At 56.8% G+C, this 56,425-nt stretch carries 56 protein-coding genes and 1 other annotated feature (1 of these 57 cut by a window edge); of the genes, 27 read left to right on the top strand and 29 right to left on the bottom strand.

Annotation, left to right across the window (positions count from 1 at the left end; translation table 11 throughout):
* Window positions 1-37: 37 nt before the first annotated feature.
* Window positions 38-1,033: a glyceraldehyde-3-phosphate dehydrogenase gene (gene gapA, locus HF679_RS08130; RefSeq protein WP_004860805.1), complete on the bottom strand. Its 996-nt coding sequence runs from the start codon at window positions 1,031-1,033 to the stop codon at window positions 38-40.
* Window positions 1,034-1,372: 339 nt separating this feature from the next.
* Between gapA and msrB the strand changes: the two genes are divergently transcribed.
* Both msrB and HF679_RS08120 read left to right on the top strand, forming a co-directional pair.
* On the top strand, window positions 1,373-1,786 hold the full coding sequence (gene msrB, locus HF679_RS08125; protein ID WP_123753983.1) for a peptide-methionine (R)-S-oxide reductase MsrB: 414 nt from the start codon (window positions 1,373-1,375) through the stop codon (window positions 1,784-1,786).
* Between the two features lie 44 nt (window positions 1,787-1,830).
* Window positions 1,831-2,109: a YeaC family protein gene (locus HF679_RS08120; RefSeq protein ID WP_123753984.1), complete on the top strand. Its 279-nt coding sequence runs from the start codon at window positions 1,831-1,833 to the stop codon at window positions 2,107-2,109.
* Window positions 2,110-2,205: 96 nt separating this feature from the next.
* On the opposite strand, the gene pncA is transcribed toward HF679_RS08120, so the two are convergent.
* The 3 genes from pncA to sppA all read right to left on the bottom strand — a co-directional run bounded on the left by pncA (window position 2,206) and on the right by sppA (window position 5,902).
* Window positions 2,206-2,847, bottom strand: coding sequence for a bifunctional nicotinamidase/pyrazinamidase (gene pncA / locus HF679_RS08115; RefSeq protein WP_123753985.1), 642 nt, complete (start codon window positions 2,845-2,847; stop codon window positions 2,206-2,208).
* A 9-nt stretch (window positions 2,848-2,856) separates the two neighbouring features.
* Window positions 2,857-3,873: an asparaginase gene (gene ansA, locus HF679_RS08110; protein WP_123753986.1), complete on the bottom strand. Its 1,017-nt coding sequence runs from the start codon at window positions 3,871-3,873 to the stop codon at window positions 2,857-2,859.
* Between the two features lie 175 nt (window positions 3,874-4,048).
* A complete protein-coding gene (gene sppA / locus HF679_RS08105) occupies window positions 4,049-5,902 on the bottom strand; it encodes a signal peptide peptidase SppA (RefSeq protein WP_187042825.1) in 1,854 nt (617 codons plus the stop codon).
* 165 nt (window positions 5,903-6,067) lie between these two features.
* Between sppA and HF679_RS08100 the strand changes: the two genes are divergently transcribed.
* The 3 genes from HF679_RS08100 to HF679_RS08090 all read left to right on the top strand — a co-directional run bounded on the left by HF679_RS08100 (window position 6,068) and on the right by HF679_RS08090 (window position 9,863).
* Entirely contained in the window at window positions 6,068-6,619 is a 552-nt protein-coding gene (locus HF679_RS08100; RefSeq protein WP_123753988.1) for an NAD(P)H nitroreductase, read from the top strand.
* 243 nt (window positions 6,620-6,862) lie between these two features.
* Window positions 6,863-7,906 carry a selenide, water dikinase SelD gene (gene selD, locus HF679_RS08095; RefSeq protein WP_123753989.1) on the top strand — a complete coding sequence of 348 codons (1,044 nt, stop codon included), beginning with the start codon at window positions 6,863-6,865 and terminating at the stop codon, window positions 7,904-7,906.
* Between the two features lie 4 nt (window positions 7,907-7,910).
* Window positions 7,911-9,863, top strand: coding sequence for a DNA topoisomerase III (locus HF679_RS08090; RefSeq protein WP_123753990.1), 1,953 nt, complete (start codon window positions 7,911-7,913; stop codon window positions 9,861-9,863).
* Window positions 9,864-9,925: 62 nt separating this feature from the next.
* Here HF679_RS08090 and gdhA read toward each other — a convergent pair whose 3' ends face one another.
* The gene (gene gdhA, locus HF679_RS08085) at window positions 9,926-11,269 is read right to left on the bottom strand and encodes an NADP-specific glutamate dehydrogenase (protein ID WP_187042824.1); all 1,344 of its coding nucleotides are present in this window, start codon (window positions 11,267-11,269) and stop codon (window positions 9,926-9,928) included.
* A gap of 269 nt (window positions 11,270-11,538) precedes the next feature.
* The gene (locus HF679_RS08080) at window positions 11,539-11,949 is read right to left on the bottom strand and encodes a pyrimidine (deoxy)nucleoside triphosphate diphosphatase (RefSeq protein WP_123755451.1); all 411 of its coding nucleotides are present in this window, start codon (window positions 11,947-11,949) and stop codon (window positions 11,539-11,541) included.
* A gap of 86 nt (window positions 11,950-12,035) precedes the next feature.
* On the opposite strand from HF679_RS08080, the gene HF679_RS08075 reads away from it, so the two are divergent.
* Entirely contained in the window at window positions 12,036-12,659 is a 624-nt protein-coding gene (locus HF679_RS08075; RefSeq protein WP_123753992.1) for a CDP-alcohol phosphatidyltransferase family protein, read from the top strand.
* Window positions 12,660-12,663: 4 nt separating this feature from the next.
* On the opposite strand, the gene HF679_RS08070 is transcribed toward HF679_RS08075, so the two are convergent.
* From HF679_RS08070 to xthA, 8 genes are all read right to left on the bottom strand, one after another.
* Entirely contained in the window at window positions 12,664-13,971 is a 1,308-nt protein-coding gene (locus tag HF679_RS08070; RefSeq protein ID WP_187042823.1) for a sulfurtransferase, read from the bottom strand.
* A gap of 87 nt (window positions 13,972-14,058) precedes the next feature.
* A complete protein-coding gene (locus tag HF679_RS08065; protein WP_123753994.1) occupies window positions 14,059-14,691 on the bottom strand; it encodes an ATP-binding cassette domain-containing protein in 633 nt (210 codons plus the stop codon).
* Complete coding sequence (locus tag HF679_RS08060; RefSeq protein ID WP_187042822.1) at window positions 14,691-16,226, bottom strand: ABC transporter permease subunit; 1,536 nt, start codon at window positions 16,224-16,226, stop codon at window positions 14,691-14,693. The genes HF679_RS08065 and HF679_RS08060 overlap by 1 nt, the downstream gene beginning before the upstream one ends.
* Window positions 16,199-17,368, bottom strand: a complete 1,170-nt coding sequence (locus tag HF679_RS08055; protein WP_187042821.1) for an ABC transporter substrate-binding protein — start codon at window positions 17,366-17,368, stop codon at window positions 16,199-16,201. Before HF679_RS08055 ends, HF679_RS08060 begins: the two co-directional genes overlap by 28 nt.
* Window positions 17,369-17,378: 10 nt before the next feature.
* On the bottom strand, window positions 17,379-17,942 hold the full coding sequence (locus HF679_RS08050) for a carboxymuconolactone decarboxylase family protein (RefSeq protein ID WP_123753997.1): 564 nt from the start codon (window positions 17,940-17,942) through the stop codon (window positions 17,379-17,381).
* Window positions 17,942-18,649, bottom strand: a complete 708-nt coding sequence (locus tag HF679_RS08045) for a TVP38/TMEM64 family protein (protein WP_123753998.1) — start codon at window positions 18,647-18,649, stop codon at window positions 17,942-17,944. The genes HF679_RS08050 and HF679_RS08045 overlap by 1 nt, the downstream gene beginning before the upstream one ends.
* Window positions 18,636-19,301, bottom strand: a complete 666-nt coding sequence (locus HF679_RS08040) for a TVP38/TMEM64 family protein (protein ID WP_123755452.1) — start codon at window positions 19,299-19,301, stop codon at window positions 18,636-18,638. Before HF679_RS08040 ends, HF679_RS08045 begins: the two co-directional genes overlap by 14 nt.
* Window positions 19,302-19,525: 224 nt before the next feature.
* Window positions 19,526-20,332, bottom strand: a complete 807-nt coding sequence (gene xthA / locus HF679_RS08035; protein ID WP_123753999.1) for an exodeoxyribonuclease III — start codon at window positions 20,330-20,332, stop codon at window positions 19,526-19,528.
* Window positions 20,333-20,778: 446 nt separating this feature from the next.
* Between xthA and HF679_RS08030 the strand changes: the two genes are divergently transcribed.
* The 6 genes from HF679_RS08030 to spy all read left to right on the top strand — a co-directional run bounded on the left by HF679_RS08030 (window position 20,779) and on the right by spy (window position 27,668).
* Window positions 20,779-21,999 carry an aspartate aminotransferase family protein gene (locus HF679_RS08030; RefSeq protein ID WP_123754000.1) on the top strand — a complete coding sequence of 407 codons (1,221 nt, stop codon included), beginning with the start codon at window positions 20,779-20,781 and terminating at the stop codon, window positions 21,997-21,999.
* Window positions 21,996-23,030, top strand: coding sequence for an arginine N-succinyltransferase (gene astA / locus HF679_RS08025; RefSeq protein ID WP_123754001.1), 1,035 nt, complete (start codon window positions 21,996-21,998; stop codon window positions 23,028-23,030). Before HF679_RS08030 ends, astA begins: the two co-directional genes overlap by 4 nt.
* Complete coding sequence (gene astD / locus HF679_RS08020; protein WP_123754002.1) at window positions 23,027-24,505, top strand: succinylglutamate-semialdehyde dehydrogenase; 1,479 nt, start codon at window positions 23,027-23,029, stop codon at window positions 24,503-24,505. The genes astA and astD overlap by 4 nt, the downstream gene beginning before the upstream one ends.
* A complete protein-coding gene (astB, locus tag HF679_RS08015) occupies window positions 24,502-25,830 on the top strand; it encodes an N-succinylarginine dihydrolase (RefSeq protein ID WP_187042820.1) in 1,329 nt (442 codons plus the stop codon). Before astD ends, astB begins: the two co-directional genes overlap by 4 nt.
* A gap of 33 nt (window positions 25,831-25,863) precedes the next feature.
* Entirely contained in the window at window positions 25,864-26,832 is a 969-nt protein-coding gene (astE, locus tag HF679_RS08010) for a succinylglutamate desuccinylase (protein ID WP_123754004.1), read from the top strand.
* 353 nt (window positions 26,833-27,185) lie between these two features.
* On the top strand, window positions 27,186-27,668 hold the full coding sequence (gene spy, locus HF679_RS08005) for an ATP-independent periplasmic protein-refolding chaperone Spy (RefSeq protein WP_154143684.1): 483 nt from the start codon (window positions 27,186-27,188) through the stop codon (window positions 27,666-27,668).
* Between the two features lie 161 nt (window positions 27,669-27,829).
* Here the strand turns inward: spy and nadE are convergent, their stop codons facing one another.
* Window positions 27,830-28,657, bottom strand: coding sequence for an ammonia-dependent NAD(+) synthetase (nadE, locus tag HF679_RS08000; RefSeq protein WP_123754006.1), 828 nt, complete (start codon window positions 28,655-28,657; stop codon window positions 27,830-27,832).
* A 350-nt stretch (window positions 28,658-29,007) separates the two neighbouring features.
* Between nadE and osmE the strand changes: the two genes are divergently transcribed.
* From osmE to cedA, 8 genes are all read left to right on the top strand, one after another.
* Window positions 29,008-29,346, top strand: coding sequence for an osmotically-inducible lipoprotein OsmE (osmE, locus tag HF679_RS07995; RefSeq protein ID WP_123754007.1), 339 nt, complete (start codon window positions 29,008-29,010; stop codon window positions 29,344-29,346).
* Between the two features lie 281 nt (window positions 29,347-29,627).
* The gene (gene chbB / locus HF679_RS07990; RefSeq protein WP_123754008.1) at window positions 29,628-29,948 is read left to right on the top strand and encodes a PTS N,N'-diacetylchitobiose transporter subunit IIB; all 321 of its coding nucleotides are present in this window, start codon (window positions 29,628-29,630) and stop codon (window positions 29,946-29,948) included.
* 167 nt (window positions 29,949-30,115) lie between these two features.
* Window positions 30,116-31,474 carry a PTS N,N'-diacetylchitobiose transporter subunit IIC gene (gene chbC, locus HF679_RS07985; protein ID WP_123754009.1) on the top strand — a complete coding sequence of 453 codons (1,359 nt, stop codon included), beginning with the start codon at window positions 30,116-30,118 and terminating at the stop codon, window positions 31,472-31,474.
* A gap of 53 nt (window positions 31,475-31,527) precedes the next feature.
* Window positions 31,528-31,875 (top strand): PTS N,N'-diacetylchitobiose transporter subunit IIA, encoded by a 348-nt coding sequence (gene chbA / locus HF679_RS07980; RefSeq protein ID WP_123754010.1) that lies wholly within the window; start codon window positions 31,528-31,530, stop codon window positions 31,873-31,875.
* 27 nt (window positions 31,876-31,902) lie between these two features.
* A complete protein-coding gene (chbR, locus tag HF679_RS07975) occupies window positions 31,903-32,727 on the top strand; it encodes a transcriptional regulator ChbR (RefSeq protein WP_123754011.1) in 825 nt (274 codons plus the stop codon).
* 102 nt (window positions 32,728-32,829) lie between these two features.
* Window positions 32,830-34,176, top strand: a complete 1,347-nt coding sequence (locus HF679_RS07970) for a 6-phospho-beta-glucosidase (protein ID WP_123754012.1) — start codon at window positions 32,830-32,832, stop codon at window positions 34,174-34,176.
* A 12-nt stretch (window positions 34,177-34,188) separates the two neighbouring features.
* Window positions 34,189-34,947 (top strand): chitin disaccharide deacetylase, encoded by a 759-nt coding sequence (gene chbG, locus HF679_RS07965; protein WP_187042819.1) that lies wholly within the window; start codon window positions 34,189-34,191, stop codon window positions 34,945-34,947.
* A 151-nt stretch (window positions 34,948-35,098) separates the two neighbouring features.
* A complete protein-coding gene (gene cedA, locus HF679_RS07960) occupies window positions 35,099-35,353 on the top strand; it encodes a cell division activator CedA (RefSeq protein ID WP_123754014.1) in 255 nt (84 codons plus the stop codon).
* A 74-nt stretch (window positions 35,354-35,427) separates the two neighbouring features.
* Here the strand turns inward: cedA and HF679_RS07955 are convergent, their stop codons facing one another.
* The 4 genes from HF679_RS07955 to hxpB all read right to left on the bottom strand — a co-directional run bounded on the left by HF679_RS07955 (window position 35,428) and on the right by hxpB (window position 39,217).
* Window positions 35,428-36,819, bottom strand: coding sequence for an L-cystine transporter (locus tag HF679_RS07955; protein WP_123754015.1), 1,392 nt, complete (start codon window positions 36,817-36,819; stop codon window positions 35,428-35,430).
* A 133-nt stretch (window positions 36,820-36,952) separates the two neighbouring features.
* Complete coding sequence (locus HF679_RS07950) at window positions 36,953-37,543, bottom strand: metal-dependent hydrolase (RefSeq protein WP_123754016.1); 591 nt, start codon at window positions 37,541-37,543, stop codon at window positions 36,953-36,955.
* Between the two features lie 91 nt (window positions 37,544-37,634).
* The gene (gene kduD, locus HF679_RS07945; RefSeq protein WP_123755453.1) at window positions 37,635-38,396 is read right to left on the bottom strand and encodes a 2-dehydro-3-deoxy-D-gluconate 5-dehydrogenase KduD; all 762 of its coding nucleotides are present in this window, start codon (window positions 38,394-38,396) and stop codon (window positions 37,635-37,637) included.
* 152 nt (window positions 38,397-38,548) lie between these two features.
* Complete coding sequence (hxpB, locus tag HF679_RS07940) at window positions 38,549-39,217, bottom strand: hexitol phosphatase HxpB (RefSeq protein WP_123754017.1); 669 nt, start codon at window positions 39,215-39,217, stop codon at window positions 38,549-38,551.
* Window positions 39,218-39,348: 131 nt separating this feature from the next.
* Between hxpB and HF679_RS07935 the strand changes: the two genes are divergently transcribed.
* Entirely contained in the window at window positions 39,349-39,885 is a 537-nt protein-coding gene (locus tag HF679_RS07935; protein WP_123754018.1) for a YniB family protein, read from the top strand.
* Between the two features lie 36 nt (window positions 39,886-39,921).
* Here the strand turns inward: HF679_RS07935 and yciA are convergent, their stop codons facing one another.
* From yciA to HF679_RS07915, 4 genes are all read right to left on the bottom strand, one after another.
* Window positions 39,922-40,320 carry an acyl-CoA thioester hydrolase YciA gene (gene yciA, locus HF679_RS07930; protein ID WP_095096945.1) on the bottom strand — a complete coding sequence of 133 codons (399 nt, stop codon included), beginning with the start codon at window positions 40,318-40,320 and terminating at the stop codon, window positions 39,922-39,924.
* A 160-nt stretch (window positions 40,321-40,480) separates the two neighbouring features.
* Complete coding sequence (locus HF679_RS07925; RefSeq protein WP_123754019.1) at window positions 40,481-41,140, bottom strand: hypothetical protein; 660 nt, start codon at window positions 41,138-41,140, stop codon at window positions 40,481-40,483.
* Between the two features lie 302 nt (window positions 41,141-41,442).
* The gene (locus HF679_RS07920) at window positions 41,443-41,979 is read right to left on the bottom strand and encodes a septation protein A (RefSeq protein WP_123754020.1); all 537 of its coding nucleotides are present in this window, start codon (window positions 41,977-41,979) and stop codon (window positions 41,443-41,445) included.
* 54 nt (window positions 41,980-42,033) lie between these two features.
* On the bottom strand, window positions 42,034-42,777 hold the full coding sequence (locus tag HF679_RS07915) for a YciC family protein (protein WP_123754021.1): 744 nt from the start codon (window positions 42,775-42,777) through the stop codon (window positions 42,034-42,036).
* A 351-nt stretch (window positions 42,778-43,128) separates the two neighbouring features.
* On the opposite strand from HF679_RS07915, the gene ompW reads away from it, so the two are divergent.
* On the top strand, window positions 43,129-43,764 hold the full coding sequence (gene ompW / locus HF679_RS07910) for an outer membrane protein OmpW (RefSeq protein WP_123754022.1): 636 nt from the start codon (window positions 43,129-43,131) through the stop codon (window positions 43,762-43,764).
* 260 nt (window positions 43,765-44,024) lie between these two features.
* Here ompW and HF679_RS07905 read toward each other — a convergent pair whose 3' ends face one another.
* A complete protein-coding gene (locus HF679_RS07905; RefSeq protein ID WP_187042818.1) occupies window positions 44,025-44,972 on the bottom strand; it encodes a zinc-binding alcohol dehydrogenase family protein in 948 nt (315 codons plus the stop codon).
* Window positions 44,973-45,047: 75 nt separating this feature from the next.
* On the opposite strand from HF679_RS07905, the gene HF679_RS07900 reads away from it, so the two are divergent.
* Window positions 45,048-45,503: a MarR family winged helix-turn-helix transcriptional regulator gene (locus HF679_RS07900; protein WP_123754024.1), complete on the top strand. Its 456-nt coding sequence runs from the start codon at window positions 45,048-45,050 to the stop codon at window positions 45,501-45,503.
* A gap of 29 nt (window positions 45,504-45,532) precedes the next feature.
* Here HF679_RS07900 and trpA read toward each other — a convergent pair whose 3' ends face one another.
* From trpA to HF679_RS07875, 5 genes are read right to left on the bottom strand one after another with little or no spacing between them, the layout of a single operon-like run.
* On the bottom strand, window positions 45,533-46,342 hold the full coding sequence (trpA, locus tag HF679_RS07895; protein ID WP_123754025.1) for a tryptophan synthase subunit alpha: 810 nt from the start codon (window positions 46,340-46,342) through the stop codon (window positions 45,533-45,535).
* Window positions 46,342-47,535, bottom strand: coding sequence for a tryptophan synthase subunit beta (gene trpB / locus HF679_RS07890; protein ID WP_123754026.1), 1,194 nt, complete (start codon window positions 47,533-47,535; stop codon window positions 46,342-46,344). The genes trpA and trpB overlap by 1 nt, the downstream gene beginning before the upstream one ends.
* A gap of 14 nt (window positions 47,536-47,549) precedes the next feature.
* Window positions 47,550-48,908, bottom strand: a complete 1,359-nt coding sequence (trpCF, locus tag HF679_RS07885; RefSeq protein WP_187042817.1) for a bifunctional indole-3-glycerol-phosphate synthase TrpC/phosphoribosylanthranilate isomerase TrpF — start codon at window positions 48,906-48,908, stop codon at window positions 47,550-47,552.
* Window positions 48,909-48,911: 3 nt separating this feature from the next.
* Window positions 48,912-50,507, bottom strand: a complete 1,596-nt coding sequence (trpD, locus tag HF679_RS07880) for a bifunctional anthranilate synthase glutamate amidotransferase component TrpG/anthranilate phosphoribosyltransferase TrpD (RefSeq protein ID WP_187042816.1) — start codon at window positions 50,505-50,507, stop codon at window positions 48,912-48,914.
* Complete coding sequence (locus tag HF679_RS07875) at window positions 50,507-52,069, bottom strand: anthranilate synthase component 1 (RefSeq protein WP_123754029.1); 1,563 nt, start codon at window positions 52,067-52,069, stop codon at window positions 50,507-50,509. Before HF679_RS07875 ends, trpD begins: the two co-directional genes overlap by 1 nt.
* A gap of 34 nt (window positions 52,070-52,103) precedes the next feature.
* Window positions 52,104-52,199 (bottom strand) — a sequence feature (Trp leader region).
* 159 nt (window positions 52,200-52,358) lie between these two features.
* Between HF679_RS07875 and rnm the strand changes: the two genes are divergently transcribed.
* The 4 genes from rnm to HF679_RS07855 form a co-directional block, all read left to right on the top strand.
* A complete protein-coding gene (rnm, locus tag HF679_RS07870; RefSeq protein ID WP_154143690.1) occupies window positions 52,359-53,222 on the top strand; it encodes an RNase RNM in 864 nt (287 codons plus the stop codon).
* A gap of 15 nt (window positions 53,223-53,237) precedes the next feature.
* The gene (locus HF679_RS07865; protein ID WP_123754031.1) at window positions 53,238-53,858 is read left to right on the top strand and encodes an L-threonylcarbamoyladenylate synthase; all 621 of its coding nucleotides are present in this window, start codon (window positions 53,238-53,240) and stop codon (window positions 53,856-53,858) included.
* A 214-nt stretch (window positions 53,859-54,072) separates the two neighbouring features.
* Entirely contained in the window at window positions 54,073-55,434 is a 1,362-nt protein-coding gene (locus HF679_RS07860; protein ID WP_158613261.1) for a diguanylate cyclase, read from the top strand.
* 223 nt (window positions 55,435-55,657) lie between these two features.
* A protein-coding gene (locus tag HF679_RS07855) for an EAL domain-containing protein (RefSeq protein WP_227540096.1) crosses the window boundary here: on the top strand, window positions 55,658-56,425 show its 5' portion. The gene runs 1,578 nt beyond the window's last position; only the first 768 of its 2,346 coding nucleotides appear in the window; its start codon is at window positions 55,658-55,660; its stop codon lies beyond the right edge, outside the window.

Below are 56,425 nucleotides of genomic sequence, written 5' to 3'. Positions count from 1 at the left end.
CCGAAGTCGCCTTTTTGGATCAGATTCTCATCTCAACTTATTTGGAGATGTGAGCGATCAGGTCCAGAACTTTGTTGGAGTAACCAGTTTCGTTGTCGTACCAGGAAACCAGTTTCACGAAGTTGTCGTTCAGTGCGATACCAGCTTTAGCATCGAACACGGAAGTGCAAACTTCACCGTTGAAATCGGTAGATACAACGTCGTCTTCGGTGTAGCCCAGAACGCCTTTCATTGCGCCTTCGGAAGCAGCTTTGATTGCTTTCTTAATTTCTTCATAAGAAGCAGCTTTTTCCAGACGAACGGTCAGGTCAACAACGGATACGTTCGGAGTAGGAACGCGGAACGCCATACCAGTCAGTTTGCCATTCAGTTCTGGCAGTACTTTACCTACTGCTTTAGCAGCACCGGTAGAGGACGGGATGATGTTCTGAGCTGCGCCGCGGCCGCCGCGCCAGTCTTTGTGAGACGGGCCATCAACGGTTTTCTGAGTTGCGGTGGTCGCGTGAACAGTTGTCATCAGACCTTCGATGATGCCGAAGTTGTCGTTGATAACTTTAGCCAGCGGTGCCAGGCAGTTGGTGGTGCAGGATGCGTTAGAAACGATGTCCTGGCCTTCGTATTTGTCAAAGTTAGCGCCTTTAACAAACATCGGAGTGTTGTCTTTGGACGGGCCAGTCAGAACGACTTTTTTCGCGCCAGCAGTGATGTGTTTACGAGCGGTTTCGTCAGTCAGGAACAGACCAGTTGCTTCTGCAACAACGTCAACACCTGCTTCGTTCCACTTCAGGTTAGCCGGATCACGTTCAGCGGTAACACGGATTTTTTTACCGTTAACGATCAGATGACCGTCTTTCACTTCAACGGTACCGTTGAAACGGCCGTGAGTGGAGTCATACTTCAGCATGTATGCCATGTAGTCAGCGTCTAACAGGTCGTTGATTGCAACGATCTCGATGTCAGAACGTTCCTGAGCAGCACGGAAAACAATGCGACCGATACGGCCAAAACCGTTGATACCTACTTTGATAGTCATATATTCCACCAGCTATTTGTTAGTGAATAAAAGGTTGCCTGTAAAATTACAAAAACCTTACGCAGCGTCAAGCGGAATCGTGTCAATCATTGCGACAAATCAATACTGAGCATACCTTCGCACCATTGATTTGCCTCACTCTCCCTTTGAGCCCAATTCCATATTGGGGCTGCGCCCGGAATTTTAAAGGTCGGTAAAGATAAAAATGTGATGTAAATCACAATTATCTGGGCTGCCTTTTGGCATCGAATAAGTTTAGAACAAAAGTCCACGCTTCATTGTTAATGTTTTGTTAGAATTGGCCGGTAACGTTGTCCTTTCACAGTGAGAAGCATGCACATGGCGAATAAACCCTCCTCAGACGAACTCAAAAAAAATTTGAGTGAGATGCAGTTTTACGTGACGCAGAATCACGGTACTGAGCCGCCGTTCACCGGACGACTGCTCCACAACAAGCGCGACGGCATCTACCACTGCCTGGTATGCGATGCGGCGCTGTTTCGCTCAGATTCGAAGTATGACTCAGGTTGCGGTTGGCCGAGCTTCTACGAGCCGGTCAGCGACGAGGCAATTCGTTATCTGAATGACTACTCGCACGGCATGCAGCGCACCGAAATTCGTTGCGGAAATTGCGATGCACACCTCGGGCATGTGTTCCCCGACGGTCCGCAACCTACCGGCGAGCGTTTTTGCGTAAATTCGGCGTCATTAAGCTTCAACGACGACGATAACGGCGAGCAAATTAAAGGTTAGAGAAACGATTCAGCAAATTATTCCAACGTGGAGTCGAGCGGACCATGGAAATCGAGCAAATGATAGACAGCATGACCCCCGAAGTTTACCAGCGTCTGGTGACCGCGGTGGAGCTGGGAAAATGGCCGGATGGCGTGGCGTTAACCGAGGCCCAGAAAGAGAACAGCCTGCAGCTGGTGATGCTCTATCAGGCGCGGCATAACAGCGATGCTCAGCATATGACCATCGATACCAACGGCCAGATGGTGATGAAGAGCAAGCAGCAGCTGAAAGAAGATTTCGGCATTGCACCTAAGCCGATCTCCACGTTTAAACTGCAGTAACCGCCCGGACGCCCCGGCGACGGTTGGCACCAGTCCATCCCCCGTCAAGCAACGCGCGACCGGGGGATGAACTGATGAGCACAGTTCACGGCAGGATTAAGGCTGCGTTTCCTGCCAGTCGTCAGCGGTATACAGCGTGGCGCCAGCGGCGGCCATCTCCATAAAGGCGTGGGCGCTGTCCTGCGGCTGAAGGTTGACCCCGCGGCAGCCGTCGGTGATCACGTTCACCACATATCCCAGCGCCAGCGCGTCCAGCACGGTAAATTTGACGCAGTAATCGGTCGCCAGACCCAGGACGATGAGTTCGCTGATGTCGCGTTCCCGCAGCCACGCATCCAGCCGGGTTTTCTGGCGATGTCCGTTATCAAAAAAGGCGCTGTAGCTGTCGATCGCCGGATTTTCACCTTTATGGAACACCTCGCTGATAGCCTGCTGCTTCAGCAGCGGATGCAGCGCCGCACCTTCGCTGTTCTGCACGCAGTGATCCGGCCAGAACGTCTGCGCCAGGCCGTCAAGCTGACCCTGGGAGTAGGGTTCAACCTGATGCTGGCTGGCGAAGCTGCCATGATCCGCCGGGTGCCAGTCCTGGCTGGCGACAACGGGCTCACCCCGGGCCAGGCACGCGTCGATTAGCCGGTTAGCGACATCAATGGTGCTGTCACCCTCCGGTACGGCCAGCGCGCCGCCGGCGCAAAAATCATTCTGTAAATCAACCAACAAAAGTGCGCGATGGGTCATCGGTTCTCCTTACTCGTCAGGGGTCAGCTCGCCGCGCAGATTTTCCTGCATCAGCTGGCGGATGGCCTCGACGCTGAGATTCTGGCTCAGCAGATAGTGTAGCTTGGTCAGCGTCGCCTCGACGGTCATATCGAAACCGCTGATAACACCGGCCTGGGCGAGGGCGTTGCCGGTAGCATAGCCCCCCATATTGACTTTACCCGACATGCATTGAGTCAGGTTGATCACCACGATCCCGCGTTGACTGGCTTCCGCCAGCACCGCGATAAACTCACCGTTTTGCGGGGCGTTGCCGACGCCGTAAGAGCGCAGGATCAGCGCTTTGACCGGCTGGCGCAGGAAGTTACGCACCACATCGGCGGAAATCCCCGGGTAGATCGTCACCACGCCAATGGGCTGCGGGGTAATCGGGTGGACAATCAGCTCACCGTTACCCTGTGGCGCAGGCGGCGTACCGAGGCGTCGAATATGGATCCCGGCTTCCAGCAGCGGGGCCAGGTTCGGGGAGGCGAAAGCATTGAAACCGTCGGCATGAGCTTTGGTGGTGCGGTTGCCGCGATACAGTCGGTTGTTGAAAAACAGCGACACTTCATTGATGGGATAATTGGCGGCAACGTAGAGGGCATTCAGCAGGTTGATTTGCCCGTCGGAACGCAGCTCGGCCAGCGGGATTTGTGACCCTGTCACAATGACCGGTTTCCCCAGATGCTCCAGCATGAACGACAGCGCCGATGCGGTGAACGCCATGGTGTCGGTGCCGTGCAGAATCACGAAACCGTCGTACTCGTCATAATGAGCGCGAATGTCGTCAGCAATATGCTGCCAGTCTTCCGGTGTCATATCGGAAGAGTCCATCAGCGGCTCATACTCATGAATTGTAAAATCCGGCATCTCCGGACGATGGAACTCAGGCATCAGCGCAAGCTGGCGCTGCAGGTGGCCGGAAACGGGGATATAACCGTGTTCAGAGCGCTGCATACCGATGGTCCCACCGGTGTAGGCAACGTAAATCGATTTCTTTTGCATATCATCGCTTAGGTTGTACGTAGACAGGCGCAGTATAAAGTGACGTATCGAAAATTACACATACTTCAGGTCACAGCTGCATTGGCCGGGGGGCGTTCTGACTAAGATTGCTGGCGCGGGTTCGCCCCGCTGACATCGATAACAACGTCAGTGGGGCGTATCTGCCGGGAAAGGATTAACGAATGTTGGCGCAGGTCAGGCAGAAGGCGTAACGGTTTTGTGGATCGTTAAACACGGCAAGCTTATCGCTCTCCGCTTTGACCACATTGGCGGCAGCGGCGACAGGTGCCGGCAGCCAGGCCTGTATTGCGGCCGGCAGCGAAGCACGCACCGAACCGGTCAGGCTATCAATCACCATTGAGAAGAAGGTCGGGTCTTCCTGGTAGTAATCGATATGCCACTGCTTCAGCTTCGCCAGTTCAGCGGCTTTTGCCACCGCATCGTCAAAGTCGCCGAGGCTATCGACCAGCCCGTTGGCCTTCGCATCTTCACCCGTCCAGACGTGACCCTGAGCAATCTGGTCGATTTTCTCCGGCGTGCTGTGACGTGAGTTAGCCACCAGCGTGATAAAGCGCTTGTAGCCGTTCTCGATGCTCAACTGCATCAGCTGCTGCACTTCAGGCGGCAGGGATTTGGTGGTGGACACATCCGCCAGCGCGGAGGTTGCCACGCCATCGGTATGTACGCCAATCGAGTCCAGCGTATTTTCAACGGTGTTAATCACCCCGAAAATACCGATGGAGCCGGTGAGGGTGCTCGGGTTTGCCACGATGTAGTTAGCCGGCGTGGAGATCCAGTAACCGCCAGACGCGGCCATACCGCCCATGGAGACCACCACCGGTTTACCGGCTGCTTTCGCCGCCGCCAGCTCTTCACGAATGACTTCCGATGCGCTGACGCTGCCGCCAGGGCTGTTTACGCGCAGGACGATCGCTTTCACTTTCGGATCGAGACGGGCATCGCGGATCTGAGCCACAGTGGTGTCGCCGCCGACGTTGCCTGGGGTCTCTTCGCCATCCATGATCGCGCCGTTAGCAAAGATCACCGCAATGGAAGCACCCTGATCGGCCGGCGTTTTGACGTTGTAATCGTAATAGCTGATGGCGCGATAGTTATTATCCGCTTTGCTCCAGCCAAACTGTTTGGTGAGCGCTTTCTCCACGTCGGTGGAGGTACCCAGCTCATCAACCAGTTTATTATTCAGCGCGTATTGTGCGGTATCGCCATCCACTTTACGCAGGCCGTCCAGCAGGCCCTGAGCGCCTGGGAACAGCTGCTGCGCCGTGATTTGACGGTTGGCAGCGATGGTATTGAGGTAGTTCTGCCACAGTTCGCCAATCCAGCGGCTATCGGCTTCACGGGCGGCCGGTGACATATCGTCGCGGATAAACGGCTCAACCGCCGATTTATAGGTACCGACGCGGAAGACATGGGTAGACACTTTCAGTTTATCGAGCAGCGACTTGTAGTACAGCCCGTTGGTGGCAAAACCGTGCAGGTCGACTTCACCCTGTGGAGATAGCCAGATTTTGTTGGCGAAGCTCGCCAGATAATACTGCCCCTGGCTGTAGCTGCTACCAACGGCATAGACCGGCTTACCGCTGTCGCGGAATTCGCGCAGGGCTTTACCGATGTACTGCATCGACGGCTGATCGCCGCCGGCAAAATTTTTCAGATCCAGCACGATACCGGTGATATTCCGGTCATCTTTGGCCTGACGAATGGTTTGGACGATATCAAACAGCGAGTTTTCCTGCAGGCGGTCGGAGCTGGCGCCAAAAAGCTGGCGACCGATAACCCCGAGCTTGCTGCTGGCGGACGGTTTATCCACCACCACGCCGGTGATATCCAGCAGCAACGCGCCGCGTGCCGCATGTTCCGGTGTGCTGCTGCTGAACTGCGCCCAGATACCGACACACACCAGGACCAGCAGCAGGAATACCAGGTTCAGTGCGAGCTGGCGAATAAAATTGAGCACCCGCCATGTCCATTTAAAAAATCCGGCGAGCAGCCGCCAAAGAGTTCGCATGTATTCTCCCTAACATTGTTAAAAATGGGCTAACCGCAGGGGTTGCCGCGTCTGGTTATCCTAAAGAGACGACTGGCGGTTGTCAGCAGGAATCACCGGTCGTGCTGTAACAAAATTCTCGTGCATGTTAATTTTATGAAAAATGACATCACAGGAGTTATACAGATGGATGCTCTCGAACTACTGGTTAACCGCCGCAGCGCCTCGCGCCTGACCGAACCGGCACCGGCTGGCGAACAGCTGGAAAACATTCTTCGCGCTGGCCTGCGCGCCCCGGACCACGGCACGCTGCAGCCGTGGCGCTTTTATATTATTGCTGATGACGGCCGCGAACGCTTCAGCCAGCTGCTGGAGAAAGGGGCGATTGCCGCCGGGCAGGATGAAAAAGGGATCGAAAAAGCACGTAGCGCGCCGTTCCGTGCGCCGTTGATCATTACCGTCGTCGCCCGCTGCGAAGATCATCCGAAGGTGCCGAAGTGGGAGCAGGAGATGTCGGCGGGATGTGCGGTAATGGCCATGCAGATGGCGGCGGTCGCGCAAGGCTTTAACGGCATCTGGCGCAGCGGCGCCCTGACCGAAAGCCCGGTGGTTCGTGACGGCTTTGCCTGCCGTGAGCAGGATAAAATCGTCGGTTTTCTCTACCTCGGTACGCCGCAGCTGAAAGCCTCCACCACCATTTCAGTGCCTGACACCTCGCCGTTTGTGATCCGTTTCTGATCGCCATCGGATAGCCCGGCAGGCATAACCTGCCGGGCTGTGTGGAAACGCTCTCTTTTGAATCTGCCCGGAAACGTGCCCCTTGCGATAAATGCAGCAGAATTTGTATTTGTCGCCCCCTCCACCGGTAAAATCGGACTTTTGTCTGCTTAATGAGCAACCACTCGCGATTTAAGACTGACGGACTTACTACCTTGGCGTTTGAGCGCTACCATAGCGGGATTGCAATGACAGGAGATGTCCATGAGCGAGCAAGCTATTCGTTTAACGCAATACAGCCACGGAGCCGGTTGTGGTTGTAAAATTTCCCCGAAAGTGCTGGAAACGATCCTCAAGAGCGATCGGGCCAAGTTTATCGACCCGAACCTGCTGGTCGGAAATGAGACCAGCGATGATGCCGCGGTCTACGACCTGGGCAACGGTACGTCCATTATCAGCACCACCGACTTTTTTATGCCGATTGTCGATAATCCGTTCGACTTTGGGCGTATCGCCGCGACCAATGCCATCAGCGACATCTTCGCGATGGGTGGAAAACCGATCATGGCGATTGCCATTCTGGGCTGGCCGATCAATACCCTGGCGCCGGAAATTGCCCGCGAAGTGGTTGATGGCGGGCGCTTTGCCTGTCAGCAGGCCGGTATCTCGCTGGCGGGCGGCCACTCCATTGACGCCCCGGAGCCTATTTTTGGCCTCGCGGTGACCGGCGTCGTGCCGACGGAGCGAATCAAGAAAAACAGTACCGCCCAGGCGGGCTGCAAGCTCTTCCTCACTAAACCTCTCGGGATTGGCGTGTTGACCACGGCAGAGAAAAAATCGCTGCTCAAAGCAGAGCATCAGGGACTGGCAACGGAAACCATGTGCCAGATGAACCTCGCCGGGGCGGCTTTCGCCAATATTGAAGGGGTCAAAGCGATGACCGACGTCACCGGTTTTGGTCTGTTGGGCCACCTGAGTGAAGTGTGCCGTGGTGCGGGCGTGCAGGCGTTGCTCAACTATGCCGATATCCCGAAACTGCCGGGCGTGGAAGCGTATATCGCGGCGGGCGCGGTGCCTGGCGGTACCGGGCGTAACTTTGCCAGCTACGGTCACCTGATGGGCGAGATGCCGGCAGAGTGGCGCGATCTGCTGTGCGATCCGCAAACCTCCGGCGGTCTGCTGCTGGCGGTGACGCCGGATGCGCAGGACGAGGTCTGTGCCGCTGCGCAAGAGTTCGGCATTCAACTGGCCGCCATCGGCGAGCTGGTAACCGCCCGGGGCGGACGCCCGATGATCGAGATCCGTTGATTACATGCGGTTGTTTATAGCGGAAAAACCCAGCCTCGGGCGTGCCATCGCTGAAGTGCTACCCAAACCGCACCGGAAAGGTGATGGCTATATCGAGTGTGGCAACGGGCAGGTGGTCACCTGGTGTATCGGCCATCTGCTGGAGCAGGCCCAGCCGGACGTCTATGACGGCCGCTATGCGCGCTGGAACCTTCTGGACCTGCCCATTGTGCCGGAAAAATGGCAGCTGCAGCCAAAACCGTCGGTCACCAAGCAGCTCAACGTGATCAAGCGTCTGCTTGGCGATGCGCAGGAGGTGATTCACGCAGGTGACCCCGACAGAGAGGGGCAGTTGCTGGTGGATGAAGTGCTCGACTATCTGCAGCTGGCGCCGGAAAAGCGTCAGCAGGTGCAGCGCTGCCTGATTAACGACCTTAACCCGCAGGCGGTAGAGCGGGCGATTTCGCGTCTGCGCGCCAACAGCGAATTTATTCCGCTGTGCGTGTCGGCCCTGGCGCGCGCCCGTGCCGACTGGCTGTATGGCATCAACATGACCCGCGCCTATACGCTGCTGGGCCGCAATGCCGGCTATCAGGGCGTGCTCTCGGTCGGCCGTGTCCAGACGCCGGTACTGGGGCTGGTGGTGCGGCGTGACGAAGAGATCGAGAACTTCGTGGCCAAAGATTTCTTTGACGTCAAAGCACATATCGTGACGCCGAAAGAGGAACATTTCGTCGCCACCTGGCAGCCAAGCGATGCCTGCGAACCCTATCAGGATGAAGAGGGCCGCTTGCTGCATCGCCCGTTGGCTGAGCACGTCGTAGCGCGCATTGAAGGCCAGCCGGCGCTGGTGACCGCCTATAACGATAAGCGGGATTCTGAGCCGGCACCGCTGCCGTTTTCCCTCTCGGCGCTGCAGATTGAGGCCGCGAAACGCTTCGGCTTTAGTGCGCAGAACGTGCTGGATATCTGCCAGAAGCTGTATGAAACCCACAAGCTGATCACCTATCCGCGTTCAGACAGCCGCTACCTGCCGGAGGAGCATTTCGCCGGTCGCCATTCGGTGCTGAATGCTATTGCGGTGCATGCCGCGGATCTGCTGCCGCAACCGGTGGTTGACCCGGAAATCCGCAACCGCTGCTGGGATGACAAAAAGGTCGATGCTCACCATGCGATCATCCCGACCGCCCGCAGCAGCAAGGTGAAGCTCACGGATAACGAAGAGAAGGTCTATGGCCTGATTGCCCGTCAGTATCTGATGCAGTTCTGTCCGGATGCGGTATTCCGTAAGTGTCAGATCGATCTCGATATCGCCAACGGCAAATTTGTCGCCAAAGCGCGCTTCCTGGCGGAAGCCGGCTGGCGGACGCTGCTCGGCAACAAAGAGCGCGATGAAGAGAACGACGGGACGCCGCTGCCGGTGGTGGCGAAGGACGACGAACTGCTGTGTGAAAAGGGCGAGGTCGTTGAACGCCAGACTCAGCCGCCGCGCTACTTCACCGATGCGACGCTGCTGTCGGCGATGACCGGGATCGCCCGCTTTGTGCAGGATAAAGATCTGAAGAAAATCCTGCGCGCGACCGACGGCCTGGGAACGGAAGCGACCCGTGCCGGGATCATCGAGCTGCTGTTTAAGCGCGGTTTTCTGGTTAAAAAAGGGCGCTATATTCACTCTTCCGACGCGGGACGGGCGTTGATCCACTCGCTGCCGGAAATGGCGGCCCGCCCGGATATGACCGCCCACTGGGAGTCGGTGCTGACGCAAATCAGCGAAAAGCAGTGCCGCTATCAGGACTTTATGCAGCCGCTGGTCGGCACGTTGTACCAGTTGATTGACCAGGCCCGGAGCACGCCGGTGCGCCAGTTCCGCGGCATCGTCGCTCCCGGAGATGGCAAAAAGAGCTTCAGCAAAGGCAAGGCGAAAGCTAAACCGAAAGCACGAAAACCGGCGGCGGATCCCGCCGCTGACAATCCATAATAAAAAACCCCGGCTGTCCGGGGTTTTTTATGCGTGGTGCTCAGGTCGTTGTGCGGCAGGTCTTAGATAACGCCCTGCGCCAGCATGGCGTCAGCCACTTTGACGAACCCGGCGATGTTGGCGCCACGAACGTAGTTAGTCTGCTGAGCCTCACCGCCGTATTCAACACAGGCGTGGTGAATGTCGAGCATGATGTGATGCAGACGCGCGTCGACTTTCTCGGCTTTCCAGCTCATGCGCGCGGCGTTCTGCGCCATTTCGAGGCCTGAAGTGGCAACGCCGCCGGCGTTGGCCGCTTTGCCCGGTGCGAACAGGACGCCCGCTTCGAGGAACAGGTCGGTGGCGGCGATCGTGGTCGGCATATTGGCGCCTTCCGCAACAGCCTTCACGCCGTTTGCAATCAGCACGCGCGCGGCATCGGTATCCAGTTCGTTCTGGGTGGCGCATGGCAGCGCGATATCAACCGGCACGGACCACGGCTGCTGGCCTTCGAGGTAAACCAGACCATATTCACGCGCGTAATCGGCAACCCGGCCGTCGCGGCTGGCTTTGATTTCGCACAGACGGGCAAGTTTTTCCGGCGTGAAGCCGGCTTCATCGACCACGGTGCCGCTGGAGTCGGAAGCGGTGATGACGCGCGCGCCCAGGTCCATCGCTTTTTCGATGGCGTACTGCGCGACGTTGCCGGAACCGGACACCGCAACGCGCATCCCTTCAAAGCCCAGACCATGACGCTTGAGCATCGCGTCGGTGAAGTAGACCAGGCCGTAACCGGTCGCTTCCGGACGGATCAGGCTGCCGCCGAAGGAGAGCCCTTTACCGGTGAAGACGCAGGCGCTGTTGTTGGAGAGCTTACGCATCATCCCGGCCATAAAGCCGACTTCACGACCGCCAACGCCGATATCGCCCGCCGGAACGTCGGTATCCGGGCCTAAATGACGATACAGCTCGGTCATCAGCGCCTGACAGAAGCGCATCACTTCGCCATCGCTTTTACCTTTAGGATCGAAGTCGCTACCGCCTTTTCCGCCGCCCATTGGCAGCGTGGTGAGGGCATTCTTGAAGGTCTGTTCAAAGCCGAGGAACTTGAGGATCGACAGGTTAACCGACGGGTGGAAGCGCATCCCGCCTTTGTACGGACCAATGGCGGAGTTGAACTGCACGCGCCAGGCGCGGTTGACCTGAACCTGATTGCGGTCGTCGACCCAAACCACACGGAACTGAATAGCACGTTCTGGTTCAACCAGACGTTCCAGCAGCGAGAGCTGGCGATAGCGCGGATTTTCCTCAAGGAACGGCCACAGCGTGGTCATGACCTCGCGGACGGCTTGAGCAAATTCGGTTTGCTGAGGATCGCGCTGTTGAACGCGGGTGAGAAAACTTTCCAGAGTGCACATCTGATCCATAGATATAATTTCCCCTTATGGTTGTGGTTGCATGTATTCGCGTCACATTTCAGATTGCCTCGTCGCCAGCGTCAAAAGCGTGTTAGCGGCGGTTGCGCGGTAATCTGAATGATTTTTGGTCTGTTTTTTTATTATGCGGCCCTTGAAAAGGCCGGTTTTCCGACTATAACACCGGGAATCGTTAGGCAAGCAAGGAAAAATTAACCTGACAGGAAAATTTATAATCTGGCGTCTGTCATAACTAAAAACGATGACGCCAGATGAAAGGGCTAGCGGGGAAGGTCGGTCGCGCGTTGGGCGATAAAGGCATGCAGCAGCGGGACATCCGCCGGGGCGAGGTTAAAGGTTAACGCCTCCTGCGGGGTACACCAGTGCAGTTGCTGGTGGTAGCGGGCGGCGAGCAGCCCGCTAAAACGCGGCACCCACCAGGCGTGCAGGTGAATCAGGCGGCCGGAAACCTCGCGCTGATGGCTGGCGATGTAGCGTTCCACTTCGGCGGTGATGCCGAGCTCTTCCTGCAGTTCGCGGATCAGCGCCTGGGGCTGGCTTTCGCCAGGCTCGACTTTGCCACCGGCAAACTCCCACATGCCAGGCTGATCGGCGTGGGCAGGGCGCTGCGCCAGCAGAATGTTGCCGTCCTGTTCAATGACGGCGGCCACTACATCAAGCGTTTTTTGCATCTGAATCATCGTTCCTTGCAGGATAATGGCCTATTATCACCGTCTTTGTCTGTACCAGACAACCTTTAGCCCGCTGGAGATATGTCGTGCTCGATCGTCATCTGCATCCCCGCCTGAAACCGTTACTCAATGTTTGCGCTGCGCGTCTGGAGCGCATCGGCGTGACGGCCGATGGCGTTACGCTGACCGGCTTCGCCATTGGCGTACTGGCGTTACCGTTTCTGGCGTTAGGCTGGTACGGCGCAGCGTTGGTGGCGATTGTGCTGAACCGCCTGCTGGACGGCCTGGATGGTGCGCTGGCGCGTCGTCGGGGATTGACCGACGCGGGCGGGTTTCTTGATATCGCGCTCGATTTTCTGTTTTATGCGCTGGTACCGTTTGGTTTTATCCTCGCCGATCCGGCATTGAACGCGGTGGCCGGCGGCTGGCTGCTGTTTGCTTTTATCGGCACCGGCAGCAGTTTCCTCGCCTTTGCGGCGCTGGCGGCAAAACATCAGATTGATAACCCAGGCTACGCCCACAAATCTTTTTACTATCTGGGCGGGTTGACGGAGGGGAGTGAAACGATCCTGCTGTTTGTGCTCTGCTGCCTGTTTCCGGCGCACTTTGCGTGGCTGGCCTGGCTGTTCGGCACGCTGTGCTGGCTGACGACCGCCACCCGGATTTACAGTGGCTACCTGACGCTGAAGCAGCTTCAGCGTCAGGCGTAGAGGATTACAGGCTACTCTGGGGACCGCGTTCGCCGCGCTGTACCGGGTTTTTCGGATTGCTGCTCCATTCGTACCAGCCGCCGTCATACACCGAGACATTTTTCCAGCCCATGGCCCGGGCATACATGAAGGTTTCAGAAGCGCGCCAGCCGGTACCGCAGTAGAACGCCACCTGCTGATCCGGGCGGATGTTCCACTGTTGCCACATCGCAGCAATATCGTCGGCGCTGCGCATGGTGCCGTCCGGGTTATGGAAGTCTTCCATGTGGGTTGAGTCACTACCGGCGTGTCCCCAGCGGGCACCGGCGATCTCACCTTTGGGCTTGATATAGCTGTAGCCGCTGGTGGTGCCGACAAACTCAGGCCAGGAACGAATGCTGACCAGCGACGCATCCTGGCGGTGCAGCAGCCCGCGCGCCTGTTGCTCATTGAGCATCAGCTGCGGCTGACCGGGGATCGGTGCGCCGAAGTCCGGCGCCGGTTTCGGCTCCGCTGGCGTCCCTCGTTCTACCGGCAAGCCCGCATCGGACCAGGTTTTCCAGCCGCCATCGAGCAGACGAACGTCCTTCACTCCGGCATACAGCAGAATCTGCGCCACGCGGGCCGCTGCATACACGTCACGGCCGTAGAGGATCACCGTGGTGTCGTGGCGAATCCCCTGTTTTGCCAGCAGTGCCTTCAGCTTGTCGTCAGAGACCTTGTTCCACAGCGGTTCGCTCTCCACCTCGTTGGTATCGATGTAGCCGGCGCCGGGAATATGATTCAGCAGATAAAACTTCGGCGCGCCCCAGGCGGCCTCCAGCACTTTCCACTCTCCGGCCGGCGCGGCGGCCACCGCTTTGCCTTGCTGGAGATCGTGCAGCCACTGCGGGTAAACCAGTTGTTCAAAATGCGGCAGCTTTTGCAGGCGGTCGGCCTGGGTGAGCGCATCGCTCAGGGTGTTGAGGTGGGTAAACCCTGCGGCCTGCAGACGCGCTGCCACTTTGCGGTTGTCCGCTTCGCTACCGTACAGCGCCAGCGGCGAGGTGGCCTGCAGCTGGTGCTGTTTCGCCCAGGCGCTAAGCTGGTCGTCGCTCATGGCGCTGAGCCAGCTGGCGGAGAGGTTCAGCGCCTGCGGTTCATGGCCCTGGGGACCGTTGGCGGACTGGGGCCAGCCGTTGTAGAACGCGCTCAGACGGGTATCGATAGCGACACCGTGCTGTTGTTGCAAGGCGGAGAGCGTCAGCGTTGGCATGGTTTCAGCGGCGGAGGTGGTAGTAGCAGCAAGCCCGATCAGCAGGGCGAGTGCGGTCAATTGAGAAACACGTTTCATCGAAATGCCCGACAAGAGAAAATTGAGCGCACATTCTCCACTGCGACGCGGGCAAATTCTTTGCGGTAACGCAGGTTCGCCGGGGTTTCATTGCCAGTCGCTCATTTTCAGACAACGACCGTGGTCGGGGATATCGTGGCTGTCGTGAGTCACCAGCACGGCGGGGATCGCCAGCCGCGCCAGTTCATCGAAAACCCACTGGCGAAAATCGGCGCGCAGTTCGGCATCCAGGCGGTTAAAAGGCTCGTCCAGCAGCAGCGCCAGCGGCCGCGCCAGCAGCGCCCGCAGCAGGCTCACTCGCGCACGCTGGCCGCCGGAGAGGGTCGCCGGATCGCGGGAGTCGAACCCGGCCAGTCCGGCCCGCTCCAGCGCCTGTTGCACCTGATCTTTGCGTTCGCCGCCGCGCACTTCAGCCGGCAGCGCCAGCAGCAGATTGTGCCCGACGCTGAAGTGATCAAACAGCAGCGCATCCTGAAATAAAATCCCGATCCGACGCCGTTCGGTGGGCAGCGTGTCGCAGCGGCTGTCGGCCAGCCACAGTTCGCCCGTGGCCTGAAAATGTTCCGCCAGCGCGCCTACCATCCAGGCAAACAGCGTGGATTTCCCGCTACCGGAAGGGCCCATCAGCGTCAGCACTTCGCCGGCACGCACGGAAAACCCGACCTCGCGCAGCAGCGGCTGGTGGTGTTGTGTCAGGGTCAGATTCTTGACGGTGAGCACTAGCGTAATCCTCGGCGATAGCGGCCAGCCACGAAGGCCAGCAGGGCAGTCAGACTAAAACAGAATGCCGGCAGCAGCAGTTGCCATAAGGCCTGCGCGGCAAGGGTTTGCGTATCGCCGCCGGCGCTGAGCGTCACGGCTTCACTGGTGAGGGTGGTCATCCGCCCGGCCCCTAACCACAGTGTAGGCAGATATTGCGCGATACTCACCGAAAAACCGACCGCCAGCGCCGCCAGCAGCGGACGCAGCATCAGCGGCAGCGTGACCCGGAAGAATATCTTACCGCGTCCCCAGCCAAGGGTGCGGGCGACCAACGCCATACGCAGATCGCGCTGCCGCCACGCCGGGCGCAAAATAAATAACATCCACGGGATCACCCACAGCAGATGGCCCCACAATACGGTCATTAACTGGCCGTCCAGCCAGGCGTACAGCGCCAGCTGATACTGTCCGTCAGCCAGCGGGAGCGCGGGTAATACCAACGGCAGCCAGACCCAGCTATCGCCACGGGACGGGCCACACTCCAGCCACAGCAGGCACAGCGCAGCGCCGATCGGCGCGGCCAGCAGCGCCAGCGTCAGGCTGGTGGCGAGGCTGCCGCTGACCGGCGCGCTGCCGTATGCCAGCCAGGCCAGAAACAGCGCGCAGCCCAGACCGCAGAACGGCAGAAGGCCTGCCAGCAGTCGACCGGATTGCGCTTTCGGTTGCGGGTGACGAATGCCGCGCAGATCCGCGGGCTGCCGCTGCCAGAGACGCCACAGGCCCCAGCCGCCAGCGACCAGACCCGCGAGGATCAGCAGCAGGAGCAGGCTGGCTAGGGCCCCTTTTGCCTGCTGGAGTTCATCGCCCTGGTTTAACCATTGCCAGGCCAGCACCGCCAGGGTCGGTGGGTTTCCCGGACCGATCACCAGCGCAACATCGACCACCGACAGGCTCCACGCGGTGGTGGCGATCAGCACCAACGTCATCGCGGGCAATAGCGTCGGCAGAATAAGCCATTTCAGGCACTGCCAGCGGCCGTAGCCGAGGCTTTTCATCACCGTGACCTGCTCCGCCAGCCGTTTTTCTCCCAGCAGGCCATACACCACCCACAACAAAAAACCGCTCTCCTTGACGGCGAGGGTTAGCCCCAGGCCGATACCGTAACGGTCGGCGAAGGGGGTACACAGGGTACAGACACGATAGAACCAGCCGCCTTCGGCAAAGAGCAGCAGCGCCGCGGTAGCAAAAGCAACATGGGGCACCGCCAGCAGCAGCGGCAGACGTGAGGCCAGCCGCTGCCAGCCGCGAGAGGGCCACAGCGCGCTAACGATCGTCAGGGTGATCGCTGCCGCACCTGCCACCGCCAGCAGAGTTGAAACCAGGGTGGCGGCCAGCGCCTGCCACAGTTGTGGGTCGGCAAACAGCGCCTGCCAGCTGGCAAGCTGAAGCGCCGGGGCGATCATCAACGCGATGCCGGGGAGCACGGGCAGATAAATCAGCACCATGCTTCCCCAGGCCAGCAGGATCAGTGCGTACCGTAGCGGCGCAGCCATTCCTGCTCCAACGCATCAACCCAGGCCGCGTGCGGTTCCGCCAGTACCGGCGGTCTGTTTTGCGGCATCAGCACCTGTAGCGCTTGCTGCTGCTGGGTGGAGAGCGATTCCGGATTTAACACGCTCGGATCGCCCCAGATGGCCGGGTCGGCTTTACGCAACTGTGCCGCGGGCGAAAGCAGGAAATTGGCCACCACTTTGGCCCCGGCAGAGGCGCGGGCGCTGGCCGGGATCGCCACAAAGTGGACGTTGCCGAGCATGCCGCGTTTGAAGCCAAAGCTGTAGCTGTCAGTCGGCAGTTCACCGCTGGCGGCTTTCTGCAGGGCGTGCAATGGGTTAAAGGTCATTGATAACACGAGGGTGCCGTTGGTCAGCATCGCATCCATCCGGGAGGGGGACGCCGGGAAGTCCCGTCCTGCGCGCCATAGCTGAGGATGGAGCTGATCGAGATAGTGCCATAGCGGCGCGGTCACCGCGGCATAGCTTTTGGCGTCCGGCGGCTGACGCAGAGCCTCCGGCCGCTTCGTCAGGTTAATCAGCAACTGCTCGAGAAAAGCGGTCCCGGTGAAGTCCGGCGGACGCGGGTAGGTGATGGTGCCTGGATGCGCGGTGGCAAAGTCCAGCAGGGCCTGCGCATCGCGTGGCGGCATCGGGGTTTGCGCGCGGCGGGCAATAAAGGTGAGCTGCGCGCCGCCCCATGGTGATTCAGCGCCATCGGTGGGGACGGAGAAATCTTCCCGGACCGGCAGACGGGTATCGACGTAACGCCAGTTAGGCAGCGACTCTGCCCAGCCGGTTTGCAGCAGCCTGGCGGCCTTCAGATTGTGAAAGTTCTCGCCATTGACCCACAGCAGATCCACCGAGCCATTATGCTTGCGCCCGGCCCGGGCCTCGCTTTTCAGGCGTTTGACGGTATCGGCAGCATCGGCGATATGCACGATCCGCAGATCGACGGCATAGTCGTGTTTCACTTCGTCGCTGACCCAGTCGAGGTAGCGATTCACCGCCGGGTCGCCGCCCCAGGCGTTAAACCACACCGTCTGACCGCGAGCCTGCTCTTTGATGAGCTGCCAGCTTTCACCGGCGCTGGCGATGCTCGGCGTGAACCACAGCGCCGCCAGCCAGAGTAAACAATAACGCATACCCATATCCTTATGATCTGTTGTCGGAAGAGGTGGCCGTGGGGATCTGACACAAGCCTTGCGCCGGGATCGCCATGGCGGAGTTAAAGCGGGCGGAGAGATTTTGTAACCCGATCAGCGCCGTCAGTTCGGTCAGGGCCTGAGGGTCGAAGCTGTCGGCCAGCCGGGCGCGCAGCGCATCGTCAACGGTGGGCGGCGTGAGGCTGGCGGCCTCGGCATAGCTCAGCGCCAGCCGCTCCTGCTCGCTAAACAGCGGGCTATGGCGCCAGTCGGCTACCGCTTGTAATTTATCGACGCTACCGGTGCGTTCCGCCAGCTTCATGCTGGTGATATCCACGCAGAATTCGCACAAGCACATCTGGGCAATGCGGGCGCTGACCAGCGAGCGCAGCACCGGGTCGAGGGGCGAGCGTTTACGTTCCAGGTAGCCGACGAACATCGACACCAGGTAAAACACAAACGGGATACGCCCCCACCAGCGGATAGGACTGAGCACCTCGCCGTAGTGGCGACGATGGAGCCACGCCTGCGGGCGAAGGAGCAGGGGGATGGTGTCGAGCGGCGGCAGTCGCATCAGGACTTCCTCTTATGTCGTTCGAGATAACAGGCTTTGGCGATAAAGATAATTAACGCCAAAGCACACAGAATCGATAATGTGGTGACCAGCCAGAAGGTGCCTCCGGTCAGCATACTGCCTGCCCAGGAGTATATGATAGTCGCAGGCAGCTGGCCGATGCCGGTGGCGAGCATAAACTGGCGAAAGCGAATCGAGGTCAGGCCGGCCGCGTAGCTGATGGGGTCGAAGGGGACGAACGGCAAAAGCCGGCAGATTAAAATCGTATGCTTGCCGTAGCGCTCGAAAAAACTGTCCATCCCATGCAGTACCGTTTTGCCGGTCAGTTTTTCCACCGCTTCGCGCCCGAGAATTCTGGCGATATAAAAGCACAGCGCCGCGCCGGCCATGGCGCTGCTCCAGGAGAGCAGCCCGCCCCAGAAGGCGCCAAATAACGAGGCGTTGGCAAAGGTGATCAGAAAGGCGGGTAGCGGGGCGACCACCGCCTGTAACAGCATTAAGGCGAAGGAGACCAGCGCCGCCTGAGCGCCATAAGAGTCAATAAAGCGCTCAATAGCCTGCTGATCTAAGGCGGAAAACGCCGCCAGGCTGTGCTCAATGAAGGCGTTGACGCCGGGGATCAGGCACCAGGCGAGCAGCGCGATCATCCCCGCGACGATAAGCGCGCCCCGCCAGTACCAGACTAAAGACCCGTTATTTTTCGCCATCGTTCACCTGCCACCCGTCGGCAGAAATCTGCCGCTGGCGGGCAAAGATTTTTGCCCCCTGAATGATGCCAAACAAGACCAGACCGGCGAGGCTCAGCTTCAGCACGAAGCCCAGGGTGATCCCCTCCCGGACAAGCTCGCTGGCCATCAGGGTGTAGATGAACAGCCCCGGCAGAGTGGTCAGCGCCGAGATCAGCGTGAATGACCAGAACGGAATAGCCGTCAGGCCATAAGCGTAGTTCTGGATATTGTAGGGAAACAGGGGAACCAGGCGGGTCAAAATTAAAAAGTCGCTGCCGCTGCGGGCCATGCCGCGTTCGATCGCCTGAAAGGTGGCGCTATGACCGGCATATTTCAGCAGCAGATCGCGCCCCAGCCAGCGGGCCAGCAGGAAAGAGAGCGCCGAGGCCATCGTCGCCGCACACAGCGAGAGTATCGTTCCCCACAGCGGGCCAAAGACCACGCCGCCGACCATCACCAGGATACTGCCCGGGATCAGGCACAGGGTGGCGACGATAAACAGGGCGATGTACAGCGTCCAGCCCAGGGCACCGCTCTGGCGGATGAGGGTCTGCAGATGATGAAAATGCGTAATCAGGTCGGCGAAGCCGGAAAAGGTGATAACGACGGTCAGAACAGAGAGCAGGGCGATAATAATCAGCAGCTTATATTCTGCCGGGTAACGGCTTCTTTTGCATTGCGGAGTCTCCTGTATCAACCCTGTGTCGCGCGCGCTTTCCCACCGGGAAAAGTGGGCGAGACAGTATTACAAATGACGAATCACAACAATGTCTTACCGCTGATTTATTGATGTTGCTCAGAAAAAGGTGACTCTCCACGACCGCAAGGGCCGGGAGAGTCGATAGCGCGATGGCGTTACGGTTTAAAGGTGGCCCAGATCGGCGCATGATCCGACGGTTTTTCCATACCGCGGATCTCGTAATCGATGCCGGTTTCAACGCAGCGCTGGGCCAATGGTTCGCTGGCCAGCAGCAGGTCAATACGCAGCCCGCGGTTATCGTCGAAGCCTTTAGAGCGGTAGTCGAACCACGAGAAACGATCGTTAGTTTGTGGGTTGGCATGGCGCCAGGTATCGACCAGCCCCCAGCCCATCAGGCGATCCATCCACTCACGCTCTTCCGGCAGGAACGAGCACTTGCCGGTGCGCAGCCAGCGCTTGCGGTTCTCTTCGCCGATGCCGATATCCAGATCGGTCGCGCTGATGTTCATATCGCCCATGATCAGCACCGGATTGTCTTTATTCAGCGCGCTCTCAAGGTAGTTTTGCAGGTTCTGGTAAAACGCGGCTTTGGCCGGGAATTTGGTTTCGTGATCGCGACTTTCCCCCTGCGGGAAGTAGCCGTTAATGACCGTGACGTTACCGAATGCCGAAGGAATCTCCGCCATGATGATGCGGCGCTGGGCCTCTTCGCCATCATCAGGGAACCCGCGACGCACCGAGACCGGCGTCTCTTTGGTCAGCAGCGCCACGCCGTAGTGGCCTTTTTGTCCGTGGTAGAACACGTTATAGCCGAGCTTTGCGACCTCTTCGAGAGGAAACATGTCGTCGTGCACTTTGGTTTCTTGTAAGCCGATCACGTCGGGCTGGTGCTTGTCGACGATGGCGGCCAGCTGGTGAGGACGGGCACGCAGGCCGTTGATATTAAAAGAGACAAATTTCATAGTCGCTGCCACTGTGCAAGGTGAATAGTGCAGGGATGGTAGCAGAATTTCGTCGAGCTGGCTGCCGGAAGGCATTTTATTGTGCCTGTTAGTGTTATAGGCGCGGCGAGGGTTGCTATTGCGCACCATGCTGGCGCAAGTTGCGCCAAAAAAGGGCGAATTTTTACGATAAATTTCGTATACGATCACAAATGCAGAATTATATTTTCCTCATGCATAACACAGCTGTTTTATTCACTGCCTGTGGCGCAATGTAAGATAGTTATTCACTAATTATGCATTTAATGTGAATGATACACTTTTGTAACTCCTTGATATTCCGTTATCGACCTCGGTTTATGCACTTTTACTGCTGGCTGGCACGAAGTGTGCAATCTACATTTACAGCGTAACAACTCATAATATTTAACATTATTCATACTTTTTATTTACCGGAAGAGGTCGATATGTCTCAGTCAATTACGCGTAGCAACTTTGATGAATGGATGATGCCGGTCTACGCGCCGGCGGCTTTTATTCCGGTACGTGGTGAAGGGTCGCGCCTGTGGGATCAGCAGGGCAAAGAGTACATCGACTTTGCCGGCGGTATCGCGGTTAACGCGCTTGGTCATGCTCACCCGCGGCTGGTTAAGGCGCTGACGGAACAAGCCGGAAAATTCTGGCACACCGGCAACGGCTACACCAATGAGCCGGTCCTGCGTCTCGCGAAACAGCTTATCGACGCCACCTTCGCCGACCGGGTGTTCTTCTGTAACTCCGGCGCGGAGGCCAACGAGGCGGCGCTGAAACTAGCGCGTAAATACGCCCACGATCGCTTCGGTAGCCAGAAAAGCGGCATCGTGGCATTCAACAACGCTTTCCACGGGCGCACCTTGTTTACCGTCTCCGCCGGCGGACAACCGGCTTATTCTCAGGATTTCGCGCCGCTGCCGCCGCAGATCCAGCATGCCGCCTATAACGATCTCGACGCCGCCCGCGCGCTGATCGATGACAACACCTGCGCGGTGATTGTGGAGCCGATGCAGGGTGAAGGTGGCGTAGTGCCCGCCGACCCGGCGTTTCTGCGCGGCCTGCGTGAACTGTGCGATGCCCATCAGGCGCTGCTGATTTTTGATGAAGTCCAGACCGGCGTGGGGCGTACCGGCGAACTGTACGCCTACATGCACTATGGCGTGACACCGGATCTGCTGTCGACGGCGAAAGCGCTGGGCGGCGGTTTCCCGATTGGCGCGCTGCTGGCGAGCGAAACCTGCGCCAGCGTCATGACGGTGGGGACCCACGGGACCACCTACGGCGGGAACCCGCTGGCCTGCGCGGTGGCGGGTGAAGTGTTGTCCATCGTCAATACGCCGGCGGTGCTGAACGGCGTTAAGCAACGTCATCAGTGGTTTAGCGAACGACTGAACGCCATTAACGCCCGTTACGGCCTGTTCAAGGAGATCCGTGGCATGGGCTTGCTGATCGGCTGCGTGCTGAACGATGCCTGGGCCGGCAAGGCGAAAGCCATCAGTACGCAGGCTGCGGAAGACGGGCTGATGATTTTGATTGCCGGGGCCAACGTGGTGCGTTTCGCCCCGGCGCTGATTGTGAGTGAGGAAGAGGTGAACGCCGGGCTGGATCGCTTTGAGCTGGCCTGCCGCCACTTCCTCGCGGGAGCGTCATCATGATGGTGATCCGTCCGGTTGCGCCAGACGACCTGGCCGGTCTGATGATCCTTGCCGGAGAAACCGGCGGCGGGCTGACGTCGTTGCCGGCGGATGAAGCGACGCTGGCGGCACGCATTGAGCGCTCAATGAAGACCTGGCGTGGAGAGCTGCCAAAAAGCGAACAGGGTTACGTGTTTGTGCTGGAAGACAGCGTCAGCGGCAAGGTGGTGGGGATTTGCGCCATTGAAGTGGCTGTAGGGCTGAACGATCCCTGGTACAACTACCGCGTGGGGACGCAGGTGCATGCCTCGAAAGAGCTTAACGTCTACAACGCGCTGCCGACCCTGTTTCTCAGCAACGATCACACCGGCAGCAGCGAGTTGTGCACGCTGTTTCTCGACCCCGCCTGGCGTAAAGAGGGCAACGGCTACCTGCTGTCGAAATCGCGCTTTATGTTTATGGCCGCGTTTCGCGAGCACTTTAATGAAAAAGTGGTGGCGGAGATGCGCGGCGTGATTGACGAGAATGGCTACTCGCCGTTCTGGGAAAGCCTCGGCAAACGCTTTTTTGCCATGGAGTTTTCCCGCGCTGACTACCTGTGCGGCACCGGGCAAAAAGCCTTTATTGCTGCCTTGATGCCTAAGCATCCGCTGTATATCGACTTTTTATCCGACGAAGCGCGTGCGGTGATCGGCGAGGTACACCCGCAAACCGCGCCGGCTCGCACGGTGCTGGAGAAAGAAGGGTTCCGTTACCGCAACTATATCGACATCTTTGACGGCGGGCCGACGCTGGAGTGCGACATTGACCGGGTGCGGGCGATTCGGAAAAGCCGGATGGTGACCGTGGCTGAAGGACAACCTGCGCCGGGGGAATGGCCGCTTTGCCTGGTGGCCAATGAACAGTATCAGCAGTTTCGCGCCATGCTGGTAGCGGCCGATCCGCAGACCGATCGCCTGTTGTTAAGCGCCCGCGAACTGGATGTCCTGAAATGCCACGCTGGCGACTCGCTGCGGTTGGTTCAGCTGATCCCTGAGGAGAAAAAATCATGAGTTTATGGATTAACGGCGACTGGCAGAGCGGACGCGGCCCGGCCCGCACTAAAACCGACCCGGTCAGCCAGGTGCTGCTGTGGCAGGGCAACGACGCCGATGCAGAGCAGGTTGCCCTGGCGGTGAAGGCCGCGCGCCAGGCGTTCCCGGCGTGGGCCAGGCAGCCATTCAGCGCCCGCCAGGCGATCGTCGAAAAATTTGCCGCGCTGCTGGAGACGCACAAAGCCGCGCTGACGGCGATTATCGCGGCGGAAACCGGCAAGCCGCAATGGGAGGCCGCCACGGAAATCGGCGCGATGATCAACAAGATTGCGATCTCGCTGAAAGCCTACCATAGCCGTACCGGTGAAGCGCAGACCACCATGAGCGACGGTGCGGCAACGCTGCGCCACCGGCCTCACGGGGTGCTGGCGGTATTTGGTCCCTACAACTTCCCCGGGCATCTGCCTAATGGCCATATCGTGCCGGCGCTGCTGGCCGGCAATACGCTGGTGTTCAAGCCCAGCGAGCTGACGCCCAACAGCGGTGAGGCGGTGGTGAAACTGTGGGCCGAGGCGGGTCTGCCGCCGGGGGTGTTGAACCTGCTCCAGGGCGGACGGGAAACCGGCGAAATGCTGAGCGCCCGGCCGGATATTGACGGGCTGTTGTTTACCGGCAGTTCAGCGACCGGCTTTCAGCTGCATCGCCAGCTGGCCGGGCAACCGGAAAAAATTCTGGCGCTCGAAATGGGAGGCAATAACCCGCTGATCGTTGATGAACCGCAGGATATTGATGCGGCGGTGCATCTGACTATTCAGTCGGCCTTTATCACCGCCGGGCAGCGCTGCACCTGCGCGCGTCGGCTGCTGGTGAAGCGGGGCGAAACCGGCGATCGTTTTCTTGATCGGTTGGTGACAGTGTCACAAAACGTGATTCCCGGCGCCTGGGACGCGTCCCCCCAGCCGTTCATGGGTGGATTGATTTCTGCCCAGGCGGCGCACAAGGTCCATCAGGCCTGGCTCAAACTGGTTGCCAGCGGCGGCACCACGCTGCTGGAGCCTCGGCTGCTGCAGGCCGGTACCTCGCTGCTGACGCCGGGGATTATCGAGCTGACGGAAGTGGCCGGGGTTGCGGATGAGGAAGTCTTCGGGCCGCTGCTTGGGGTCTGGCGTTATGACGATTTTGATCAGGCGATAGCGCTGGCGAACGCCACTCGTTTCGGCCTCTCATGCGGGCTGATCTCGCCCGAGCGGGAGAAATTCGACCGCCTGCTGCTGGAGGCGCGGGCCGGGATCGTCAACTGGAATAAACCGCTGACCGGCGCGGCCAGTACCGCGCCCTTTGGCGGGACCGGTGCCTCAGGTAACCATCGTCCGGGCGCGTGGTACGCCGCGGATTATTGCGCCTGGCCGATGGCAAGCCTCGAAACGCCGACCCTGAGCATGCCGGAAACCCTCAGCCCTGGTCTCGAGTTTTGGCGGGGTGGGTCGCGATGAAAGCCTGGGAGCTGAATCTTGACGGGCTTCCTGGCCTGACTCATCACTACGCCGGGCTTTCTTTTGGCAATGAGGCCTCGACCCGCCACCGCTACCGGGTCTCCAGCCCGCTGCTGGCGGCACAGCAGGGGCTCAAGAAGATGAAAGCGCTGGCGGATGCCGGGTATCCGCAGGCGGTGATGCCGCCGCAGGAGCGGCCGAATGTGCCGTTGTTGCGCCAGTTGGGCTTCAGCGGCAGCGACCCGCAGGTGATCGAGAAGGCGGCCCGACAGGCACCGGATCTGCTGTCGGCGGTCAGTTCGGCTTCGTCGATGTGGGTAGCTAACGCGGCTACGGTGTCACCCTCCGTCGATTCGCTCGACGGCCGGGTACACCTGACCGTTGCCAATCTTAACGATAAATTCCATCGCGCCAGCGAAGCGCCGACCACGGAGGCATTGCTGCGGGCGATCTTTCCCGACCCGCAACATTTTGCTGTCCATTCGGCGCTCCCACAGGTGGCGCTGTTCGGCGATGAAGGGGCGGCCAACCACAACCGGCTGGGCGCGGAGTATGGTGCTCCCGGTCTGCAGCTCTTTATCTATGGCCGTCAGCAGGGTGGTAATGGCGAGCGCCCGCAGCGTTATCCGGCACGCCAGACCCGCGAAGCCAGTGAAGCGGTCGCTCGCCTGAACCAGGTTAACCCGCGGCAGGTGATTTTTGCCCAGCAGAACCCGGCGATCATCGACAAAGGCGTGTTTCATAACGATGTGATTGCGGTCAGCAATCAGCAGGTGCTGTTTTGCCATGAGCAGGCGTTTGTCGATCAGCCTCAGCTGATGCAGCAGCTGGCCGGGCAGGTCGCCGGTTTTACGCCGGTCGTGGTGCCGACCCGCGCCGTCAGCGTAGAAGATGCGGTGGCGACCTATCTGTTCAACAGCCAGTTGCTGAGTAAACCCGATGGCGCGATGCGTTTGATATTGCCTCAGGAGGCGCGGGAACATGCCGGGGTCTGGCGCTATCTGAACCAGCTGCTGGCGGAAGATAACCCGATTGATGAGCTGCAGGTGTACGACCTGCGCGAAAGCATGGCCAACGGCGGCGGTCCGGCCTGTCTGCGCTTGCGAGTGGTGGTGCGCGAAGAGGAGCTTCGGGCCGTCAACCCGGCGGTGATGATGAACGATGCGCTATTCGCCACCCTCAATGACTGGGTCGAACGCTACTATCGCGACCGTCTGACCCAGGCGGATCTGGCTGACCCGCAGTTGCTGAGCGAAGGCCGCGAGGCTCTCGACCGGCTGACGCAAATCCTGCAGCTTGGTTCCGTCTACCCGTTCCAGCACTAGCTGCGGTCGTGTTTATCTTTTCAAGGAGGCGTCGTGGACGACTTTCTGGCATTAACCCTGGCGGAGCGCTTGCCCCACCATTTTCATGGCGAAACCGCCCATTTTCGCTGGCACTGGCTGGATTGTGGGGTGCTGCAACTGACTCCCCACGCCCGCTGCGAGCGTTCGCTGGTGCTCTCATCAGGCCTGCACGGCAATGAAACCGCGCCGGTGGAAATGGTGCATGATCTGCTCCAGCAACTGTTTACCGGCGAGCTACCGCTGCGCTGGCGGCTGCTGGTGGTTTTTGGCAACCCTGGCGCGTTACGGGCGGATAAACGCTACCTCGATAGCGATATTAACCGGATGTTTGGTGGGCGCTGGCAGCAGTTTCCCGCCGGTGAGGAGACCCGCAGAGCGCGTCTGCTGGAAAAGACGCTGACCCGGTTTTATGCCGCCTCTACGGGACTGCGCTGGCACCTGGATTTACATACGGCCATCCGCGGGTCGCGACATCCGCGCTTCGGCGTGCTTCCGGCGCGGGAAACGCCGTGGGACGAGGGATTCTTACACTGGCTGGCAGGAGCCGGGCTGGAGGCGCTGGTGTTTCATCAGCAGCCGGCGGGAACCTTCAGTCATTACAGCAGCGAACATTTTGACGCGCTCTCCTGTACGCTTGAGCTGGGTAAGGCGCTACCGTTTGGGGAAAATGACCTTGCGCAATTCGCCGTCACCCGCAAGGCCTTAATGCGCCTGCTGGTGGGCGATCTGACGGTGGTTGACAGCGACGCGGCGCCGCTACGCTACCGGGTGGTGCAGCAGATCATCCGCAAGAGTGATAATTTCCAGCTGCATATGTCGGCACAGACCCTCAACTTTACCGCCTTCACCGCCGGCACTCTGCTGGCAGAAGATGGCGAGACACGTTACACGGTGGAAAAGGCGCAGGAGTACGTGCTGTTTCCTAACCCTTCGGTGGCGACGGGCCTGCGCGCCGGGCTGATGCTGGAGCGCATCCCCTGAATATCTTCGCCGCTCATGCGGGCGGCGTCGTTAATTTTTCACCGCCATTTTTTAGTTCCGTTCTTATTTTTTCGTGCTTTGAGATTTGATTGCGGATTATTCCTGGATAAATGCTTTGTTTTTAATCTGTGTTGCTTTATAGTTTTGGTGAATGTCATAAAAAACAGCCTGTTAAATAACATTTGTTGCAATTATTTTCCTCCCTTCCTTATTTTCTCCATAATTGGTGAGAAACTGTTTATTACACTTTCATTGTTTTACTCTTGCTCTGACTAATTGACGATAAACGTCGTAAAGTTTATCTCGTCAACACGGCAAATCGCCGTAAGAATAACGTAAAGTAAGGACTGACTATGAAGAAGATTACTGCTCTGTTTGTTGCCTCTACCCTGGCTCTGGGCGCGGCTAACCTGGCCCACGCTGCTGATACCACTGCAACACAAACCGAAAGCAAACCGATGATGCACCATAAAGGGATGCACGGCGGCCCGCACGAGATGATGTTCAAAGGTCTGAACCTGACCGATGCGCAAAAACAGCAGGTCCGCGACATCATGAAAGGTCAGCGTGACAACATGAAACGTCCGTCACTGGACGAACGCCGCGCGATGCATGACCTGATCGCCAGCGATACCTTCGACAAAGCGAAGGCAGAAGCGCAGATTGACAAGATGGAAGCCCAGCACAAAGCAATGGCGCTTTCCCGTATGGAAACCCAGAACAAGATCTACAACATCCTGACGCCGGAACAGAAAAAACAGTTCAATGCGAATTTTGAGAAGCATCTGACAGATCGCAAAGCGCCAGAAGGTAAAATGCCTGCATCAGCTGAGTAATTCAGCGCCCGAATGAAGACCGCCGGTCTTGCCCAACACTTGCCGTATGGCATTGGGCAGGACCGGCGGTTTTTTCGTTTGTGCGGTACCGATTTTTTTGTTCTTCACCGCAAAAAATAACCCCGGCAGAGGCCGGGGTTGCGTCGTGAGCAGGGCAGGCGCTACTTTTTCCAGAAATCGTCGAAGACGGTGATCGGCGGGCGGCGCTTATGCTCGGTTTTCAGATACCAGCCTTCAATGATGCCCGCGGTTTTGGCATCCAGCGTTTTGCCTTCCAGATAGTCGTCGATATTTTCGTAGGTCACACCAAGGGCCACTTCATCCGGCAGGGACGGGCGGTTGTCTTCCAGATCGGCGGTCGGGAGCTTCTTATAGAGATGCTCCGGGCAGCCTAATTGCGCCAGCAGTTGCTTGCCCTGGCGTTTATTGAGGCGGAAGATCGGGTTGATGTCCGTACCGCCGTCACCGTATTTGGTGAAGAAACCGGTAATCGCCTCTGCGGCGTGGTCGGTGCCGACCACCACACCGTGGGTCATACCGGCAATGCTGTACTGAGCTTTCATGCGTTCACGGGCTTTCTCATTGCCGCGAACAAAGTCGCTGAGCTCGATGCCGGCTTCACGCAAAGCCTGCTCGCTGGCCAGCACGGCACCCTTAATATTCACCGTCAGCACGCGATCGGGCTGAATAAAGGCGATGGCGTCCTGACAGTCCTGCTCATCCGCCTGAACGCCGTAGGGCAGGCGCACGGCGATAAACTGCAGCTCCGTCTTCCCGGTTTCCGCACGCAGTTCATTGATAGCCTGCTGGCACAGTTTCCCGGTCAACGTTGAGTCCTGGCCGCCGCTGATGCCCAACACCAGGGACTGTATAAAAGGATAGGTCTGCAAATAGGATTTCAAGAAATCCACGCTGCGGCGGATCTCGCCTTCAGCATCAATCTGGGGCTTAGCACCCAGCGCCTGAATAATTTCGTGTTGTAGCGTCATCGCGCCCTCCGGGAAGTGAATCTGTTTGGCTGCCAGTTAGGGTTTAAGCTACCTCTTTGACGGTAAAACGACAAGGATCACAGTTTTGACTGATGTAAAAGAAGGCAATCAACGACATATACCCGTCATACTTCAAGTTACATGTACGTTGGCTTTCCTCGCTCACCCCAGTCACTTACTTGAGTAAGCTCCTGGGGATTCCCTGCGTCGCCGCCTTCCTGTAACTCGAATTATTTAGGGTATGTTTTTTTATTAGAAAGATCTTAAATTTAGCCGATTTGGACCTTCAGCTTGAAAAATAACGGTTTTTATTCCAGGCTTATTAACACACGAATAAAAGAGGACGGAATATGAACAAGCATTTTGCAGGATTTTTAGGCGCAGCAGCAGTATTGACCATTCTGGCTGGTTGTACTGCCTACGATCGTACCGCTGACCAGTTCACGCAGCCGGTAGTTAAAGATGTGAAAAAAGGCATGACCCGTTCACAGGTCCTGCAGATCGCGGGTAAACCGGCCTCTGAGGTCACTATGATCCACGCTCGCGGAACCTGCCAGACCTACATCCTGGGTCAACGAGATGGTAAAATGGAGACCTACTTTGTCGCCCTCGATGAGACCGGGCACGTCATGAACTCTGGCTACCAGACCTGTGCCGAATACGATACCGACCCGCGCACGACTAAGTAGTTCATCACGCTTAGATCTACGAAAGCCCGACCACCGGTCGGGCTTTTTCATGAGCACTGATGCTTATTTAATTGCGCGAATTATTTGAGGGAAATGTGAAGGTTGTCAAAACGCGAGGTCAATGAGAGACAATTTTGATTAACCAGGAATTATCCAGGCCCCGAACGATGCCGTATACTCAATGCATAAACAATATTAATCGAATGACGACACGCCTTAGCCGGCTTTCAGACATAAGGTGATTCTGAAGCCGCCAGGTCTTACAAATTGAGGAAGCGCTCATGGAAAAGAAACACATCTATTTATTCTGTTCGGCTGGAATGTCTACATCACTGCTGGTCTCAAAAATGCGGGCGCAGGCAGAAAAATATGAAGTGCCGGTCATCATTGAAGCCTATCCGGAAACCCTGGCCGGAGAAAAAGGCCCGCAAGCTGATGTCGTATTATTAGGCCCACAAATTGCGTATATGCTTCCAGAAATTCAGCGGCTGCTGTCGAATAAGCCGGTGGAAGTTATCGACTCAACGCTGTATGGCAAAGTCGATGGTTTAGGTGTCCTGAAAGCGGCCGTTGCGGCCATTAAGAAAGCTGCTGCACAATAATTTTATTTTAAAACTCGATATCTTTTCGTGATTTCGCTGGGGAAATTGTCCTCAACGGTAATATGGAATCAGCGAAAAAGTGAAAGGTGAGAGTTTATTTCCCGTCAAAGAGTAATTTCATACATCATGCCGTAATTATTCGATTACGGCTTTAAAGGGTATTTGATATGAGTAAAGTGATTGACTCGCTTGAAAAGGTACTCCTTCCTTTTGCTGTTAAAATAGGAAAGCAACCGCACATCAATGCGATTAAAAACGGCTTTATTAAATTAATGCCGCTGACCCTTGCGGGGGCCATGTTCGTATTAATCAACAACGTATTTTTGAGTTTTGGTGAAGGTTCTTTCTTCTATTCAATGGGTATTCGCCTGGATGGCTCAACCATTGAAACATTAAACGGCTTTAAAGCCATCGGCGGTAACGTTTATAACGGTACGTTAGGCATTATGTCGCTGATGGCGCCATTCTTTATCGGCATGGCGCTGGCCGAAGAGCGAAAAGTCGATCCGCTGGCGGCAGGTCTGCTGTCGGTCGCAGCATTTATGACCGTGACTCCCTACAGCGTGGGCGAAGCCTATGCGGTCGGTGCCAACTGGCTGGGTGGGGCGAACATTATCTCGGGCATGATTATCGGCCTGCTGGTGGCAGAAATGTTCACCTTTGTTATCCGTCGCAACTGGGTTATCACCCTGCCGGATAGCGTACCGGCCTCGGTATCGCGTTCATTCTCAGCGTTGATTCCGGGTTTCCTGATCCTGTCCGTATTCGGCATTATCTCGTGGCTGCTGGCGAACCATGGCAGTAACTTCCACCAGATTATCATGGACTCCATCTCCAAACCGCTGGCGTCAATGGGCAGCGTGGTGGGCTGGGCTTACGTTATCTTCAACTCCCTGCTGTGGTTCTTTGGTGTACACGGTTCACTGGCGCTGACCGCGCTGGATAACGGCATCATGACCCCATGGGCGCTGGAAAACATCGCGCTGTACAACCAGTACGGTTCTGTTGAAGCCGCTATCGCCGCGGGTAAAGAGTTCCACTTCTGGGCTAAGCCGATGCTGGATTCCTACATCCTGCTGGGTGGTTCCGGGGCAACGCTCGGTCTGATTATCGCCATCTTCATCGGCTCACGCCGTGCGGATCACCGTCAGGTGGCTAAGCTGGCGCTGCCGTCAGGCATCTTCCAGATTAACGAGCCGATTCTGTTTGGTCTGCCGATCATCATGAACCCGGTGATGTTCATCCCGTTCGTCCTGATTCAGCCGATTCTGGCGGCGATTACGCTTGCTGCCTACTCGATGGGGATTATCCCACCGGTGACCAACCTGGCACCGTGGACCATGCCTACCGGCCTCGGCGCGTTCTTTAACAGTAACGGTAGTATCGCTGCACTCTTCGTAGCGCTGTTCAACCTGGGTGTGTCGGTGCTGGTTTACCTGCCGTTCGTGGCGGTCTCCAACAAGGCGCAGGCGGTGATTGAAGAGCAGGAAAGCGAAGAAGATATCGCTAACGCACTGAAATTCTGATGTCGAGCGGTACGGGAGCACTCCCGTACCGCCTGAGAAACGAGGGAATAATTATGTTTGATCTGGACCATATCGACGCAGTTGCTGCACCTGAGAACGACCTCGAAGAGGTGGTGATGGGGCTGATTATCAACTCCGGACAGGCCCGCAGCCTGGCCTATGCGGCACTGAAGCAGGCAAAGCAGGGCGACTTCGCCGCCGCTAAAAACATGATGGAGCAGTCGCGCCTGGCGCTGAGTGAAGCACATCGTGTACAGACCCAACTGATTGAAAGCGATGAAGGTGAAGGCAAAATGAAGGTCAGCCTGGTGCTGGTTCATGCGCAAGATCATTTGATGACCTCAATGCTGGCACGTGAGCTGGTTGCCGAATTGATTGAGCTGCACGAGAAGGTACAATAGGCCATCTACACGATGAGGCAGCCAAAGATGATAACCACCGAGATCAGTACCGCCAGAGAACAGCAGCTTTTCAACGGCAAAGATTTTCATGTGGTTATCTACAACAAAACGGAAAGCGTAAGCGGTCTTCACCAGCATGATTATTACGAGTACACCATCGTTTTAACCGGGCGTTATTACCAGGAAATCAACGGTAAACGGGTGCTGCTGGAGCGCGGGGATTTTGTCTTTATCCCAATGGGGTCGCATCATCAGAGCTTTTATGCTTTTGGCGCGACACGCATTCTTAACGTGGGTATCAGCAAGCGTTTCTTTGAGAAACACTATTTACCGCTGCTGCCGTTTGGACTGGTCGCTTCACAGGTCTACGCTGTCAAAAGCACCTTTCTTAGCTATATCGAGTCGGTGATTGCTTCGCTGAATTTTCGCGATACCGAATTTGACGAATTTATTGAACTGGTGTCGTTTTATACCATTAACCGTTTACGGCATTACCGCGAGGAGCCGGTGCAGGATGTCATTCCGCAATGGCTGAAAAATACCGTCGAGGATATGCACGATAAACTGAAGTTTGGCGAAGGGGCGCTTGAGAATATGGTCGAGCGTTCCGGGAGAACTCAGGAATATTTGACCCGGGCGACCCAGCGCTATTATGGTAAAACGCCGATGCAGATTATTAATGATATTCGCATCAACTTCGCGAAAAAACAGCTGGAAATCACCAACTATTCGGTCACTGATATTGCCTATGAGTCGGGATACAGTAGCCCAAGTCTGTTTATTAAAACATTCAAACGGCTGACCTCGTTTACCCCGAGCAATTATCGTAAAAAGCTGACCAGCATTAATTAATCCGGGGCGGAATGTTCCGCCTCAGACACTATTCAAGTTACTGTCCGTGTAGATGCGGAGGGTAGGCTACGTGCAATTTGCGATGCCATAAGGGAGAGTAAAATGAGCCAGAAATTAAAAGTTGTCACGATCGGCGGCGGAAGCAGCTATACCCCAGAATTACTGGAAGGGTTCCTGAAACGTTATCACGAACTGCCGATAACGGAACTGTGGCTGGTGGACGTGGCGGAAGGCCAGGAAAAACTCGATATTATTCATGCTCTGTGCGAGCGCATGGTGGAAAAAGCCGGCGTGCCGATCAAGGTCTACAAAACGCTGGATCGCCGTGCCGCCCTCGAAGGCGCCCACTTCGTTACCACCCAGCTGCGCGTCGGCCAGCTTAAGGCCCGTGAAAAAGACGAGCGCATTCCGCTCAGCCACGGCTATCTGGGTCAGGAAACCAACGGCGCAGGCGGGTTGTTTAAAGGCCTGCGTACCATTCCGGTGATTTTTGATATCGTCAAAGACGTGCAGGAAATCTGCCCGGACGCCTGGATCATCAACTTCACCAACCCGGCCGGGATGGTCACCGAAGCGGTCTATCGTCACACCGGCTTCAAACGTTTCATCGGCGTCTGCAATATTCCGATCGGCATGAAAATGTTCATCACCGACGTTCTGCAGCTGAGCCCGAGCGATGAGCTGTCTATCGATCTGTTTGGTCTGAACCACCTGGTGTTCGTGCGCGATGTGCTGGTTAACGGCGTGTCTCGTTTCGACGAGCTGCTGGATGGTGTCGCAGCCGGCACCCTGAGCGCCAACTCGGTGAAAAACATCTTCGATCTGCCGTTCAGCGAGGGGCTGATTCGCTCTCTGCGCCTGATTCCGTGCTCCTATCTGCTGTACTACTTCAAGCCAAAAGAGATGCTGGCTATCGAAATGGGCGAGTATTACAAAGGCGGCGCCCGTGCCCAGGTGGTACAGAAGGTCGAGAAACAGCTGTTCGAGCTGTATAAAAATCCGGATCTCAACGTCAAGCCGAAAGAGCTGGAGCTGCGCGGCGGGGCCTATTACTCCGATGCGGCCTGCGAAGTCATCAACGCCATCTACAATGACAAGCAGACCGAGCACTACGTCAACATTCCGCACCATGGCCATATCGATAACATCCCGGCCGACTGGGCGGTGGAAATGACCTGTACGCTGGGCCGTGACGGAGCCACCCCGACGCCACGTATTACGCATTTCGATGAGAAAGTGCTGGGGCTGATTTATACCATCAAAGGGTTTGAAGTGGCGGCCAGCCAGGCGGCGATCAGCGGGGAGCTTAACGATGTGCTGCTGGCGCTGAATTTAAGCCCGCTGATTCATTCGGACCGCGATGCCGAACTGCTGGCGCGTGAAATGATCCTGGCGCACGAAAAGTGGCTACCAAACTTTGCGGCGACCATTGAAAAACTGAAACACTAACGGGAGCGGCCGATGGAACGCGTGTTAATCGTTAATGCCGACGATTTTGGCCTGAGTAAAGGCCAGAACTACGGGATTATTGAAGCCTGCAAAAATGGACTAGTCACGTCGACAACGGCGCTGGTCAACGGGGCGGCTATTGGTCACGCCGCCCAGCTGAGCCGCAGCGTCCCGGAACTGGGCATTGGGATGCATTTTGTCCTGACGCTGGGTGAGCCGTTATCGGCCATGCCGGGGCTGACCCGCGAGGGACGGTTAGGCAAGTGGATCTGGCAGATGGCGGAAGAAGACTGCCTGCCGCTGGACGAAATCGCGCATGAGCTGGAGTGCCAGTATCGCCGGTTTGTCGAGCTGTTTGGTTGCGAACCGACGCACATCGACAGCCATCATCATGTGCATATGATCGCCGGGATTTACCCGATTGTGGCCGCGTTTGCCCGCGAAAAAGGGGTGGCGCTGCGGATTGACCGCCAGCTCGCCCAGCGGGACGGCCTGGCGCAGGACGCGGCGCGCAGCAGCGACGGCTTTACCAGCGAGTTCTATGGTGAGACCATTTCTGAAGCGCTGTTTTTGCAAACCCTCGATGACTCCATCCAACGTGATGAAGCATCGCTGGAAGTGATGTGTCACCCGGCATTTGTCGATAACACCATCATGGGGAGCGCCTATTGCTACCCGCGCCTGGCGGAGCTGGAGGTGCTGACGTCGGCATCGCTGAAGTATGCAATTGCCGAACGCGGTTATCGTTTAGGCACCTATCGCGACGTGTAATCTGAAGCGTACAGGGGAGGTTTGTCCTCCCCTGATTTCATCTCAACCCACTCTCTGATATTCCGCCAGCCGCACTGAACGTACAACGTTAGGGGCGACGAAAGGGGCTGCAATCGGCTATCATAGCTGATTATGTCTCCCGCTTTGTTTAGTGAATCTATCGGTTATGAAAACACTTCGCCAACAAAATCGCCCTGTCATTAGCTACGTGCCTCGAGTGGAGCCAGCCCCGCCGGAACACGCCGTCAAAATGGACGGTTTTCGCGATGTGTGGCTGCTGCGGGGTAAATATGTCGCGTTCGTGCTGATGGGCGAGAACTTCCGGCGTTCACCGCCGTTTACTCTGCCAGAGGCGGCACAGCGCTGGGCTATGCAGACCCGCCAGGAAGGCGACATCGCTTCCTGATAGCCCGGTGAACCATAAAAAAAACCGCAGAGGTTACCCTCTGCGGTTTTTTTATGCCTGCCCGGAAAGGGCGGTTAGCGATGCGCCAGTTCGGCGTCTTCTTCGCTGTCGAGAATCGTTTTGTCGGTCTGGCGCAGCCACTGGCTGGTCAGGGTACCGGCGGTCATCGAGCCGCTGACGTTGAGAGCGGTACGGCCCATATCGATCAGCGGTTCAACGGAGATCAGCAGGGCGACCAGCGTCACCGGCAGACCCATCGCTGGCAGCACGATCAGCGCCGCGAAGGTCGCGCCGCCACCGACGCCAGCAACGCCGGCGGAGCTGACGGTCACCATGCCGACCAGGGTGGCGATCCACAGCGGGTCAAGCGGGTTGATGCCAACGGTTGGTGCAACCATGACTGCCAGCATCGCCGGGTACAGGCCCGCACAGCCGTTCTGGCCGATAGTCGCCCCGAAGGAGGCAGAGAAGCTGGCGATAGATTCCGGTACGCCCAGACGACGGGTTTGCGCTTCGACGTTCAGCGGAATAGACGCGGCGCTGGAACGGCTGGTAAAGGCAAAGGTCAGAACCGGCCACACCTTACGGAAGTATTTCAGCGGGCTCACGCCGTTGATCGCCAGCAGCAGACCGTGCACCACAAACATGATGCCGAGGCCAAGGTAAGAGGCCACCACAAAGCTGCCCAGCTTAACGATGTCCTGCAGATTGGAACCGGCCACGACTTTGGTCATCAGCGCCAGTACACCGTACGGCGTTAACTGCATCACCAGACGTACCAGCTTCATTACCCAGCCCTGCAGGGTGTCGATGGCGGTCAGCACGCGTTGGCCTTTGGCGACGTCGTCTTTCAGCAGCTTCAGCGCCGCGACGCCGAGGAACGCGGAGAAGATAACGATGCTGATGATCGAGGTCGGGTTGGCGCCGGTCAGGTCAGCAAACGGGTTCTTCGGAATGAAAGAGAGGATCAGCTGCGGGACGCTGAGGTCGGCAACTTTGCCAACGTAATTGCTCTGAATGGCGTTGAGGCGGGCGGTTTCCGCTGTACCCTGCACCAGACCTTCGGCGGTCAGACCAAACAGGTTAGTCACCAGCACGCCGACCAGCGCGGCGATCAGGGTGGTGAACAGCAGCGTACCGATGCTCAGGAAGCTGATTTTGCCCAATTGAGAAGCGTTATGCAGACGCGCAACCGCACTCAGAATCGAGGCAAATACCAGCGGCATCACGATCATTTGCAGCAGCTGGACGTAGCCATTGCCGACGATATTGAACCACTGAATGGAGTCTTTCAGCACCTGGCTGTCAGAACCGTAGATCAGCTGCAGCGCCAGGCCGAATACCACGCCGACCACGAGGCCGACCAGGACTTTTTTGGCGAGGCTCCACTGTTTATGCCGCGTTTGCCCCAGCGCAAACAGTAAAACCGCGAACACGATAACGTTCGCTATTAATGGAAAATTCATCCCCGTTCTCCTGATTTGTTTTTTTATCTGGCTGGTCTGTTACCAGCGCTATGGGCGCAAGGTTAGCAGAAGCGGAATTCATTACTTATATTCAAATGGAATTGATTATAACTAATCTGCGTTTTCCGCCTGTTTATCGTCCGCCCTGATGACTAATAAAGCGATTAAAGGTGATCTGCAGTGAATTAATCATCCCCGATGACCAGCGCACGGCGCTGTTTTCGGCGAAGGTTTGCGGCATCCAGACGGCATAAACAAACAGCGCCATACAGAGCGCGCGCTCCAGCTGGTTGCCTTTACGTGGCGCGAGGATCGGCAGGCGAAAGCGCCAGCGGCAGGGCCACAGCAGCGGAACCCCCGCCGGCGTCAGCATATCGGCAAGAATATGGCTCAGATAACCCAGCACCAGCCCCTGTACCGCGTCGGCGGGCACAATCCAGCTTTCCGGTACTTTCAGATAAAACAGCGTTATGGCGCCGAAGACCGCCAGCAGGCTATGGGTAAACCCCCGATGGCCAAAGGCCCGGGCAACCGGTTTGGCTATCCAGCTTAATCGCTGCCCGAGAAACGACTTAGGATGATCGATATCCGGCAGCAGGCAGGTCAGCACCGCGGAGGGGACAATATGCCACCAGTCACCCTGTGCCAGCACGGGAGTTAACTCTGCGTTTTTCGCAAATACCGCACAGGCGATAGAAAAGAGGAGATGGCCTTCCGCCGTCATGATAAAAACCCTAAACTGTCAATTCATACAGTATAGGGTTTTTATACAGTACACGGAAGAGGTGACGGTGTAACTCTATGTCACAAAAATATCACCGTGCCAGCCAGCCGCCATCCACCGCAAGGGTATAACCATTCACATAATCCGCCGCGCCGGAGGCCAGGAATACCACCGGGCCTTGCAGGTCATCGGCAACGCCCCAGCGACCGGCAGGAATACGGTCAAGGATCTCTTTGCTGCGCTCGGCGTCATCCCGCAATTGTTGGGTGTTATTGGTGGCCATGTAGCCTGGCGCAATGGCGTTGACGTTAATCTGGTGCCCGGCCCATTCGTTGGCCATCAGGCGGGTCAGGCCCAGCACACCGCTCTTGGATGCGGTATACGAGGGGACGCGGATGCCGCCCTGGAAAGAGAGCATCGAGGCGATGTTAATGATCTTGCCGCCGCACCCTTGCTGAATAAACTGCCTGGCAACCGCCTGCGATAAAAAGAACACCGACTTGAGGTTGAGGTTCAGCACATCGTCCCAGTCCTGCTCCGTAAACGTCAGGGCGTCCGCACGGCGAATGGTGCCGGCGTTATTGACCAGAATATCGATATGGCCCATGGCGGAGACCGCTTTGGCGACGATCTCGCTAATATCATCCTGACGGCTGAGGTCGGCCTGAATGGCGGTGAACCGGCGGCCCAGCGCCTCGACTTTGGCGGCCGTTTCGTGGGGGATCTTCCGATTGACGCCGACGATATCACACCCGGCCTGCGCAAGGCCCAGCGTCATCCCTTGACCCAGTCCCTTGTCACATCCCGTCACGATCGCGACCTTACCCGTCAGGTCGAAGGCGTTAAGTACCATATTCACCTCTGTATGCCGATTGATATATACGTTAAACATCACCGTTATGTTCAAGCATAGAGGCTGAGGCAGGAAAAAACAATTAAAAATGAAACGCTGTTTTATTTTGTGATGGGCGGATTATCACCCGCTCATCACAACGGGAAGGAAAATCAGAGGCCGAGTTCAGCGGCGGTCAGCGAGGACAGGGTTGCGAGGCGGACGTCAGCCAGCACAAAACGTGGGTCGTTGCGGTTTTCCTCGGCAGGCACCACGATCGAGCGCATCCGGGCCGCTTTGCTGGCGATCATTCCGTTGACGGAGTCTTCCAGCGCGACGCAGGCCATGGGGTCGACGCCGAGGCTGGCGGCGCAGTTAAGGTACACCTGTGGATGGGGCTTGCTGTAGGGCAGCGATTCGGCAGAGGAAAGGGCATCGAACTGGTCGCGCAGATCAAACATGGCGAGCACTTTTTCCAGCATACGTAGCGGCGAGGCGGAGGCGAGGCCAATCTTCAGCCCCTGGGCTTTGCACAGGGCAACGGCTTCACGGGCGCCCGGCAGTAACGGCTGGGAGGCTTCAACCAGTTGAATCGCTCGGTTGATAATTAGCGCGGTGACCTCTGCGCGGTCCGGGCCTTGCCACGGTTGTTGGGCAAACCACAGGTCCACCACTAAATCGATGCGCAGTCCCAGCATGTCCGGCAGCTCATCGCGGCGGCTGATATCGACGCCAAGGCTTGCAATAACCTCCAGTTCCGCCTGATCCCATAGCGGCTCGGAGTCAATCAGTAATCCATCCATATCAAAAATAGCGGCATGAATGTGTCGCTTTGCTGACATAAGTCCCTCTCCAGTAGCGTAAGTAGTATGAATATCTCCTCATGGTATATCATACCGCGCATTATTGGGCGAAATTCGCCACTGAAGGTAGACTTAGCAAGTGGTTAAGGCGTCTTAATTAAGGGGAATCGATGACGTATCAACAAGCTGGACGCATTGCAGTGCTTAAACGCATTTTAGGGTGGGTGATTTTTATTCCCGCGGTGATTTCGACGCTGATTTCGGTACTGAAGTTTATGTACGAGCACAGCGAAAAGAAGCCGGGCATTGATGCGGTGCTGATGGACTTTGCGCACGTCATGATTGAAATGATGCGTTTCAATACGCCATTTCTTAACTTTTTCTGGTACAACTCGCCGCTGCCGGATTTTCGACACAGCCTGAATATCGGCTTCTGGATTATCTATATCCTGGTGTTTGTCGGCATGGCGTTACAGGCCTCGGGCGCGCGGATGAGTCGTCAGGCGAAGTTCCTGCGTGAAGGGGTGGAAGATCAGCTGCTGCTGGAACAGGCCAAAGGGCCAGAAGGGCGCACCCGTGAGCAAATTGCGGGGAGTATCGTGGTGCCGCGTCATACTATCCTGGTGCAATACTTTCCGCTGTATATCCTGCCGGTGATCGTGATTGTTCTCGGCTATATCTTCTTCTCTCTACTCGGCTTCCTGTAACAAAAACGGCCCGGTAAACCGGGCCATTTTTTGGTGTTACTCGCCAGGAATGGCGCGCGGTTTACCTTGATTGTCGACCGCGACGTAGATAAACAGTGCTTCCGTCGCTTTATAGCGCTGACCAATCGGTTCTGAAGAGACCTTCTTCACCCACACTTCGATGTTGATGGTGATAGAGGTGTTGCCACGCTTCACGCAGCGCGCATAACAGCACACCACGTCACCCACGGCGACCGGTCGTAAAAAGGTCATGCCGTCTACGCGCACGGTCACCACGCGACCATGGGCGATCTCCTTGGCCATAATGGCGCCGCCGATATCCATTTGCGACATCAACCACCCACCAAAAATATCGCCATTGGCGTTCGTGTCCGCCGGCATCGCCAGGGTGCGTAAAACCATTTCGCCCTTCGGCGCGAGATCTGTTGTTGTCATTCTGTACTCTGTGCTGGTCAATGAAGATCAGCGCGATGCTACTATGAAAATGGCGGGGAGAAAACAGGGGAATGACCTGGTGCGGCGTGGGATGTCGCAGTGAGAATCACTGCTCCCTCCTGGGGAGGTGGACGGCAGGAGGGAGGAGAACTGAATGTTGTCATGCAAGAGCGTCAGAATATTTCATTAATTTGATTATCTTGTCCTTCATTATCCACTTCTGTTCAACGATTTTATCGTTAATCTGTGCCAGCCTTTTCTGGTCGGTTTTGACGATATTTGGTGTCAATTCATTGATTCCAGAAGCTAAATTTTTGTTGGTTTCGCATCGATACCCACATTCATACAGCAAATCATTCAGCGCTTTTTCAGAGGCATTGAGATTTTCATAAGTTCGTATGTAGGAAGAAACCTCTGCGGCACTGTTAAGCACAAAAAATTTGGATGGCACCGATGGGGATTTATCAATATCAATCGTGATTGAGTCATCAGGAACAAACGTGGTGGCAAATGGTTTGTCCGACACCGGCGATCTGGCCGTGACATCGAACAGCTCACCATCAGGTGACATCAAAACAGCATGATGAGTGGCCACCAGAAAACAGCCTGGCCAACGATTTACTTCCCAACCTAATAACATCTTACCGCCTACTTTTTTTATCGCGGCTGCGACGTTCCAGTAGGCGTTCCCGTTCGGGCCTGGAGTATCAATAACCGGCACCAATACCGGTTTTTGTGAAGGGCTAAGCAAGGACGAGAATTCCAGAAGCTGCGGATCATTTACAGGTACATGTTTATAGATAGCGCCGGACCTTACCATATGTTCTCCTTGCCATGTCGTGTCACATCATGTGTTTAGTGTATATCAGTAACGGGACAACACCAGGCGATGTGACTCATTACCACTCGATGATAAACAAGGTCTGTTGCATTGGTAGAAACCGCAGGTGGGGGCACAATAGCAAAGCGGGCTGATAATGATTTAAGCCCTTGATGTAATATTATTTGTCTTCTGTCGCCCTAAAAAAAACACGCTTCGTGGTATGCGGCCACAAAGCGTGCTGTTTTGTTTATTCCCCACCAGGCTTGAACTGCTTGACGTGAGGTTTTATTTTACGTCACTCACTTATCGTCCTGCGGCATGTGGCGGTAGATATACACGCCGCTCAGCAGGGTGAAGACCAGCGTCAGCGCCGTCAGGCCGAAGACCTTGAAGTTGACCCAGATATTCTGCGGTAACCAGAAGGCGATGTAGATATTGGCCAGCCCGCAAAGAATAAAGAACAGCGCCCAGGCAAGGTTCAGGCGCGACCAGACCTGTTGCGGCAGAGTCAGCTCTTTACCCAGCATGCGCTGGATCAGCGGCTTTTTCATCACCCACTGGCTGAACAGCAGCGCACCGGCGAACAGCACATAGATGACCGTGACCTTCCATTTAATAAACTCATCGTTATGGAAGAAAATCGTCAGACCACCAAAAACGGCCACCAGTACGAAGGTGATCAGCGCCATTTTTTCAACTTTGCGATAGCGTACCCAGGTGTAGATCAACACGATAGCGGTAGCGACAATCAGCGCGGTGGTCGCGGCGTAGATATCATAGAGCTTGTAGAATGCGAAGAAGACTACCAGCGGTAAAAAATCCAGAAACTGCTTCATACATTGGATCCGTTGTTCAGAGATGGCCGGAGTGATTACCGGCCAGGGTTAAATTTAGTGGCGAATAAGCATATACAAGCGGAACAGATAGATCAGCAGCAGGGCGGAAATCAGGTTGCTGATCGTATTGATGACCACTGCGCCGACGTTTGGCGTCAGTACCGCGAAGCTCGATGCAAACAGCAGCAGCAGGGTTTTCGCCAGCAGCCAGCCGAGGATCACCGGTGCCACCAGACGTAAATTGGCCCACGCCAGACGGATACTGCTACGCATGGCGTTGAAGATCCCCAGCTTATCCTGCACCAGCATGATAGGGGCAAAGGACAGCACGATCGCCAGCAGTACGCCCGGCACCAGAACCAGCATCATCCCCATCTGCACCACAAAGGTGGTGAACAGGATCAGCAGCAGCAGCTTTGGCATGACCGGCGCAGAAGCACCAATCGCGCGCAGGGCACTGACCCGCTGGCCTGCGGAAACCAGCTGAATCAACAGCAGCATGCCGCCGGCGAGAATCGCATTCCCGACCAGACCGGAAAAGGTTGAGGCCGCCGAGGCACGCAGCAGGATCTGCTGTTGCTCAGGGGTCATGTTCTGTACCAGTTCAAACAGCCCGGCGCTACCCGCCAGATTGTCGCCTTCGCTAAGTATTGAGAGCTGCTCTTCACTGGGTGAAAAAGCATGGCCAAGGACTACCGTAATTAATGCGCACAACAACGCAATCAGCAAAATGGTGACGAACTGATTACGAAAGAAATTTCCCGTGTCACGGTAGACGGACTTCGCCGTGATAGACATGCACTCTCCTTGAGTATTGCTGGTGTTAGCTAGCCGGCGATTGTACCGCAAATCCCTTCGGCGTAGCACGCTCTGCTCACATCAGGCTAAGTATATCTTTGTAAAGACGGATGAAGACAACAATCACTCGCGGACACCGTTTTTCACGGCTGTTCGGGGAGTAAGTCGCCAGTATTAGTGCATCCGGGTTAAAACTGATGTAATCGATCATGATTCAATTACAGTCATTTACAGAAAATTAATCTGGATCAATAAATGTTACATCTCATGACTTAGTGTGATCTATGTTGGATCAAACGTAACTCATTATGGGTATATTCACCGCGCAATAACCATAATGAGGAAGTGGATATGAAAAAATTAGCAGTGGCTGGCATTATTTTAAGCACCCTTTCTGGCAGCGTCTGGGCGCATGAAGCCGGGGAGTTCTTTATCCGTGCAGGTACGGCGACCGTCCGCCCGACGGAAGGCTCGGATAACGTGTTGGGAAGTCTGGGCGGCTTCAACGTCAACAATAATACGCAGTTGGGGTTAACCTTCACCTACATGGCGACGGACAACATTGGCGTTGAGCTGCTGGCCGCTACGCCGTTCCGCCATAAAGTCGGCACCGGTCCGACGGGCAACATTGCCACCGTAAACCTGCTCCCGCCAACCTTAATGGCTCAGTGGTACTTCGGCGACGCCCAGAGCAAAGTCCGTCCCTATATCGGTGCCGGTATCAACTACACCACCTTCTTTAATGAAGACTTTAACGATACCGGCAAAGACGCCGGGCTGTCGGATCTGAGCCTGAAGGATTCGTGGGGGGCGGCAGGCCAGGTGGGGCTGGACTATCTGATCAACCGCGACTGGCTGCTGAACATGTCGGTGTGGTACATGGATATCGACACCGATGTGAAATTTAAAGCCGGTGGCGTCGACCAGAAAGTCAGTACCCGTCTGGATCCGTGGGTGTTTATGTTCTCCGCGGGTTACCGGTTCTAAACGCGTCTGCGCTGTCTGAGTGAAGCTGGTTGCAGTATGACCAGCTTTGCTGTTCCTGAGCTACGGGGCACGCCCGGCTTAGGCAGCAGGCGGCATGAGGCCAAAAAAAAGCCCGCACAAGTGCGGGCGAAAAATACTGGAAGCAATGTGAGCAATGTCGTACCGAATACCTGAGTGTTTTGCTCAACTATTCGGTAATGAGAAAGATAATAGTTCTCATCTAAGATATCAACCCCAACTTTTGTGCGGAAGCGATTTTTTTAATCGATCATAAAAACGGTGCGTTTCTGACTGTTATCTTGCGGCCAGGCGCTGGCCACGTCGGCTAGCGGCAGCGGGGTGGTGGCGATGGTAAAACCTCCTGCGACGGCGGCCTGTAACATTTCACCGGTGGCGGCAAGCAGCTGCGGCATCGACAGGCTGCCAATACCGCTGCCCATCAGCTGCAACGGCGCAGATCGCAGCACGGCAGCGTTGAGTGCAATACCGCTACCGGCAAGGGAACCGACCTGAACATAGCGCACCGGCGCGTGGCCCGGGCTGTGTTTTGCCAGCGCGGGCAACATGATTTCGGCGCTGTGTCCCCATAAATAATCCACCACCACGTCAATCTGCTGCGCCGCCTGCTCGCTAAACCGGGCGCGAAGCGTCGGCTCATCCTCCGTCAGGTTGATGCAGACATCGGCGTCGAGCGCCGCCAGCGCCTGCGCGTTGCGACCGGTGGCGATGACCTTTTTAGCCCCCAGAAAACGGGCAATTTGTACCGCCAGCTGCCCGGCGCTGCCGGTGGCGCCGTTAATCAATACCGTCTCTCCGGCGACCATCCCGGCACGCTTCACCAGCGCGGCCCAGGCCGACATGCCGGGATTCGCCATGGCGGCGGCGGTAACATCATCCAGCGCATCCGGCAACGGCAGGCAATGCCTGAGCGCGACCGGGGCCCATTGCGCCATACTCCCCCACGGGGCTGTCGGGAAGGCGAAGTAGACACGCTGCCCGTCGGCAAGGGTTCCGGCGCCATCGATACCGACGACAAACGGCAGCTGGCCGTCATAGCTGTAGTGCTTGCCGCTGGCACGGCTCTTCACCACGTGGCTGATGGCGGCAGCGTTCACCTTGACCAACGCATGCTGCGAATCGGCCTGAGGATCGTTAAAATCGGCCCATACGGGCCCTTGTTGCAGGTCAAAAACAACGGCGGCTTTCATAATGTTATCTCCTGAAGATGATTATGTGTAAAATGCACATATCTGATAACGGCACTATACCCGGTTAAAAAATATATGCAAGATGCACATAATGATTACGACATCACCGATTTCCACGGCGCGCTGCTCGACATCATCAACGTGATGAATCAACCGGTGCGCGATGAGCAGCTGCTGCAGGCGGCGGATGTGCAGCTCGATCATGTGCTGTTTCCGCTGCTGGTGGCGATAAGCCGCTACGGGCCGGTGGGGGTAGTGGAACTGGCGGATGGTCTGGGGCGCGATTACACCACCGTCAGCCGCCAGCTGAAAAAACTGGAAGCGCAGGGGCTGGCGATAAAGCAGCCGAATGCCAACGACCGACGGATCAGTGAAGTGACGCTGAGCGAGCCAGGCATGGCGTTGATTGACCGAATTGCGGTAGCCAGAACGCGGCTGATGAATCAGGTGCTGGCGGGGTGGGATGAAGCGGATGTGCGGGCGTTATTTCGTCTGACGCGGCAGTATGCCAATAGCCTGCAGCAAAAATAACCGCCTGGCGTGGTGCCAGGCGGCGGCCGTTATGCTGCTTTGGTGGCAGCTTTCAGGCTCTGGACGAAGGTTTTCAGCTCGGCCAGCATGGTCTGCGGATCGTTCAGGTTGCGCTCGATGATTTTGACGATCGCCGAGCCGGAAATGGCCCCGGCGGCGCCAGCGTCAAGCGCGGCAGTGACCTGATCCGGCGCGGAGATACCAAAGCCCTGCAGCGGCGGCGCGGCGTTGTATTCGGCCAGTTTTGCCACCAGATGGTGCAGCGGCAGCGCGGCGCGGTTTTCCGCCCCGGTAACCCCGGCGCGTGACAGCAGGTAGGTATAGCCGCGTCCCCAGGAGGCGATCTGGCGCAGCAGTTCGTCATCGGCGTTCGGCGGGCAGATGAAGATCGGCGCGATGTTATGGCGCAGCGCGGCCTGACGGAACGGTGCGGACTCTTCAATCGGAACGTCGGCGACCAGTACCGAATCAACACCCACGCGCTGGCATTCGGCGTAGAATTCGTCGATCCCCGGGCTGAATACCAGATTCGCGTACATCAGCAGGCCAATCGGGATCGTCGGGTGCTTTTGGCGGATCGCCGCCAGCATCTCAAAACATTGCGCCGGGTTCACACCGGCAGCAAAGGCGCGCAGGGTGGCACCCTGAATGGTTGGGCCGTCCGCCAGCGGGTCGGAGAAGGGGATCCCCAGCTCCAGCGCATCGGCGCCGGCTTCAATCAGCGTATCAATGATTTTTAACGACAGTTCCGGGTTTGGGTCGCCGAGGGTGACGAAAGGAACAAACGCGCCTTCCTGGCGACTTTTCAGTTGTGCAAATAGCGTCTCATAACGTTCCATCAGATTTCCCCTCGCGCTTTCAGAATGTCGTGTACGGTGAAGATGTCTTTATCGCCGCGACCGGACAGGTTAACCACCAGCAGCTGCTCTTTTTCCGGGTTCTCACGCATCATTTTCAAGGCGTGGGCCAGCGCATGGGAGGACTCAAGGGCCGGAATAATCCCTTCATGACGGGAGAGGGCTTTAAAGGCGTCCAGCGCTTCGTTATCGGTAATCGAGACGTAATCGGCGCGCCCGGTACTGTTGAGGAAGGCGTGCTGCGGGCCAACCGACGGGAAATCGAGACCGGCCGAAATGGAGTAGGACTCTTCAATCTGACCGTCAGCGGTCTGCATCATCGGCGACTTCATGCCGAAGTAGATGCCAACGCGGCCGTGTTTCAGCGGCGCGCCGTGTTCCCCGGTTTCAATCCCGTGGCCTGCCGGCTCGACGCCGATCAGTCCGACGTTGGTTTCGTCAATAAAGTCAGCAAACATGCCAATGGCGTTGGAACCGCCGCCGACGCAGGCAATAACCGCATCCGGCAGACGTCCTTCTTTATCCAGAATCTGCGCTTTGGTCTCTTCGCCAATCATCCGCTGGAACTCACGCACGATGGTCGGGAACGGGTGCGGACCCGCGGCGGTGCCGAGCATGTAGTGCGCGGTTTCGTAGCTGCCAGACCAGTCGCGCAGCGCTTCGTTACAGGCATCTTTCAGGGTGGCGGAACCGCTGTGCACCGGAATCACCTCAGCGCCCATTAAACGCATACGGAAGACGTTCGGCGACTGACGCTCAACGTCTTTTGCTCCCATATAGATGCGGCATTTCAGGCCGAGCAGGGCGCTGGCGAGCGCCGAGGCCACGCCGTGCTGACCGGCGCCGGTTTCAGCGATAATTTCGGTTTTACCCATGCGCTTAGCCAGCAGCGCCTGACCCAGAACCTGGTTAGTTTTGTGCGCGCCGCCGTGGAGCAGGTCTTCACGCTTGAGGTACAGCGTGGTGCGGGTCCCTTCGGTCAGGTTACGGCATTTGGTCAGCGCCGTCGGGCGACCGGCGTAGTTTTTCAGCAGATCGCTAAATTCGGCCTGAAACGCAGGATCTTTCTGCGCGCTGACGAACGCTTCTTCCAGCTGGCGCAGGGCAGGCATCAGGATCTGCGGGACGTACATACCGCCAAATTCACCAAAATAGGGGTTCAGTAAAGTACTCATTATTGCATTGCTCCTTAATATGCGCGCAGCGTCTGGAAAACCGAGGCCAGCTTGCTGGCATCTTTAATCCCCGGCTGCGACTCAACGCCTGAATTAAAATCGAGTCCGGCACAACCGCTTTTGGCGGCGTCTACACAGTTATCGGCACCCAGACCGCCCGCCAGTATGACGTTACGCAGGTCCTGGCCTTGCAGCAGTGTCCAGTCGAAACGCTGACCGCTCCCGCCCTGGCCATTATCGAAAAGATACTTGTCGACGTGGTTGAGATCGCGCGGCGGCAGCGTGTCGCTGACGCTCAGGGCTTTCCAGATCTCAACGCTATCCGCCAGCGCCGCGCGCAGGGCGTCGATGTAGGCCTGATCTTCGTTGCCATGCAGTTGAATGGCCGCCAGCTGCAGATGCTCTGCCCGTGCCGCGACTTCGGCGACGGGCGCATCGCGGAACACGCCAACGTAACGCAGCGGCGCCGCCTGGATAATCTCTTTTGCCTGGGTCTCGTTCACCACGCGCGGCGAGGTAGGGACGAAAATCAGACCGCCATAAATCGCGCCGGATTCACAGGCAATCTGCGCATCCTGTGGGCGGGTCAGGCCGCAGACTTTGTTTTCCCCGAGCAGCACGCGCTTCACGGCGCCATCGAGGTCGGCATGTTCCATCAGCGCGGAGCCGATCAGGAAGCCGTTGGCAAAATGGCTGAGCTCGCGCACTTCGGCGTAGGTATGAATGCCGGATTCGCTGATCACCGTGACATCATGGCCCAGACGTGGCGCCAGCTGACGGGTGCGGTTCAGGTCGATCGACATATCGCGCAGGTCGCGGTTGTTAATCCCGACCACTTTGGCTTCCAGCGCAATCGCGCGCTCCAGCTCTTCTTCGTTGCTGACTTCGGTCAGCACGCCCATATTCAGGCTGTGGGCGACGGCGGCCAGCTGACGATACTGCTCGTCATCCAGCACCGACAGCATCAGCAGGCAAGCATCGGCCTGGTAATAACGCGCCAGGTATATCTGGTAAGGATCGATGGTGAAATCCTTGCACAGTATCGGCTGCGGCGCGATGGCGCTGACGATCGGCAGAAAGTCGAAGCTGCCCTGGAAATATTTCTCATCACACAGTACGGAGATGGCTGAGGCGTAGTTTTTATAGACGCCGGCGATAGCGGCCGGGTCAAAATTCTGGCGAATCAGTCCTTTCGACGGAGACGCTTTTTTGCATTCCAGAATAAACGCGGTGCGGGTTCCGGCAAGCGCATCGTAAAAGTGGCGCTGTGTCGGGACGACCTCATTCAGAAAACTGGCTAACGGTTGCTGTTGTTTGCGGGCTTCTACCCAAATCGCTTTGTCGGCAACGATTTTTGCTAAAACGGTCTGCATTATTTACCCTCTTGCCGCTAATGCGGTCACTCTGTCATAGGCCGCTCCGCTGCGCAGCACGTTGATCACCTGCTCAGCGTTGGCTTTCAGGTCTTCATGCCCGTGTAAACGCATTAGCATCGCGACGTTGGCGGCGACAGCGGCTTCATGAGCGGCTTCACCTTTACCTTGTAGCAAGCGCGTAAGAATGTCACGGTTTTCTTCCGGCGTGCCGCCGGCCAGCTGCTTCTGATGATAAGGGGTCAGACCGAAGTCCGTTGCCGTCAGCTGATAGCTTTTGATTTCACCGTTGTGCAGCTCGGCAACCACCGTCGGCGCATGCAGCGACACTTCATCCATTCCGCCGCTATGCACCACCGCCGCACGTTGATAACCCAGCACTCGCAGAGTTTCGGCAATTGGCAACACCAGTTCCGGGCTGTAGACGCCAATCAGCGCCAGCGGCGGATGCGCCGGGTTGATCAACGGCCCGAGCACGTTAAACAGCGTGCGGGTTTTCAGCTGCTGACGGACCGGCATCGCGTGGCGGAAACCGGTGTGATACTTCGGTGCGAACAGGAAGCAGACCCCCAGTTCATCCAGCGCGGCGCGGGATTTATCGGCATTCATGTCCAGGTTGATACCGAAGGCGGCCAGCAGGTCGGAAGACCCCGATTTGCTGGAGACGCTACGGTTACCGTGTTTCGCCACCTTCAGGCCACAGGCCGCGGCAACAAAGGCGCTGGCGGTGGAAATATTGATGCTGTTGCTGCCGTCGCCGCCGGTGCCGACGATATCGGCAAACAGGTAATCCGGGCGTGGGAACGGCGCGGCATTTTCCAGCAGCGCGGTGGCGGCACCGGCAATTTCCTGTGGCTGCTCGCCACGCACCTTCATGCTGACCAGCGCGGCAGCCAACTGCTCGGGCTTGACCTCACCCCGCACAACCGCAGAGAACAGCTGATGACTCTCCTGCTGGCTCAGGGTTTCGGCCTGATACAGTTTTTCGAGAATCGGCTGGATGGTGTTGGTTTGCTCCAGTTTCTGCAGCGCCCACGCCAGCGTTTGTTCCAGCAGGCGCGCGCCCTGGGTGGTGAGAATAGATTCCGGATGGAACTGGAAGCCGCAGACGCGATCCGCATCATGACGTACTGCCATGACCATGCCGTTAAAGTTGGCGTTGATGGTCAGCCCGGCGGGAATATTGCTGCCGACCAGTGAATGATAGCGGGCAACCGGCAGCGGATTAGTCAGTCCGGCAAACATCGCCTGACCGTCATGTTCAATGCTGGAGGCTTTCCCGTGCAGGATCTCGCCGGCCTGGCCGACATAACCGCCGTAGGCTTCGACAATCGCCTGATGACCGAGGCAGATGCCGATGATCGGCAGCTTGCCGCGCATCCGGGTCAGCAGCTCAGGCATGCAGCCCGCTTCGCTGGGGGTGCCAGGGCCTGGGGAAAGCATCAGTACCGGGTTGTCCATGGTGCCGATACGCTCAATCAAGGTCTGTGCCGGGACGGAGTTACGGTAAATCACCACGTTATGACCGTTAGCGCGTAGCTGGTCTGCCAGGTTATAGGTAAAAGAATCGATATTATCGAGCAGCAGAATGTCGGCCATCAGAAAGTCTCCTTAGCGTGGTGGGCCTGGGCGATTGCGCGCAGCACCGCGCGAGCTTTATTGCGGGTTTCATCCGCTTCGGACTGAGGCACGGAATCCAGAACGATACCGGCACCTGCCTGAACGGTGGCAATGCCATCCTGGACATAGGCAGAACGAATGACGATGCAGGTATCGAGGTCGCCGTGGGCGGTAAAGTAGCCGACGGCACCGCCGTAGCTGCCGCGACGCTTGCCTTCGGCAGCGGCGATAAGCTGCATGGCGCGCACTTTTGGCGCTCCGCTGAGGGTGCCCATATTCATACAGGCGCGGTAGGCGTGCAGGACGTCAAGGTCGCTGCGCAGTTCACCGACCACGCGGGAAACCAGGTGCATGACGAAAGAGTAGCGGTCAACTTTGGTGAGGTCGGCGACGTAGCGACTGCCCGGCGTACAAATGCGTGCCAGATCGTTGCGTGCCAGGTCGACCAGCATCAGGTGCTCGGACATCTCTTTATGGTCGGTACGCATTTCCAGTTCGATACGGCTGTCGAGATCGCGGTCCAGCGACCCGTCGGCACGGCGGCCGCGAGGGCGGGTACCGGCAATCGGGTAGATCTCTATCTGGCGGCTCAGCGCGTCATATTTCAGCGAGCTTTCCGGCGAGGCGCCGAACAGCGAGAAGTCGTTATCCTGCATAAAGAACATGTACGGGCTAGGGTTGCTCTTCTTCAGCACATCGTAGGCTGCCAGTGCCGATGGGCAGGGCAGTGAGAAGCGGCGCGATGGCACCACCTGGAAAATCTCACCGGCCCGGATGGCGCGCTGCATTTTGCGCACTACGGCGCCGTACTCTTCGTCGGTCTGATCGCAGTCGCAGGTCATCGCTTCGACTTTAGTGACCGGCAGCGGCGCCGGCGGTTCGTTGAGCTGCTGGCGCAGTTGAGCAATGCGCTGGGTCAGACGCTGTTTTTCGCTCTCCAGCGGGGTGAACAGGCTCGACTGAATGCGGGTGTTTTTGGTCTGGTGATCGATAACCAGCAGGGTTTCCGCCAGGTAGAAGCAGTAATCCGGGCAGGCGGTATCGCTCTCCAGCGGCGGCAGGTTTTCAAACCCGGCGACCAGGTCATAGGCAAACAGGCCGCCGAAGAACATCGCTTCACGCTCATCTTGCGGGACGGTTACCAGCTCCTGCAGCAGGCGGAAGGCGTCGAAGACCGATAAAGAGCACAGGCGCGCGTCTTCATCCAGCAGGGCGCTGATCGGTGGAAACGTCAGGATTCTGCTGTTTGGCTGGCGCTGATTGTCGATGCCTGCCGGCAGCACGTTATCCAGTAATTCCAGCAGGGCCGCACCGTTGGCGGAAAGTGCCTGAATAGTGACGGTGTCACTTAATGCGGTAATGCGCAGCGCGCTGTCAACCAGCAGCAGGCTCTTTAAATCATCTTTACTGTCAATGTCTGCAGATTCCAGCAGCAGCGTGGCGGGACGCGCGCCGCACAGCTGGTGGAACAACGCCGTCGGATTTTCGCGGTAGATGGCGTCGCTGGTGAGAAGCTCGAGTGCCGGTTTTGTTGTTTGCATTATTATTCTCGCCTTTCGGTATAATATTTTGTCCAATAAAAAGCCCGCTCATTGGCGGGCCGGGTATCTGTATGCTGAGTGCAAAACGCGATTACGCCGCCCGATATCAGGAGGTGCGCCACCAGCCGTGCAGAGTGATAGATTGCGTTTTCATCGTGATACCCCTTCATGTGAACTTGCGTACTAGTTAACTAGTCCAGAGGAATAAAGTCAACCCTTGTTTGCAGATTTTCTCCGCGAGTCGGTATGATAATGCGCTAATTTAAGTCTATGTCCAGCAGGAGTCTCTTTGAGCGACAGTCAATACGCAGTGATTTACGATCTGCACAGCCATACCACCGCCTCTGACGGGCGGTTGACTCCAGAAGAACTGGTTCATCGCGCGCACCAGATGCGGGTCGGGACGCTGGCAATCACCGACCATGATACCGTGGCGGCGATCCCCGCGGCCCAGGCCGAAATTACCCGTTCCGGCCTGCCGCTGACGCTGGTGACCGGCGTTGAGATTTCCACTCTGTGGGAAAACCATGAAATTCACATCGTGGGTCTCAATATTGATATTGCCCATCCGGCGATGACCAACCTGTTAGAGGAACAGAAAGCCCGCCGCATGTTGCGGGCGCAGTTAATTGCTGAACGGCTGGACAAAGCGCGGATCCCCGGCGCCTGGGAAGGGGCGCTGGCGCTCGCCGACGGCGGGGCGGTTACCCGCGGACACTTCGCGCGCTTCCTGGTCGAAGCCGGTCACGCCAGCAATATGGCCGACGTTTTCAAAAAATATCTCGCGCGTGGGAAAACCGGTTACGTTCCCCCGCAGTGGTGTACAATAAAACAAGCGATTGATGTCATTCATCATTCTGGCGGCAAAGCGGTTATCGCCCATCCCGGGCGTTACGACCTCTCCGCCAAGTGGCTGAAACGGCTGTTGGCCCACTTCAGTGAGCAGGGTGGCGATGCGATGGAGCTGGCGCAATGTCAGCAGGCGCCCCATGAACGTACGCAGCTTGCCGCGTACGCTGCACAGTTTGGTCTGCTCGGTTCGCAAGGTTCTGATTTTCATCAGCCTTGCCCGTGGATTGAGCTGGGCCGCAAGCTCTGGCTACCCGCAGGCGTAGAAGGGATCTGGCACAGCTGGGAAACGGCCGCAGAATAAAATTGAGAGGGAAATATGAGCCAGTTTTTTTATATTCATCCGGACAACCCGCAGGCTCGGTTGATTAACCAGGCGGTGGAAATTGTGCGTAAGGGTGGGGTGATTGTCTATCCCACAGATTCCGGTTACGCGCTGGGGTGTAAGATCGAAGATAAAGGCGCCATGGAGCGTATTTGCCGCATTCGTCAGCTGCCAGACGGTCACAACTTCACCCTGATGTGTCGCGATCTGTCCGAGCTGTCGACTTACGCGTTTGTCGATAACGTGGCCTTCCGACTGATTAAAAACAATACGCCGGGCAACTACACGTTTATCCTCAAAGGGACCAAAGAGGTGCCGCGCCGTCTGTTGCAGGAAAAACGCAAGACCATCGGGATGCGTGTCCCGTCGAACCCGATAGCCCAGATGCTGTTGGAGACGTTGGGTGAGCCGATGCTGTCGACCTCGCTGATGCTCCCCGGCAGCGAATTCACCGAGTCCGACCCGGAAGAGATCAAAGACCGTCTGGAAAAGCTGGTGGATTTGATTATTCACGGGGGTTATCTGGGGCAACAGCCGACAACCGTTATCGATCTGACCGAAGATTCGCCGGTGGTGCTGCGTGAAGGCGTTGGCGATGTAAAACCGTTCCAGTAAATATCCACACCGGGCGGTATATTGCTGACCGCCCGGCATGCTGTTCCCTCCATAGTTTATTTTAAGATAACATTCGCATTGCGGCTGTTTTTTAACCTCGCTACTATTATTGCGCTTACGATGTCTGCTGCAGACAGCGTTTTAATAGAATCTGAATATTATGCATAAGCTGACAATTTATCCTTCTGCTGGTTTTAAGAAGGATAAACCCCTGTTGAACACCGTTATTCTTTTTAGTCTGACGGTGGCGCTGTATGCCGTTGGGCAATTTATTGGTCATCACGGTACTGCGCTATTCTGGCCAATGAACGCAGTAGTGGCAGGATTATTTATTCGTCACCAGTCTCTGCGCCAGCCTTACTATTTTGTGATTTTTATCCTGGCGGTTTTGTTTTCTGGCCTGGTGCTCGATAACTACGACCTGACCGGCATACTGATGAACATGTCTGATATTGCTTTCGTGGCAATATTAAGCGGGTTGATATTAAGAGAACGCCAGCCCGCCGAACCTCATTTAAAAATAACCATATTTCGACTGTACAGTTACTGTTTGTTGACCGGGTTACTGTGCGCTATTCCGGGCAGTTATTTTTATGCCCAGATGCATCAGAGCGACTTCTGGCAAATCTACCCGGCCTGGCTGAGTGAAGAGTTTACCACCAGCGTGCTGGTATTACCGGTCATCTTAATTCGCAGAGCAGAGCGCACACCGCGACGCATAACGCTGAGTCGACCATTACCGTTGGTCCTGCTGGTGCTGTCGCTGACGGTTTCCATCACCACCGGTACCCTGGAAAGTATGGGGACGCTGTCGATGATCCTGCCGGCGTTGATCTGGTGTGCGATTGTCTACTCGCTGCCGACGACGTGCTTACTGACCTTGCTGGCCGGCGTTGTTGAAGTGCTGATGGTGGACCAAAAGGTTTCCGGAGTTCATCTGATGGGGCAGATCCCGCCGATCATTTCGGCGCGATTAGGTATCGCAGCCGTTGCGCTCAGCCCGCTGATTGTGGCGGTCAGCGTTGAGGCGGTTAATACCCTCGTTAAGCAGCTCTCACATCAGGTCAGGTATGACTACTTAACCCGGGTCTATTCGCGTTTTGGCCTCTATGAACGGCTAAAAGAGTTGGATGATACCGGCAATGCCACCCCGCTTAACGTCTTGATTCTTGATATCGACCATTTCAAGAACATTAACGATACCTGGGGACATGACTGCGGCGATCGCGTGCTTACCGCCTTTGCGGGCCGGGTGAAGAGCGTCGTCGGTAAGCTTGGCATCGTCGCCCGTCTGGGTGGCGAAGAGTTTGCGGTTATTATGGCCGGCAAACCCGGTGACGCGGGTTTACAACTGGCGGAAGAGATCCGTCAGGCCGTTGAGGAAATGGAAGTTGAATGGGGCAGTAAAAAGCTGTCACTGACTGTCAGTATTGGACTGAGCTACGGAACAGCGATGCGGCAGAATATTGTCGATATCTTTGACAAGCTGCTATCAGAAGCAGATGGCTATTTATACCAATCGAAAAAAACGGGGCGCAATCGTACCAGCGCACCGTCCGTATTGGCAATTCGCTAGCCGATAGCTTCATTCTGATTGCCCTTGATGCGTCATTGTGGGGTGATATTTATTAAACGAATTCACCCACATGGGTATAACGTGTCCTATGACCAAATCTTCTTATAAAATGTATCCGTTCACTTTATTAAAAAGTGTGCTTCTGGTTTCTCTGATTTTATTGATTATCATTATTGTTTGCCTGACTGGGTTATTTAATTATCAGTCTCATCAGGTGGAAGAGGTGGTCAGTAAGCAATTGCTGCTCAGTAATAGCCAACTGGTGCAACATAAGCTGGAAGATTTCTTCGAGCGCCCGCTGCAGGTCAGTAATCTGTTGCAGCAATATATTCAGGGCAGTGACGACAATATCCCGGAACAGCAACTGGTGCCGGAGTTAGTCTATTTAACTGCTCATGCGCTGAATTCCACTCCGGCATTTAAAAGCCTTTCCTGGGCTGAAACCAGCGGTCGTTACTATTCCGTGGTGCGAAACGATCACAGCAACCAAATCTATTTACAACGCACGCTGGCTAGCGAGCCGCAGCGCCTGGTGAGCTATAGCGGCATCACCAAAGATTCGACGATTGTCAAAGTTAACGAGCATTTCAACGTTACCGGGCAGCCGTGGTTTGTGAAGGCGCGACAAAAGAAGCAACCTTTCTGGAGTATCGAACGCCTCACCGGGAGCCCGACCATCATCTATCATCTGCCGGTATTCAATAAGCAGGGGATGTTCCGCGGGCTGATCTCCAGCGGGACGATGCCGGCCGATATGAAGGGATATTTGCAAAGTATTCTTCCGGGCACCCGCTCAGCGCTGTTGATAAGCGATGAAAGCAACCATATCGTCGCTTCCTCGGGCATCACCGCGGCGCTGCAACAAAACCAGCCGGTGATTCGCCAGATCCTCAAGACCAGCCGTCCACAGGACGTCACGTCCTTTAACATCGATGGCCGCGAGTACCTGGCGACCGTCTTTGATGTCCAGGATCGCGATCGGGCATTGAAG

It is taken from the genome of Enterobacter sp. JUb54 (assembly GCF_014298075.1).
Classification (GTDB): Bacteria; Pseudomonadota; Gammaproteobacteria; order Enterobacterales; family Enterobacteriaceae; genus Klebsiella; species Klebsiella lignicola.
This window is presented reverse-complemented; position numbering and strand designations above follow the sequence as displayed.

Excerpts from the sequence above, each read along its gene's own strand:
- yciA (WP_095096945.1), bottom strand. The coding sequence starts at position 40,320 with ATGACAACAACAGATCTCGCGCCGAAGGGCGAAATGGTTTTACGCACC.
- spy (WP_154143684.1), top strand. The coding sequence starts at position 27,186 with ATGAAGAAGATTACTGCTCTGTTTGTTGCCTCTACCCTGGCTCTGGGC.
- HF679_RS08055 (WP_187042821.1), bottom strand. The coding sequence starts at position 17,368 with ATGCGTTATTGTTTACTCTGGCTGGCGGCGCTGTGGTTCACGCCGAGC.
- astD (WP_123754002.1), top strand. The coding sequence starts at position 23,027 with ATGAGTTTATGGATTAACGGCGACTGGCAGAGCGGACGCGGCCCGGCC.
- HF679_RS08080 (WP_123755451.1), bottom strand. The coding sequence starts at position 11,949 with ATGCAAAAAACGCTTGATGTAGTGGCCGCCGTCATTGAACAGGACGGC.
- HF679_RS08030 (WP_123754000.1), top strand. The coding sequence starts at position 20,779 with ATGTCTCAGTCAATTACGCGTAGCAACTTTGATGAATGGATGATGCCG.
- trpB (WP_123754026.1), bottom strand. The coding sequence starts at position 47,535 with ATGAGTACTTTACTGAACCCCTATTTTGGTGAATTTGGCGGTATGTAC.
- trpD (WP_187042816.1), bottom strand. The coding sequence starts at position 50,507 with ATGGCCGACATTCTGCTGCTCGATAATATCGATTCTTTTACCTATAAC.
- trpCF (WP_187042817.1), bottom strand. The coding sequence starts at position 48,908 with ATGCAGACCGTTTTAGCAAAAATCGTTGCCGACAAAGCGATTTGGGTA.
- kduD (WP_123755453.1), bottom strand. The coding sequence starts at position 38,396 with ATGGTACTTAACGCCTTCGACCTGACGGGTAAGGTCGCGATCGTGACG.
- pncA (WP_123753985.1), bottom strand. The coding sequence starts at position 2,847 with ATGACCCATCGCGCACTTTTGTTGGTTGATTTACAGAATGATTTTTGC.
- HF679_RS07905 (WP_187042818.1), bottom strand. The coding sequence starts at position 44,972 with ATGAAAGCCGCCGTTGTTTTTGACCTGCAACAAGGGCCCGTATGGGCC.
- chbC (WP_123754009.1), top strand. The coding sequence starts at position 30,116 with ATGAGTAAAGTGATTGACTCGCTTGAAAAGGTACTCCTTCCTTTTGCT.
- sppA (WP_187042825.1), bottom strand. The coding sequence starts at position 5,902 with ATGCGAACTCTTTGGCGGCTGCTCGCCGGATTTTTTAAATGGACATGG.
- chbB (WP_123754008.1), top strand. The coding sequence starts at position 29,628 with ATGGAAAAGAAACACATCTATTTATTCTGTTCGGCTGGAATGTCTACA.
- HF679_RS07925 (WP_123754019.1), bottom strand. The coding sequence starts at position 41,140 with ATGGTAAGGTCCGGCGCTATCTATAAACATGTACCTGTAAATGATCCG.
- astA (WP_123754001.1), top strand. The coding sequence starts at position 21,996 with ATGATGGTGATCCGTCCGGTTGCGCCAGACGACCTGGCCGGTCTGATG.
- HF679_RS07935 (WP_123754018.1), top strand. The coding sequence starts at position 39,349 with ATGACGTATCAACAAGCTGGACGCATTGCAGTGCTTAAACGCATTTTA.
- chbA (WP_123754010.1), top strand. The coding sequence starts at position 31,528 with ATGTTTGATCTGGACCATATCGACGCAGTTGCTGCACCTGAGAACGAC.
- ansA (WP_123753986.1), bottom strand. The coding sequence starts at position 3,873 with ATGCAAAAGAAATCGATTTACGTTGCCTACACCGGTGGGACCATCGGT.
- xthA (WP_123753999.1), bottom strand. The coding sequence starts at position 20,332 with ATGAAATTTGTCTCTTTTAATATCAACGGCCTGCGTGCCCGTCCTCAC.
- HF679_RS07915 (WP_123754021.1), bottom strand. The coding sequence starts at position 42,777 with ATGTCTATCACGGCGAAGTCCGTCTACCGTGACACGGGAAATTTCTTT.
- HF679_RS08070 (WP_187042823.1), bottom strand. The coding sequence starts at position 13,971 with ATGAAACGTGTTTCTCAATTGACCGCACTCGCCCTGCTGATCGGGCTT.
- ompW (WP_123754022.1), top strand. The coding sequence starts at position 43,129 with ATGAAAAAATTAGCAGTGGCTGGCATTATTTTAAGCACCCTTTCTGGC.
- gapA (WP_004860805.1), bottom strand. The coding sequence starts at position 1,033 with ATGACTATCAAAGTAGGTATCAACGGTTTTGGCCGTATCGGTCGCATT.
- HF679_RS07900 (WP_123754024.1), top strand. The coding sequence starts at position 45,048 with ATGCAAGATGCACATAATGATTACGACATCACCGATTTCCACGGCGCG.
- HF679_RS07970 (WP_123754012.1), top strand. The coding sequence starts at position 32,830 with ATGAGCCAGAAATTAAAAGTTGTCACGATCGGCGGCGGAAGCAGCTAT.
- trpA (WP_123754025.1), bottom strand. The coding sequence starts at position 46,342 with ATGGAACGTTATGAGACGCTATTTGCACAACTGAAAAGTCGCCAGGAA.
- HF679_RS08120 (WP_123753984.1), top strand. The coding sequence starts at position 1,831 with ATGGAAATCGAGCAAATGATAGACAGCATGACCCCCGAAGTTTACCAG.
- selD (WP_123753989.1), top strand. The coding sequence starts at position 6,863 with ATGAGCGAGCAAGCTATTCGTTTAACGCAATACAGCCACGGAGCCGGT.
- chbR (WP_123754011.1), top strand. The coding sequence starts at position 31,903 with ATGATAACCACCGAGATCAGTACCGCCAGAGAACAGCAGCTTTTCAAC.
- HF679_RS07955 (WP_123754015.1), bottom strand. The coding sequence starts at position 36,819 with ATGAATTTTCCATTAATAGCGAACGTTATCGTGTTCGCGGTTTTACTG.
- nadE (WP_123754006.1), bottom strand. The coding sequence starts at position 28,657 with ATGACGCTACAACACGAAATTATTCAGGCGCTGGGTGCTAAGCCCCAG.
- HF679_RS08090 (WP_123753990.1), top strand. The coding sequence starts at position 7,911 with ATGCGGTTGTTTATAGCGGAAAAACCCAGCCTCGGGCGTGCCATCGCT.
- HF679_RS08045 (WP_123753998.1), bottom strand. The coding sequence starts at position 18,649 with ATGGCGAAAAATAACGGGTCTTTAGTCTGGTACTGGCGGGGCGCGCTT.
- HF679_RS08050 (WP_123753997.1), bottom strand. The coding sequence starts at position 17,942 with ATGCGACTGCCGCCGCTCGACACCATCCCCCTGCTCCTTCGCCCGCAG.
- gdhA (WP_187042824.1), bottom strand. The coding sequence starts at position 11,269 with ATGGATCAGATGTGCACTCTGGAAAGTTTTCTCACCCGCGTTCAACAG.
- HF679_RS08100 (WP_123753988.1), top strand. The coding sequence starts at position 6,068 with ATGGATGCTCTCGAACTACTGGTTAACCGCCGCAGCGCCTCGCGCCTG.
- HF679_RS07920 (WP_123754020.1), bottom strand. The coding sequence starts at position 41,979 with ATGAAGCAGTTTCTGGATTTTTTACCGCTGGTAGTCTTCTTCGCATTC.
- msrB (WP_123753983.1), top strand. The coding sequence starts at position 1,373 with ATGGCGAATAAACCCTCCTCAGACGAACTCAAAAAAAATTTGAGTGAG.
- astB (WP_187042820.1), top strand. The coding sequence starts at position 24,502 with ATGAAAGCCTGGGAGCTGAATCTTGACGGGCTTCCTGGCCTGACTCAT.
- chbG (WP_187042819.1), top strand. The coding sequence starts at position 34,189 with ATGGAACGCGTGTTAATCGTTAATGCCGACGATTTTGGCCTGAGTAAA.
- hxpB (WP_123754017.1), bottom strand. The coding sequence starts at position 39,217 with ATGTCAGCAAAGCGACACATTCATGCCGCTATTTTTGATATGGATGGA.
- HF679_RS07865 (WP_123754031.1), top strand. The coding sequence starts at position 53,238 with ATGAGCCAGTTTTTTTATATTCATCCGGACAACCCGCAGGCTCGGTTG.
- HF679_RS08060 (WP_187042822.1), bottom strand. The coding sequence starts at position 16,226 with ATGGCTGCGCCGCTACGGTACGCACTGATCCTGCTGGCCTGGGGAAGC.
- HF679_RS07875 (WP_123754029.1), bottom strand. The coding sequence starts at position 52,069 with ATGCAAACAACAAAACCGGCACTCGAGCTTCTCACCAGCGACGCCATC.
- HF679_RS07950 (WP_123754016.1), bottom strand. The coding sequence starts at position 37,543 with ATGACGGCGGAAGGCCATCTCCTCTTTTCTATCGCCTGTGCGGTATTT.
- osmE (WP_123754007.1), top strand. The coding sequence starts at position 29,008 with ATGAACAAGCATTTTGCAGGATTTTTAGGCGCAGCAGCAGTATTGACC.